Source organism: Flavobacterium sp. UBA6195 (assembly GCF_002422095.1).
Lineage (GTDB): Bacteria > Bacteroidota > Bacteroidia > Flavobacteriales > Flavobacteriaceae > Flavobacterium.
Window position 1 is genome coordinate 1 of sequence record NZ_DITB01000070.1, and the last position, 57,042, is coordinate 57,042.

The following is a 57,042-nucleotide window of genomic DNA, read 5'->3' on the forward strand; positions in this document are numbered from 1 at the left end:
ATGGTTTTCAAAATTGCAGACAACTCGTTTATATGCGAAACTTTCAAACCACTTTTATACCTTATTGGCAAGATTGGCGAAAGTTTTTCATGTTTTGTTTCGTTTTATATAAATTCAAATTTAACTTAAAAAACTTACACATCAAAAGGATTTTTTATTTTTTTTAAACTATCGTTGCTCACATGTGTATAAATCATGGTTGTTTTTGGACTACTGTGTCCTAATAAGTCTTGAATGTAGCGCAAATCTGTACCACTTTCTAATAAATGGGTAGCAAAACTATGTCGTAAGGTGTGTAGGGTGATAGATTTTTTAATTCCTGCTCGTTCTGCAGCTTTTTTTAATACAATTTGAGCACTTCTGCTGCTATACATGCCTCCAAATTGCCCTTCAAATAAGTATTCTTTAGGTTTGTAAACCATATAATATTCACGAAGTAACAACAACACCTTTTCTGATAAAAGTGTATACCTGTCTTTTTTCCCTTTGGCATTTTTTACATGTATCAACATGCGAATACTATCGATATCTTTTGGCTTCATCTCTAATGCTTCACTAATGCGAAGCCCAGCAGAATATACTAAAGCTAGTAAAGTTCTATGTTTTAAGTTCTCGGTAGCATCTAGTATTTTAAACACTTCTTCTTTACTCAAAACATTCGGCAACACTTTTTCTCGTTTTGGTCGATGTATTTTGTCTGTTTCAATCGAGGTCTCTTTTACTATCTTAAAAAACAACTTGATGGCGTTGACTGTCTGATTCTGAAAGGAAGAAGAAAATTTGTTCTTCAAAATGTAATCGTTGTTGTAGGCAATTACATCTTGATTGTTAATGTCTTTTAAAGCTTTGGTATTACAAAACGTTAAAAACGATTTTAAAGCATCACTATAGGTATTTATTGTATTGGGACTGTATCTTTTGGATAATAAATAGCGTTTAAAAGTTTCAATACTCGCTATTCCTTCGGCATTAGGCACTAGTGTATGGGCTAAGGGTAATTTAAAATGCAAGCGGTTGGCTGCTGTGTCGGGTAAGTGCCAATATTGTTTAGAAGCACTCCAGCGCGCATCTTCAAAAGTTTTAATACGTGCAATTAAAGCAGCATTTTTTTCAAAGTAAACAGCGATTCTGGGTGTTCCTTTGTGTACTAGGGCTTTGGCTTTGTAATTCATAATGAATGGCTTATAGAGTAAAAATATAAAAAATATTTTTTAATCACAATTTTCATCCACCTATTGCTACTCTCATCAAGTAAATAAAATCGAATAAAAACTAGAATAAACTAATTCCCCTAGGGTATTTAATTGTTTCCCCTAGGGTATTTGTACAATTCCCCTAGGGAAATTAACCAATTGCTGTACAGCAAATGAAAATATACTACTTACAAAACAAATTATTATTCCTTATCTTTTTACTATTAAAATAGCACGAATTTCTTCCTATTGGTTGTATTTCTTTTTGCCTTTCTTCCTACGTTGTTCGAAGAACCACCCCATTTTACGAAGCGCATACGAACAACGTTCGAACAAACTACGAACAAAACCCCTATAAAATTAGAACAAACCTATCATAAGCTATCAAAAGAGGTCAAAACATATCAAAACCTGTCAAAAACTATCAACTCATTCTATTCCACCCTATTAATTTATAGTAGTATAAGTATGCGAGTGTCTTGTATTACAATAGCAATACACAAAAACAGTGCATATAGAAGAACTACAACAAGCGTTTTTATCTTGAAAAAACAATTGTATAGTAAGTTTAGGATTAAAAATTATATTTGTATAACTATAATAGGATTTATTTATTAATCTGTATAGTTATTTTAGGACGGGTCATAAAGAGTATATATAGCATAGATATAGCACTGATATAGTATGGATAAAGCATAGATAAAGCATAGATAAAGTATAGATAGTGTATGCGGAGTGTATGCCAGAAGTATGGATACTACATAGATGAAGTATGCCAAAAGTATATTGTAGCTTTCTAAAAGTAGTACAAACATAAAAAAAGCGCCACTCTCGTAACGCTTCAATAATTATTTTTTGACTGTTGTAGTTTTGTTTTTCTTGTAAATCGGAATAAAATAACTCAAAGTATAATTAAATCCTGCTCCAAATTTTCCATCATACGTTCGGTTGTAGCCAGGGATGAAAAGATTATCAAATCCATCTGGTTTTTTGTTAGAAACCAAATAGTTCAATCGTACCGAAAATCCCATATAAATGTTATTGAATAACTCGGCTTTAATACCTCCCACAACTTCAACCCAACTGGCATTTAATCCACTAAATTTTTCTCCTGAAATTACGGTGTTTTCTCCATAATAGTTCGTTGGATCATAAATGGTGTAGCTGTTTAAGGTTTGGCTAAAACTACTAATTCCGTAACGCATTCCGGCGTAAATCATGTTTTCCATGTCGAGCCAGTTTTCAAAGGAATTGTAGTCAAAACCTACTTTAAAATAGGTGCCTTTTGTAGTAAAGTTCAAACGGTCATCGTCAATAGTTTTGTCTTCGTTTCCAATTTCTCCAGCAATGTAAAAACGCTTAGTTAAACGATAATCACCCACTACTTCAAAACCACGATAGTCTTTTTCGTAAAACGAACGAGCAATTTTATGTAAATCAACTCCTAAACGTAATCCATAACGTTCCGGATATACCACTTTTGCAGTGTCCTTAGTTTGTGCATTTCCTAATAACGAAACACAAACCAAGCTCAGACTAAAAATAAATCTTAACATGTACTTCATTTTCGGTTTCTATATTAGGTTGTAGCACTTCTATACTTTGAATCCAATTGTTGCCATCAACGGTTAATTCAATAGGATTAGTATCATTAAAATAAAATAAGGTTTTAAAACCACAAGCACGAGAAATATATTCATCCACTCTTTCGTAGTTAAAAGTGATGGCATCAATGTTATCATTTGAACTATCAGTATCGCTTCCGTTTTCAATAAAATTCAAAGTAGTAACATCTGCTGTTGTTCTTAAAGGAACCTCAATTTTAGAAACATTGTTAAAAGGTTTACCTTCAGAAAATGTGGGTTCTATCACCCCTAAATTCGTTACGTTCTTCAAAACGGTAGGATTGGCAGCCTCGTAAAACTCTATAATTACTCTTGGCGTTACAGGAGTTCCTTCGGCACAAATATCATCTTTTTCACAGTTCCAAAATGAAACGGCTAAAAGCAAGGATAGGGTTATAAAAACTATTTTTTTCATATTTATCTTTTTTCTAAAAGAACCACGTTTTCTACATGATGCGTTTGCGGAAACATATCTACAGGACGTACACGAACTACTTTATATTTCTCATCCATTAAAGCCAAATCACGAGCTTGCGTAGCCGAATTACAGCTTACATACACAATTCTTGGAACATCAGTTTTCAATAACATGTCTACCACATCTTTATGCATTCCGTCTCTTGGTGGATCGGTAATGATAACGTCTGGTTTTCCGTGTTGGTTGATGAATTCGTCGTTGAAAACGTTTTTCATATCCCCAACATAAAACTCACAATTCGTAATGTTATTGCGTTCCGCATTTGCTTTTGCATCAATAATGGCTTCAGGTACGGCTTCAACACCAATTACTTTTTTCGCTTTTTTAGAAACGAATTGTGCAATTGTTCCGGTTCCTGTATATAAATCATAAACAGTTTCGTTTCCAGTTAAACCTGCAAATTCTCTCGTGATTTTATATAATTCATACGCTTGATCTGAATTGGTTTGATAGAACGATTTCGCATTAATACTAAAATGTAAACCTTCCATTTCTTCCAAAATATAATCACGCCCTTTAAACAAAATAATGTCTTGGTCATACAACGTATCATTCAATTTCTGATTGATAACATATTGCAACGACGTAATTTGAGGAAAACGCTCTGCCAAGAAATTCATCATCAACTCGATTCCGTTTTTATCATTTTCAAAAAACTGAATCAATACCATGATTTCTCCTGTTGAAGCGGTACGAATCATTAAGGTTCTAAGTAAACCTTCAGTCGCTCTTGCGTTGAAGAATGTTAAACCATTTTCGTTTGCAAAACGTTTGATTTCGTTACGAATTTCGTTTGATGGATCTTCTTGTAAATGACATTTTTCAATATCTAAAATCTTATCCCACATTCTTGGAATATGAAATCCTAATGCATTTTTATTGTCAAATTCAGTTCCCGATTGAATTTCTGCATCGGTCATCCAACGCGCATTCGAGAAGCCAAATTCCATTTTATTTCTGTAGAATAGTTGCTTTTCAGAACCTAAAATGGGTTCAAATTCTGGCAACTCAATTTTACCAATACGCTTTAAATTATTGTAAACTTCCTGATTTTTATAGAACAATTGTTGGCTGTACTTCATGTTTTGCCATTTGCAACCACCACAAGCACCAAAATGCTTACAAACTGGGTCGATTCTATGTTCTGAAAATTCGTGGATTTTTATAGCTTTACCTTCGTAGTAGGCTTTTCTTTTCTTCATGGTTTGCACATCTACCACATCGCCTGGTACTACATTTGGAAGAAATATTACTTTACCATCAGGAGCTTTTGCTACCGATACACCTTTTGCACCTGCATCAAGGATTTTTACGTTTTCGAATACGATTTTTTCTGTTCTCTTTTTTCCCATGAGGCAAAAATAAGAATTGTTCAGTGGATTTGATATGTTTTTTTTGATTTCTATAACTTTTAAAGCCAAGAGTTGTAGAATTCAATGGTTTTAATTGTATTTTAGCTGAAATGTTTTTGAATTATGAGAAACAATACAACGTTTAAAAGTGCTATTTCAAATGTAGAATTTCCTGAGCACGATAGAGTTTCAGGGAGAACAATTCGAACTTCTATTTTGAATTTAATTTTGGAAGACTTTCCCGATTTTGATGTGAATGATTCCATTTCCGTACAAGAATTGAATGTGTATCGTGAAAAATACATTTCAAAATTTTTACAAACGGAAATTAGTCAGTTATCAAAATTAGAAAAAGATGTAGTGCGGTCTTTAGGTGATGATACTTCGTTTGTAGCTAAAGTAGAAGAGGAAGTTGATATTAGAAATTACGGACAAATTGTAGCGGATAAAGTGGCGGCATTTGGAGGAAGTTGGACCTTTATTATTGCTTTTTTTGTCTTCATTTCCATTTGGATTGGTTCCAATGTAATTATATTTACGAACAAAGAATTCGATCCTTATCCCTTCATTTTATTGAATTTGATTTTATCATGTGTGGCAGCACTGCAAGCACCAGTAATTATGATGAGTCAAAATCGTCAGGAAGAAAAAGACCGGGAACGCGCCAAAAAAGATTATATGATTAATTTGAAATCAGAACTAGAAATTAGAATGTTAGACGATAAAATAGATCATTTGGTAATGCATCAACAACAAGAGTTAATCGAAATTCAAAAAGTGCAAATAGAAATGATGAACGATATTTTGAACCGAATTAAGTAGGAAATTCTATTTTTGCAACAAATTATTGTCATGAAAACCCACTTAGCCTTACTTCGCGGAATCAATGTTTCCGGTCACAACATGATTAAAATGGATGTTTTGAAAACGCTTTTAGAAAATGCGGGATTTCAAAATGTACGCACTTACATTCAATCAGGAAACGTTTTTGTAGATTCAGAAGAAGAACATGGAGCAAGTGTTGGGTTTAAAATCAAACAAGAAATTTTCAAAGAATTAGGATTGGAAGTTCCTGTGGTGGTTATTGGTAAAGAAGATTTGGAAGCGTTTTTGTACAATAATCCTTTTCTGAAAGAAAAAGATTGTGATACTAAGAAATTGTATGTGGCCTTTCTTTCAAAAGAATTACAAGGAAGCGCCATCAACGATTTAAAAATCAGTCAATTCAAACCTGATGAAGCCACAATTGATAAAAGCAGAATCTACATCAAATACGCTGTAGGTGCTGGAAAAACAAGATTAGATCAAAAATACATTGAGAAAAAATTAAACGTTGTCGCTACCATTAGAAACTGGAATACCGTTACGACTTTACTAGAAATGTTTGGATAGTCATTGGTAACTGAAAATTGAACTTGAATTTGATTTTTGTGTTTGAATTTGAAATTGCCCTTGATTTTTGCATTTGAATTTGAACTTGCCTTTGATTTTTTGTATTTTTGACAACTATATGGTTGATTTCTCACCAATAAGAAGGAATTGCGATGTAACAATCAACAACAAAATTTTATGTCAGTTTTAGAAAAAATGAGTTCGGCTGAAGCTATTGCATTAGAAGACAAACACGGTGCACACAATTATCACCCACTACCAGTAGTTTTAAGTAGAGGAGAAGGAGTTTATGTATGGGATGTAGAAGGAAAGAAATATTATGATTTTCTTTCAGCGTATTCTGCTGTAAATCAAGGACATTGTCATCCAAAAATTGTAGGGGCAATGGTAGAGCAAGCACAAACATTAACGTTAACATCAAGAGCATTTTACAACGATAAATTAGGGGTTTACGAACAATTTGTAACCAACTATTTCGGATTTGATAAAGTATTACCAATGAACACAGGAGCTGAAGCAGTGGAAACCGCTTTGAAATTGTGTAGAAAATGGGCTTACGAGAAAAAAGGAATTAACGAAAACGACGCTCAAATTATCGTTTGTGATGGTAACTTTCACGGAAGAACGACTACAATCATTTCATTCTCAAACGATGAAAACGCACGTAAAAACTTCGGACCTTATACGGCTGGATTTATCAGTATCCCTTACGATGACATCGACGCTTTAGAAAAAGCAGTAAATTCATCGAAAAACATTGCAGGATTCTTAGTAGAACCTATTCAAGGGGAAGCTGGTGTTTATACTCCTTCTGACGATTTTATCAAAAAAGCAAAAGCAATTTGTGAAGCGAATAACGTTTTATTTATTGCTGACGAGGTGCAAACAGGTATCGCTAGAACAGGTTCGTTATTAGCGGTTTGTGGAAATTGTACTTGTGAAGCAAAATGTGAAAAACAAGCAACTTATACCCAACCTGATATTTTAATTTTAGGAAAAGCCTTATCAGGTGGCGCTTATCCAGTTTCTGCAGTTTTGGCAAATGATAACATTATGAATGTCATCAAACCAGGACAACACGGATCTACTTTTGGAGGGAATCCAGTAGCGGCTGCGGTTGCTATGGCGGCATTAGAAGTAGTTTCAGAAGAAAGTTTGTCTCAAAACGCTAGAAAATTAGGTAAAATATTCCGTGAAGAATTAGGTAAATTTATCGAAACTTCAAACATTGCTACTTTAGTAAGAGGCAAAGGTCTATTAAACGCTGTTGTAATTAACGATACCGAAGAAAGCGACACGGCTTGGAATATTTGTGTACGTTTAGCAGAAAACGGTTTATTAGCAAAACCAACACATGGAAACATCATTCGTTTTGCTCCTCCTTTAGTTATGAACGAAGAGCAATTGAGACATTGTGTTTCAATTATCATCACTACTTTAAAAGAGTTCGAGAAATAAATGATTGATTAGTAAATAAAAATCCCGCTTGAATCGGGATTTTTATTTTAAATTTGATTAAATTTTGAAAGTAATGAAATATTGTTGTTTCCTATTAGGTATGTTGTTATTCCAAATATCATTTGGACAAGAACAAGCCGTTTTTTATTTTGATAATAATAAGTTTGAATTGAACAAAACAGAAGCAGCCAAACTCCAAAAATGGATTGCTGAAAATACAAGTTCAAAAATTCTTTCTATTACAGGTTCAACAGACGAAGTAGGAACCTCAGGTTATAACGATACGTTATCGCAAAAACGCGTAAGTTATGTTTTTAATCAAATCAAAGGAAAAGTAAATATTAGACCTGATTTTAAAAGTATCTCTCTAGGTGAAAAAGGCGCTACTTCAACTAATAAAGCTGAAAATAGAAAAGCCATCATTCACTATTTATTAGAAAAAGATTTAGATAAAGAAAATGAAGTTTTAGGAATTAAAGTTGCAGTACCTGAAGTTGTTATACCTGAAGATGCACCATTAGAGGAGAAAGTAAGATTGGCAAAAGTTGGAACAAAAATTATATTAAAAAATATTAATTTCTATCAAAATACTTTTGCAACAATGCCAGAATCGCAAGGAACATTGTATGATTTACTTTTTATAATGCAAAACAATCCCGATTTAATAATTGAAATTCAAGGGCATATTTGTTGTATTGATAAAGATTACCGTAATTTGTCGTTAGATAGAGCAAAACAAATTAAACGTTTTCTCGTTTATAATGGTATACAAGAGTATCGTGTTAAGACAAAAGGATTTGGTGTTTCACAACCTATTTACCCAATTCCAGAGGCAACACCAGAACAAGCTGCAGCAAATAGAAGAGTTGAAATTGAAATTTTAAGTAAGAAATAATGAGAAACGTATTAATTGTTTTAATGGTTTTTATCACAGCTTTTTCAATAAGTTGTAATGATTCTTGTGATGAAGGAAATAAGCCAACACCTGCGTCTTTTTTTGTTGAAATTGTGGAGGAAACATCAGGTGAAAATGTGTTTGAAAACACAACCTATACGGCACAGCAAATTACAATTGAGGATTTAGACGAAGTTGCAATTCCTTATAGATTTATTCAAAATTCGAACATTATTCAAATTTTTCCATCAGTTGTAAATGCTACAGGAAATTCGTTTTTAATCAAATTAAACAACGAAACAACAATGCAAACAAACGAAATTAATGTCAATTATGATGTTTCGTCTAGCGTAGGAGAATGTTTCACAACCTATAAAATTGAGAATATTTTGTTTCCAAATAATACTTCAGAATTAGTTGAAGCTGTACATGTTGTAAAAATTTAACAAATTCTAAATTCATACTTCTAAATTCTAAATTTTAGAACTATCTTTGCGCCACAACAACAACAACACACTACATACATGAGTTCTGATACGAGCAAACGCTACAATTTAAGAGGAGTTTCGGCCTCTAAAGAAGATGTGCACCAAGCTATCAAAAACATCGACAAAGGCTTATTTCCACAAGCATTTTGTAAAATTATCCCAGATTATTTAACTAATGACGACCAATATTGCATCATTATGCACGCTGATGGCGCAGGAACCAAATCTTCCTTAGCCTACATGTATTGGAAAGAAACTGGCGATATTTCGGTTTGGAAAGGAATTGCTCAAGATGCTTTAATCATGAATATTGATGATTTATTATGCGTGGGAGCAACCGATAATATTCTACTTTCATCCACAATCGGAAGAAACAAAAATCTAATTCCAGGCGAAGTCATTTCAGCCATCATCAATGGAACAGAAGAATTGATTTCCGAATTAAAAAATCACGGAGTTACTATTCATTCCACTGGAGGTGAAACTGCCGATGTAGGTGATTTAGTTCGAACTATCATAGTAGATTCAACCGTTACAGCTCGCATGAAACGCGCCGATGTGATTGATAATGCGAATATTCAAGCGGGTGATGTAATTGTAGGGCTAGCTTCTTTTGGTCAAGCTACTTACGAAAAAGAATACAATGGCGGAATGGGAAGCAACGGCTTAACTTCGGCGCGTCATGATGTTTTTGCCAAATATTTAGCGGAAAAATATCCAGAAAGTTTTGATGCTTCTGTTCCAAATGAATTGGTGTATTCAGGTCAGACCAAATTAACAGATAAAGTTGAAAATAGTCCAATTGACGCTGGAAAATTAGTACTTTCTCCAACGAGAACATACGCTCCAGTGATCAAAAAGATTTTATCAAAATACAATTCCAATCAAATTCACGGAATGGTACACTGTTCTGGTGGTGCACAAACAAAAGTGCTTCACTTCGTAGACAACGTACACGTGATTAAAGATAATTTATTTCCAGTACCACCCTTGTTCCAATTAATTCGTGAACAATCCAAAACCGATTGGAAAGAAATGTACCAAGTTTTCAATTGTGGTCATCGCATGGAATTATATGTTCCTGCAGAAGTAGCACAAGACATTATCGAAATTTCAAAATCATTCCATATCGAAGCACAAATCGTAGGAAGAGTGGAAAAATCAGATAGTAAGAAATTAACAATTACATCCGAATACGGAACGTTTGAATATTAATCTGTAGAGACAAGTCATGACTTGTCTTTCTGTTTTTAATGAAATTAAAATTTACAACACAACAACAATAAAATGCAACACAACGTATTAATTTTAGATTTCGGTTCGCAATACACCCAATTAATTGCCCGAAGAGTAAGAGAATTAAACATTTTCTGCGAGATTTTTCCATTCGATAAAATTCCAGCAGATTTATCATCATACAAAGCCGTTATTTTAGGCGGAAGTCCGTTTTCGGTTCGTTCAGAAAATGCTTTACATCCTGATTTATCTCAAATAAGAGGGAAATTACCTGTATTAGCCGTTTGTTATGGCGCACAATATTTAGCCCATTTTTCAGGCGGAGAAGTAGCCGCTTCCAATACGAGAGAATACGGAAGAGCGAATTTATCTTACATTAAAGAAGACGAAGTGTTTTTAGAAGGTGTAAGTCCTAACAGTCAAGTTTGGATGTCGCATTCCGATTCTATCAAGAAATTGCCAACAAATGGAGTTAAGATTGCTAGTACAAAAGATGTAGAAAATGCAGCTTATAAAATTGAAGGCGAAACCACTTATGCGATTCAATTTCATCCAGAAGTTTATCATTCTTCAGATGGAAAACAAATGTTGGAAAACTTCTTAGTAAAAATTGCCAAAGTGCCACAAACTTTTACACCTAATGCTTTCGTTGAAGAAATTGTAGCCGAAATGAAAGCTAAGATTGGAACTGATAAAGTAGTTTTAGGACTTTCGGGTGGTGTTGATTCAACCGTAGCAGCCGTTTTGTTGAATAAAGCTATCGGTGAAAACTTATATTGTATTTTCGTAAACAACGGATTATTACGTAAAAACGAATTCCAAAATGTACTCAATCAGTACAAAGGAATGGGCTTAAATGTAAAAGGAGTTGATGCTTCGGCACGTTTTTTGGATGCGTTAGCCGGGTTAGATGATCCAGAAGCAAAACGTAAGGCAATTGGTCGTGTTTTTATTGAAGTTTTTGATGATGAAGCCAACCAATTAACCGATGTAAAATGGTTAGGTCAAGGTACCATTTACCCTGATGTAATTGAATCAGTATCAGCAACGGGCGGACCTTCGGCAACGATTAAATCGCATCATAATGTAGGTGGATTACCAGATTTCATGAAATTGCAAGTAGTGGAACCTTTACGAATGTTATTCAAAGATGAGGTTCGTAGAGTAGGAAGAAGCTTAGGAATTGACGAAGAATTATTAGGCCGTCATCCGTTCCCCGGACCAGGATTAGCGATTCGTATTTTAGGCGATATTACACCAGAAAAAGTAGCTATTTTACAAGAAGTAGATGCGGTTTTCATCAACGGATTAAAAGAACACGGATTGTACGATAAAGTTTGGCAAGCAGGTGCCATTTTATTACCAGTTAATAGTGTAGGTGTAATGGGAGATGAGCGTACTTATGAGAAAGTAGTGGCTTTACGTGCGGTGGAATCTACCGATGGTATGACGGCTGATTGGGTACATTTACCCTATGAGTTTTTAATGAAAATTTCTAATGAAATTATAAACAACGTTAGAGGGGTAAACCGCGTGGTGTATGACATCAGCTCTAAACCACCTGCAACGATTGAATGGGAATAAATTAATTTTAATTCAATACATAAATTTCAATAGCAATTATTTTTGTTCTATTTTTACAATATCAATTGCTATTGATTTTTTTATTTTAAAATGTTTAGGTTTATGATGAGAAGAATTGTATTTCTTATTTCTTTCTTTCAAGTTATTACGTTTCAGCTTCAGGCACAAATTCAACATGTTGTAGCCAAAGGAGAAACGGTTTTTCAAATTGCAAAAAAATATGAAGTAACGCCTTACGATATTTATCGTTTGAATCCAGATGCAAAAGAAGCGCTGAAAGAAAATACGACTTTATTAATTCCAAAACCATCAACTGGGAAAGCGATAGTTCATGAAGTAGGAGAGAAAGAAACGCTTTACGGAATCGCAAAAAAATATAACGTAACCGTATCAGATTTAGAGCAATGGAACAAATCTGCTTTAGAAGGAGGTTTAAAAAAAGGACAACAGATTTTTGTTTCCAAACCTTCATCTACTCAGGAAAAGTCTTTATCTACTATTGTGTCGGATACTAAGCCTAAGATTGCTACTAAGACAGCACTATCTGAATATGAAGTACAACCAAAAGAAACGCTTTATAGTTTATCTAAAAAATTCGATATCGCTCAAGCGGATTTAATTACACTTAATCCAGATTTACAAGATGGTTTAAAAATTGGAATGATTTTAAAAGTACCATCTAACGGAACAGGAACTTTTGTTTCAAGAACTAAAGATTCTGTTTTAGTAGCTAAAAACAAAGCGAATTTAATTGCTTCGGTTGATAAATCGAAACAAAAAAACATGGTGTTGTTATTGCCTTTCAACTTAACGAAAATCGAAACGGATTCAGTTAAGACTAAAACAGAGCAATTAAAAACGAATAAATTCTTAAACCTTACTTTAGATTTTTACGCTGGTGCTCAAATGGCGATTGATTCAGCAAAAGTGTTGGGATTACCTGTTAATGTTAAAGTTTACGATGTAGAAAGCACGAAATATTCATCGAATGTAGCTTCGATTATTTCTAAAAATAACTTTGAAAATGTAGATGTGGTAGTGGGACCTTTTCAAAACACTGTAGTGGAAACAACGGCACAATTGTTAGCAAAATATAATGTTCCTGTGATTTCGCCTTTGTCGAAAGAACGTGGTTTACCAATGAATAATTTGTATTATTCGATTCCGTCTGAAGATTTATTAAAAGTTTCAATGTTTAATTATTTTAAGGCAAAAAAAGGAAATGTAGTAGCCATCATTAGTACTAAAAAAGCTTCGTCAAAAGATTATATTACGGCAAATCATCCAGAAGTTAAACATGCATTGTTTAATGATAAAGGTGTTTTAGATGTAGCGCTTTTGAAAACACAATTGGTTAAAGGACAAAAGAATTTTGTTTTAATGGAAATCGAAAAAGCAAGTACTATTTTGAATATTACCAATATTTTGAAAGGATTACAAAAAGAATATGATATTCAATTGGCTGTTTTAGAATTGTATGATGCGTTGGATTTTGAAGAAATTCCAATGAAGAATTTAACTGATTTGAAATTGTTATTCCCATCTACAACTAAAGTTGCAGAAACCCCAGAGGAAAAGATTTTTGAAAAACAATTCAAGAAAATCAACAATATTTATCCAAACGCTGCTGCTAAAAAAGGTTTTGATGTGACTTTTGATGCGATGTTGCGTATTTGCCAACCAGAAGGTTTTGTAAAATCAGCAGCAACAACCAAAACAGAATACATTGAAAACGCTTTTGATTATAGTTCAAACAACGGAATGATTACCAATAACGCAACGTATTTATTGTATTACGACAGCGATTTAACTATTAAACAAGCACAATAATGGCAACTTCAAACATAACATACGTTGGTGATTTAAGAACCGTTTGTATTCATTTACAATCGGGTACTCAGATTTTAACCGATGCTCCAACAGATAATCATGGAAAAGGAGAAGCGTTTTCTCCAACAGACTTAGTAGCTACTGCTTTAGGTAGTTGTATGGTTTCTATTATGGGAATAAAATCTAAAGATTTGGATGTTGATTTAAAAGATTCAACAGTTTCTATTACTAAAATTATGCAAGCTGAACCACGAAAAATTGCAAAAATTGAAGTTATTCTCAACATGTCTATTGAAACTTCTGAAAAAAACAAAACCATTTTGGAAAGAGCAGCAATGACATGTCCAGTCTTATTAAGTTTACATCCTGATATTGAAAAGGATGTTGTTTTTAATTGGAAGTAATTAAACTGAATTTTATCCACAATCTTTTCATTTCGAAGGAATCTCTTTTTATGAAGTTATTTTCAATAATCTTATTATTTGCATTTAATTCAATTCAGTCTCAAAATTTTGAAGGTGAATTGAGCTATAATGCAAAGATGGATGGTTATGTGATTTATAAATCGGATACATTGAAATTTAAAGATTTAAAAGATAAAATGATTCAAAAAGGGGAGTATTTTGATTCTCTTAATATTAAGATTAATGATTTGGGTTATGTAAAAAAAATCAATAATGGTAAAAACGAAACGGTAATTTTAAATTTCAATGAAAAAAAGAAATATATAATTACTGAAAAAGAACTTACTGTTGATGATTTGAATTTTAGAAATATCTATAATAGACAATTAGGTGCAGATTATAGTCATAATGAAATCATTGAGTTGACCCAAAATGATACAATCATAAAATTTAACAATACTGAAATTAAAGCGAATAGGATAACTGTTAAGAAAAAATACTCTAAAGAAATCTATTTAATTTCTGATGGTTTTTTAAGACTTCCTGTAAAAAGAAATATTTTGATTAGTGAAGATAATCAAATTTATGATAAAGAAGTGGAAGATTTAATAGGTTCTAATTTAATTTTAAAATACACAATGACAACAACCATGTTAGGCTATATGATTATTGATATAGAACTAACAAAGATTGAGGAAAAGGAAATTCCGATGGCTAATTTCGAAATCCCAAAACATATCGAAGATAAAGAGTACAAAAGAATAAATAAAGATTCTGAAAGATTCAAGTTTTATAAGATAGTAAATTAGTCTTTCTTCTTTTCTCTTTTTTCTATCCACTAAAAAATAATGACCAACCACGAACTCCTCATCAAACTCGCACACACTAAAATGCCTTTTGGTAAATACGAAGGTTATTATTTAATCGACCTTCCGGAGTATTACGTGGTTTGGTATGCCAATAAAGGTTTCCCAAAAGGACAATTAGGCGAACAATTAAAATTGGTTCACGAACTTAAGCTAAACGGCTTAGAAGAACTCGTTCGAAACATCCGAAGAAACTTTCCTAAAAAGTAATCTATTTTTTTTCATAGATTAAAGGATTTTCACTGATTAACTTTGTTAATTCATGTAATATTTGTTAGTAAAATTTTGTTTGTTACATAAGAAACTTCTTAAAATAATAAAATTTTATACAGTTTAAAATAATGAATCCGTGTTAATCTGTGTAATCCGTGGCTCTAAAATTTCGATATATGGAATATTTTATCTTTTCATTATTAGATAGAATCATCTTTACAATTTAATTACAAAATTGATACATCGACTAATTGGCACATTGACTAATTAGTATTATCTTTGCACGATTTTATTACAGATAAAAGATATTTATCGCAACAACAACACAACAACAACACAATGAACCAAACTAAGTACATTTTTGTTACCGGAGGTGTGACTTCTTCTTTAGGAAAAGGAATTATCGCAGCTTCGTTAGCCAAATTATTGCAAGCCAGAGGATATCGAACGACCATTCAAAAGTTTGACCCCTACATCAATGTGGATCCAGGAACATTAAATCCTTACGAACACGGAGAATGTTATGTAACAGATGATGGAGCCGAAACGGATTTGGATTTAGGTCACTACGAGCGTTTTTTAAACGTTCCTACTTCTCAAGAGAACAACGTAACTACAGGAAGAGTGTATCTTTCGGTTATTGAAAAAGAGCGTAGAGGAGAATTTTTAGGAAAAACGGTTCAGGTGGTGCCTCATATCACAAACGAAATCAAGGAACGTATGCAGTTGCTTGGAAAATCGGGTGATTATGATATTGTAATTACAGAGATTGGTGGAACTGTTGGAGATATTGAATCATTACCTTACATCGAGTCAGTTAGACAATTGATTTGGGAATTAGGTGAAAATAACGGAATCGTAATACATTTAACGTTAGTGCCTTATTTGGCTGCTGCCGGAGAATTGAAAACGAAACCAACGCAACATTCAGTTAAAACCTTAATGGAAAGCGGAATCAAAGCCGATATTTTAGTGTGTCGTACCGAACACGAATTGTCACAAGATTTACGTCAGAAATTAGCGTTGTTTTGTAATGTGAAAAAAGAAGCGGTAATTCAATCGATTGATGCTTCAACTATTTATGAAGTTCCAAATTTGATGTTGGAAGAAGGATTGGATAGAGTAGCGTTGAAGAAATTAGATTTACCAGAAAAAAATACACCAGATTTAATCAACTGGAATGAGTTCTTATTTAGATTGAAAAATCCAAAGCACGAAGTAAATATTGGTTTGGTTGGAAAATATGTTGAATTACAAGATTCTTACAAATCGATTTTAGAAGCGTTTATTCATGCTGGAGCGGCAAATGAGACAAAAGTAAATGTCATTTCAATTCATTCAGAGTATTTAGATGCCAATTCGGCAGAAAGTCAGTTGAAAGATTTGGATGGTATACTTGTTGCACCAGGTTTTGGCGGTCGCGGTATTGAAGGTAAAATCGACACGGTTCGTTATGCAAGAGAAAATAATATTCCGTTTTTTGGAATTTGTTTGGGAATGCAAATGGCAGTAATTGAATATTCACGTAACGTTTTAGGTTACGCTGATGCCAATTCAACGGAAATGAATGAAAATACAACTCATCCTGTAATTAACTTAATGGAAGAGCAAAAAAATATTGAAAATAAAGGAGGAACTATGCGTTTAGGTGCATGGAAATGTAGCATAAAAGAAAATACGTTGGCACAAAAAATTTATGGTAAAACTGAGATTATGGAGCGCCACCGTCACCGTTACGAATTCAATGGTGCGTATTTAAACGAATTAGAAAAAGCAGGATTGGTAGCTTCGGGAGTAAATCCAGATACGAAGTTGGTAGAAATTGTTGAAATTCCTACACATCCTTTCTTTATCGGCGTTCAATACCATCCTGAATATAAAAGTACAGTCGCTAATCCACACCCACTTTTTGTGAGTTTTGTTGCGGCCGCTGTGCAACATAAGAATAAATAAGTTGTTAACTTAATACTCCCGATAACTATCGGGACTGAACACTAATATTAGATGGAAGAAAAAAAATTAGACCTTAATTCGATTATCGGATTTGTATTGATTTCTGGAATTTTGATTTGGATGTTATATTCCAATGCTCCAACACCAGAAGAATTAAAGGAAAAAGAGAAAAAGGAGCAAGTTGAAAAACAAGCTAAAGAAGTTAAAACCACAACTTCAACTGTTGCCGCAACGCCAGTATCAGATTCTACTAAAAATGCTGCAGCGCAAGCACAATTAGGTTCGTTTGGATATTCTGCAACACTTCCATCAGCTACTGACAATGTAACTGAAATTAAAAACGAAGTTTTATCGCTTAAAATTTCGAACAAGGGTGGTTACATTACAGAGGCAACGATTTTAGGATTTGATCAATTTGAGAAAAATTCGAAAAAAGCAGTTCAAATTATTAAAGATAATAATGCTTCTTTAGACATTGCTTTAAATACAACCGATAACAGAACGTTGCATACAAAAGACATGTATTTTGAACCTAAGGTAACGACTGAAGGTAAAAATCAAGTCTTAACGATGCAGTTAAAAGCGGGTCCAGATCAGTTTTTAGAATACCGTTATGTATTGAAACCTAACGAATATATGTTAGACTTTGCTATTCGTTCTCAAGGATTAGAAAAAGTAGTAGATACTTCAAAACCATTGGATTTAGAATGGCAACTAAAATCATACAGAAACGAGAAAAGTGTTTCGTATGAAAACAGATATACTGAGTTAGTTTTCGAATATGAAGATGGAAAAGACGATTATTTAAACGCTGCAAAAGATTCTGAAGATGAAGCTAATGACGTTTCTTACATCGCTTTCAAACAACATTTGTTTACCTCTATTTTATTAACAGATACAAAATTCAAAACGGCTAAATTCAAATCAGATAATTTAGTGGATGATGAAAAAGTTGACACCGTTTTTACTAAAAATTTCACTGCTCAAGTACCGTTAGAATTTAAAAATGGCGCTTTAAACTATAATATGAATTGGTATTATGGTCCAGCGAAATATGAAATTTTAAACGACTATGAAAGAAATCTAGACGAAATCATGCCATTAGGTTGGGGAATTTTCGGATGGATTAACCGTTACATTTTTATTCCGACTTTCGGATTAATTTCAAGCATTGGAATTGGTTATGGAATGGCAATTATTTTATTTACGATTTTAGTTCGTATTGTAATGTCGCCAGTAACCTATAAATCATATTTGTCTCAAGCTAAAATGAAAGTTTTACGTCCAGAGATAATGGAATTGAATGAAAAATTCAAAGATAATCCAATGAAGAAACAACAAGAGACAATGAAGTTGTATTCTAAAGCTGGCGTAAATCCTATGGCGGGATGTTTACCTGCCTTGATGCAATTACCTGTTTTCTATGCGTTGTTCCAATTCTTCCCATCAATGTTCGATTTGAGACAAAAATCATTCTTATGGGCAGATGACTTATCTTCTTACGATAGTATTTACCAATTGCCTTTCCATATTCCATTTTATGGAAGTCACGTGAGTTTATTCCCAATCTTGGCTTCTATTGCTATTTTCTTCTATATGAAAATGACAACAGGTGACCAAGCAATGAGTGCACCTCCACAAGAAGGTATGCCAGATATGGGTAAAATCATGAAAATTATGATTTACATTTCACCTGTAATGATGTTATTTTTCTTTAATAATTATGCATCAGGATTGAGTTTGTATTACTTCATTTCTAACTTAATTACCATCGGTATTATGTTGGTTATTAAAAACTACATTGTGAAAGAAGACAAAATTCACGCTCAAATTCAGGAGAATAAAACCAAAGAGAAAAAGGAAAGTAAATTCCAAAGAAAAATGCGCGAAATGATGGAGCAAGCAGAAGCTCAAAAGGCCGCACAAAAGAAAAAATAATTTTATCTAGATATAAACCCTGTCTAAACGACAGGGTTTCTTTTTTACATGAGTAATGAAAATAGCGATTATCGGATTTGGTAATATGGGGCAAACCTATGCCAATAGTTTTATGAGTTCGGGATTTGTAGGAACTTCAGATGTTTTAATTTTGAACAAAACAAAAATCGAAGAAAAGAATAGTTTCGGAATTGATGCAACCAATTGTTACACAGAACCAAATCCCCAAATCTTCGAATCAGATATTTTAATTTTAGCTGTAAAACCGCAAGATTTAAACAATTAGCGTCTGAAATAAAAGCGTTTTTAAATCCAGAACATGTTGTCTTATCGGTTATGGCTGGAATTTCAATTGATATGATGCAAAAGCAATTAGGAGTTACTAAAATTGTTCGTTCTATGCCAAATATTCCAACACAAATAGGTGAGGGAATGACCGTTTTTTGCGCTTCAAATGCTGTGGATAGAAAAGAACTGTTCATTGTTCAGAATTTAATTAACACTACAGGAAAATCGATTTATATCGAAAGAGAAGAAATGCTAAATGCAGCCACAGCCATATCAGGAAGCGGACCTGCTTATGTGTTTCATTTTATGCAAGCTATGATTGAGTCAGCTATTAAATTAGGTTTTTCAGCGTCTGAAGCTGATTTTCTGGTAAGTAAAACATTTTTAGGTTCGGTACAATTGCAAAATAGAAGTACATTGTCAAACGAAGCTTGGATTCAACGTGTCGCTTCAAAGGGTGGAACTACAGAGGCCGCTTTGACTGTTTTTAGTCAAAAGAAACTTAAAGAAAATATAATTGAAGGTATTGAAGCCGCAAATGCAAGAGCTGTTGAATTAGGAACATAAAAAAACGCTTTCCATAGGAAAGCGTTTTTGTTCATAGCAATTTTATTAATAGAAACGAATTAATTTATGTTTGGTAATAATACTTTATTTACAGCATGTATTACACCATTCGAAGCTTGTACGTCAGTTGCGACAATGTTAGTTGTTCTGTTTTGTTCATCTGTAATTACTGTTCCTGAAATTGTAAAAGTTCCAGTTTCAAAAGTAGTTATTGGACCTGATGGAATCGCATTAGATAAAACATTGGCACCAGGAACAACATGATAGGTTAATACAGCAGTTTTTTGTGTTGCATTAAATCCACTGTATAAATTTAGTGTTGCGGTATCAAATGCGCTATTTAATGGGGCAAAAACAGTGAATGGAGAACTTGCTGTTCCATTAAGAGTTCCAACTAACTCTTGTTGTGTTAATAATGTAGCTAAAGTACTGAAGTTTGGATTTGCAGTTGCATGTGTTACAATTGTAGGTAATCCAATTACTGCATCCACTACGTGAATAACGCCATTATTAGCAATAATATCAGTGGAAGTTACACTAGATACTCCGTTTAATCTAACACCTGAAGCAGTGTTAATAAACATGCTTAATGTATTTGTAGATGAAGCACTACCCTTAGCTAAAGTCTTGACATAACCAGTTGTGAGTCCAGATGATAAATTTCTTCCATTAACAACATGATTTAAAAGTACTTGTGTTAGGGTAGGAATAGGAACATCATCAAGTGATTCAAATCCATTAACATCTAAAAAATCTAAGAAAGCTTGATTGGTTGGTGCAAAAACGGTATATGAACCGCTCTGATCTAGTGTTTCAGATAGTCCAGCTCGGTTTAAAGCATCAACTAGAACTGATAAATTAGGATTTTCTGATGCAATATCAGTAATTGATTTTTTTTGAGATGAACTATCGTCATCTGAACAAGAAAACATTAACGTAGATGTAACAACTAGTAATGTTAATTTCATTAATTTTGCAAAGTTTTTCATAGGGATTTATTTTTTGTTTAACCAAAACTATAAAATTTTAAACAAAAAAAAATAATAAATGCGATTTTACCTCACATTTAACGCTTATTTATTTTTTGTTTAATATGTATTTGGTCTAATATTTGATTTTCTCATTGTTTTACAGGTAATTAGTAATTAATTAATTAAACAAAATTTAAAAAATGAAGCAATTATTTTTTGTGTTTTTATTTTTAGGAAATTTGCTTGTTATTGCACAAGATAAAGTCAATCAACTAGACGATAAAGGAAATCGTCACGGATTATGGAGAGGTACACATAAAGAATCAAATCGAATTCGATATGAAGGAACTTTCAATCATGGAAAAGAAACGGGTATTTTTAAGTATTTTGATGATACAAAAGCCGGAACTGTAATTGCAACAAGAGATTTTTCTAAAGGAGATGGTTCTTGCTATGCTGTTTTTTATGATCAAAAGAGTAATAAAGTAAGTGAAGGGAAATTAGTAAACAAACTTCCTGAAGACGAATGGAAATACTATCATTTTGAGTCGAAACAATTGATGTCTCATGAATTTTATAAGAATGGTAAGTTAGATGGTGTCCGAAAAGTATTCTATAAAGATGGAACTGTTGCGGAAGAAACCAATTATAAATTAGGAAGTAAAGAAGGAATTTCTAAGACATATTCAGAGAAAGGGCAATTGATTGATTCGCATGTTTATAAAAATAATTTGTTTGATGGACCAGCATCTTATCATGATGGTTTGGGCAATAAAATGTATGAGGGCAATTATGTGAACGGAAAACGTGTTGGAATGTGGAAGTTTTTCGAAAACAATAAAGTAATCAAGCAAGTTAAAGCAGCTAAATTTAGTCAAGAGTTAATTAAGTACGAACAAAGAAATACTAAAGAAGTTTCAAAAACACTTGAAGATTTAAAAAAAGAAAAAGGAGGACAGGAATAAATGAAAAGAGTAGTAGTAGGACTTTCGGGTGGTGTAGATTCGAGTGTTGCCGCTTATTTGTTAAAAGAACAAGGGTATGAAGTTATTGGGTTATTCATGAAGAATTGGCATGATGATTCGGTAACAATTTCTAATGAATGTCCGTGGTTGGAAGATAGTAATGATGCACTTTTAGTAGCTGAAAAACTTGGAATACCTTTTCAAACAGTTGATTTATCGGACCAATACAAAGAGAAAATCGTTGATTATATGTTTAACGAATACGAAAAAGGTAGAACTCCAAATCCTGACGTATTGTGTAACCGTGAAATCAAATTCGATGTTTTTATGAAAATAGCCATGTCACTAGGTGCAGACTATGTGGCTACAGGACACTATTGTAGAAAAGGAACTGTTGAAAAAGAGGGAAAAGAAATTTACCAATTGTTAGCAGGTAAAGATGGAAATAAAGACCAATCGTATTTTTTGTGTCAATTATCGCAAGACCAACTTTCGAAAGCTTTATTCCCAATAGGTGAATTGACAAAACCTGAAGTTCGTGAAATTGCAGCAAAATTAGATTTAATTACAGCTGAAAAGAAAGACTCGCAAGGACTTTGTTTCATCGGAAAAGTGCGTTTACCCGAATTTTTGCAACAAAAATTACAACCTAAAGAAGGAATTATTGTAGAAATTCCTGCAGAAGCAGCTATATATAATCAAGAAAAGCCTCAATTAAATTCGGAAGAAGAAGCTTTTGCTTACGAATCAAGACGAATTGACTATTTGAAAGTTCCGGGTAAAGTTGTTGGAAAACACCAAGGCGCTCATTATTTTACTAAAGGACAACGTAAAGGGCTGAATGTGGGAGGAACAAAAGAGCCATTATTCATCATTGAAACCGATGTTGAAAAAAATATTGTTTACACAGGTCAAGGAAATCAACACCCGGGTTTATTTAAAAAAGCCTTGTTTATTGCAAACGATGAAGTTCATTGGATAAGAGAAGATTTGGCTTTACAAGAAGGTGATAAAATGGAAGTGATGGCAAGAATTCGTTACCGTCAACCTCTGCAAAAAGCAACTTTACATCAATTTAAAGAGGGAATGTATGTAGTTTTCGAAAATCCACAATCTGCTATAACAGAAGGGCAATTTGTAGCTTGGCATCAAGGTGAAGAGATTTTGGGAAGTGGTGTAATTGCTTAAAACAATTGTAGTTTCTTCAATAAAAATGAGTAAATTTGATTTAATAAACCCATGTTATATGAAGAAACTACTACTTTTTACATTATTAGTTTTTAATTTTTGCTTTTCTCAGGAAGATGCTTGGGTATATTTTAATGATAAACCCGATGCTACTTTTTATTTGAGCAATCCGTTGCAAATGCTATCACAAAGAGCATTAGACAGAAGAACGAGTCAAGGGATTACATTAAACGAATCTGATGTGCCTATTTCCCAAAATTATATTGACCAAGTTGTAGCTTCTACTGGAATTACTGTTTTAGCTAAGTCTAAATGGTTAAATGCATTGCATGTTAGAGGTCTTCAAACAGATATAGAAGCAATTCGAAACTTTTCATTTGTTAATAGGATTGAATTTGCCGACCGAAATTTGAATTCAAGAACTGTACCTACAAATCGTGTAAATGAAATCCAAAATGTAAATAAAGAATTGGAAGTATTAGTGGATTTCAATTACGGAGAATCTTCAAATCAAATACAAATGTTAAACGGGCATTTTTTGCACCAACAAGATTTTACAGGTCAGGGCAAAATAATTGCGGTAATGGATAATGGCTTTACGGGTGTTAATACTGCAAGTTCTTTTCAACGTTTACGAGATAATAATTTAATTTTAGGAGGTTATAATTTTCCTGATAGAAATACCTCTTTTTATACAAGAGGTTCTCATGGAACAAATGTATTGTCTTGTATGGGTGGTTATGTAGATAATCAATTAGTTGGAACTGCTCCTGATGCACACTATTATTTGTTTATTACAGAAGATATTAATTCTGAAAATCCTGTTGAAGAATCGTATTGGGTAGAAGTAGCTGAAGTAGCAGACAGCTTGGGTGTCGATGTTATAAATACGTCTTTGGGATATTTTGCTTATGATAATCCAAATTATAGTTATACCTATGCTGATATGAATGGAACGAAAGCATTTATTTCAAGAGGAGCAGATATGGCTTTTTCAAAAGGTATGATTTGTGTAACAAGTGCAGGAAATTCTGGAACTACTTCAGAACCTCATATTGGAGCGCCGGCTGATGCAATTTACACTTTAACTATTGGAGCAGTTGATGCTTCTGAAAATTATGTTTCTTTTAGTTCCATCGGACCTTCTTTTGACGGAAGGGTTAAACCCGATGTTTGTGCTAAAGGACTAAGTGCGACAGTAAGTAATACTTCTGGAGGGATTACTACTGCAAGTGGAACCTCATTTTCAAGTCCAATAATGGCTGGAATGGTGACTTCTTTTTGGTCGGCTGTTCCTAACCTTACCAATGCAGAAGTTGTTCAATTTGTAAAACAATCCGCTGATTTATATGCCAATCCTACTGTTTTTAAAGGTTATGGTGTTCCCGATTTTCAATTGGCTTTAAACAATGCTCTTTCCTTAAATTCAAATGAAATGGCTTCTGTTGTTTTGTATCCAAATCCTGTTAATGATAAACTTCAGGTTAACTTACCAAACAATACATCTTCGGCTAAACTATTCTTATACAACAATTTGGGACAACAAGTAAATTCTTATGTTGTTGATACAATAAATGCTACAATTTATTTAGAAAGTTTGGCATCTGGTTTGTACTTTTACCAAATAGAATTTGCTAATAATTCAGCAAAAGGAAAATTATTGAAATTATAATGAATAAAATTACCCAACTCTTCAATATAAAATATCCAATTATTCAAGGTGGAATGATTTGGAATAGTGGTTATAAATTGGCAAGTGCTGTTAGTAATGCAGGCGGATTAGGTTTAATCGGTGCGGGATCTATGTATCCAGAAGTGCTTAGAGAACACATCCAAAAATGCAAAAAAGCAACCGATAAGCCATTTGGGGTTAATGTTCCCATGTTATATCCAAATATTGAAGAAATCATGCAAATTCTGAAAGAAGAAGGCGTGAAAATTGTTTTCACTTCTGCAGGAAATCCAAAAACTTGGACTCCTTTTCTTAAAGAAAACGGAATAACGGTTGTTCATGTGGTTAGTAGTTCAAAATTCGCATTAAAAGCACAAGAAGCTGGAGTAGATGCTGTAGTTGCAGAAGGTTTTGAAGCTGGCGGACACAACGGTAGAGAAGAAACTACTACTTTAACCTTAATTCCAATGGTTCGCGAACAAATTTCTATTCCGTTAATTGCTGCTGGAGGAATTGCTACGGGTAGAGGAATGTTAGCTGCTATGACATTAGGTGCTGATGGTGTTCAAATGGGAAGTCGTTTTGCAGCTTCAACGGAAAGTTCGGCGCATGATGAATTCAAACGAACTATTGTAGAAACAGGTGAAGGTGATACGCAATTAACGTTAAAAGAATTGGCACCCGTTCGATTAATCAAAAATAAATTTTACAACGATGTTCAGGAATTATATGCCAAATGTCCGTCAAAAGAAGATTTAGAAAATTTACTAGGAAAAAGAAGGGCAAAAAGAGGTATGTTTGAAGGTGATTTAGTGGAAGGCGAATTAGAAATTGGTCAAATTGCCGGATTAATTCATGATATTTTACCTGTTGAAACTATTGTTGATAATATCATAACCGAATTTAACTTGGCTAAAAAAGAGGTTACTACCTTTGAATTTTAATATTTATATGATGAAGCATTTAAAATCCCTACTATTATTTTTGTTTTTTGTATCTACTGTAAGTTATGCTCAAAAGTTTAATTTTAAAACTTCTGGTTATATGGTAAGTCAGAAAGACAAAAAAGGAAATTGGAGCGATTGGTCTAAATTGCAAAAATCAGAAATGACGGTGCTGTTGGATATGGAAAGTCACCGAATTGTGGTTTATTCAGAAGTACTTCAGTTGTTTTCTATTATAAAATATGGCAATCAAGAAACGATTGGTGATGACGATGTAGTAAAATTCAATTGTGTGGATAATAACGGAGTAGAATGTACTTTAGCGATATACACCAGAAAGAAACAAGGAGGTAGAAATCAATTGTACATTACCTATGAAGATATGATTATTGCTTATAATATGACAGTTCTTGAAGATAAGCCTGCAAAGAAGAAATAATTCTAAATTATATTTAAAATGACTTTTTATTAAATGCAATAAAAAGTCATTTTTATATTTATTAACATTCCATTTACATCAAAAACGTACTTTTGTATAAAATAGTTTTAAAATGAAAAAAGCCTTAGCTGTATCAGTATTACTTGTTTCTTCGCTAATTTCAGCACAAGATAGACCTAAATTAGTAGTAGGAATTGTAGTAGACCAAATGAAAATGGAATATTTATACCGTTTTTCAAACGATTTTTCCGAGAATGGTTTCAAGCGATTAATGAAAGAAGGCTACACGTTTCATAACACGCATTACAATTACATGCCAACTTACACCGCTCCAGGACACGCATCAGTTTACACGGGAACAACACCAGCTGTTCACGGAATTGTAGGAAACGAATGGTTTAATAAAGCTACTGGAAAAGAAATGTATTGTACTGATGATGCAGTGGTTTCAACTCTTGGAGATGATTCGGAAAAAGAAGGAAAAATGTCACCAAGAAACTTGCAAAGTTCTACGATTACTGACGAATTGAAGTTGTCAACCAACTTCAAAGGAAAAGTCATTGGAATTAGTATCAAAGATAGAGGTGCAATTTTGCCAGCGGGACATTTTGCGGATTGGGCTTTTTGGTACAGCAAAACGGGAGCGTTTATTTCGAGTACGTATTACGGAGAAAAACTTCCAGATTGGGCAACCCAATTCAATGCTGAGAAAAATTATTTGAAATATGTAACCAAAGGTTGGGATTTACTAAAACCAAAAGAAACGTATAACGAAAGCTTAACCGATAACAATCCATACGAAGGAAAATTGTATAAAAAAGCACCTTTTATGCCTTATAATCTAAAAGACATGTACGATGCAAATGATGCGGGAATATTACGTTCAACTCCTTTTGGAAATAATTTATTGGCTGATTTTGCTAAAAAAGCTATTGAAAATGAGCAACTTGGAAAAGACAACATCACCGATTTTTTAGCGCTAAGTTTCTCCTCAACCGATTATATTGGACACATTTTAGGACCACGTTCTATCGAATTACAAGATACGTATTTACGTTTGGACGAAACTATTGCCGATTTCTTAGCTTATTTAGATAAAACAATAGGAAAAGGAAATTACTTGGTTTTCTTAACGGCAGATCATGCTGGAGCTGAAAATGTAACCTATTTAAAAGATAACAAGTATAAAGTGGATAACATCAATTATAAAAACATTCAAAAAGAGTTAAAGGAATTTTCTGAAACTACTTTTGGAGAAAATCTAGTATTAGATTACTCAAATTATAATGTGTTTATCGATAAAAATAAAGTCAAATCAAAAGGCTTAAATTTACAAGACGTAAAACAAGTATTTAAAGATTATTTGCAAAAACAAGACTACATCAAACGTGTTTATACCGAAGAAGAAATCACAAACGGAAATCCAAGTGATTACTATTTAGACTTCATCACAAAAGGATATGACCCAACCCAAAACGGAGAACTCATTATGATTTTTAAACCAGGTTATGTAGAATATTCTTCAACCGGAACAACTCATGGTTCGCCTTATTCTTATGACACTCATGTTCCCTTAATTTTCTTTGGTTGGAACATCAAAAAAGGACAAACTCACGATAGAAAAGAAATCACACAAATTGCTCCAACAGTTACCCAAATGCTGAAAATTACCATGCCAAATAGTTCTGATGGTAAGGTTTTATTGGAGGTTTTGAGTAAGTAATAATTAAAATTTTAAATGAAGTATATTATTTTATTTTTGTTTTTTTTGAGTTGTAATACACAAAAAAGTATTTCTAGTCCACCACAATTTATTAATGATGTTGATTGTCAAGAAGAAATAAATAGAGCAGTATATGATTATAAAAAAGGTAAGAAAAAATATATAATTTCAGGATTGTTTGTAGCAGATGAATTTCAAATGTATTATAATAATTATATGTTAAAAGAATATGGTATAAGTGTAGAAGTAAATTGTAATCCAAGTTTTAAAGAACAATGTTATGCAAATGCGATGGAAAATGAAATTGAAAATGAATTTGGTAAAAAATTTATAGATAGAACATTAGTTCAAGCTAAAAAAAAATATAGAAGCATAAACAAAAAAGCATCAAACTAAAATTTGATGCTTTTTTATTCGTGCTAATTCGTTAAATTCGTGTTTACACTTCAATCATCACTTGATTTTTCAAAATATCATCAAACGTTTCGCGTTCTCTAATCAAATGACCTTTTCCGTCTTTCCATAACACTTCCGCTGGTTTTAGTCGTGAGTTGTAGTTAGAAGCCATTGAAAAGCAATAAGCGCCTGCGTTTCGGAAGCATAAAATATCACCTTCGTGAATTTCTGTTATTCTTCGGTTGCTTGCAAAAGTGTCCGTCTCACAGATATAACCTACTACCGAGTAGTAACGTTCTTTTCCTTTTGGATTGGAAATGTTTTCAATATGATGTTGCGCTCCATATAGCATCGGACGAATCAAATGATTGAATCCTGAGTCAATTCCTGCAAAAACGGTTGAAGTGGTTTGTTTTACCACATTTACTTTCGCTAAGAAATAACCTGCTTCGCTAACCAAGAATTTTCCAGGTTCAAAAGCTAGCGTTAATGGTCGACCATATTCTTTTTCGAAAGCTAAAAAACGTTTCGTTAACTTTCTTCCAAATTCTTCTACATTGGTTTCAATATCTCCTTTTTTGTATGGTACTTTGAATCCGCTTCCAAAATCGATAAAATCTAATTCTGGGAAATTTTTAGCGGTTTCAAATAAGATTTCAGCAGCATATAAAAACACTTCTACATCTAAGATATCAGAACCCGTATGCATATGGATTCCATTGATGTGCATTTTCGTGTTTTCAATAATTCTTAAAATATGCGGCAATTGATGAATCGAAATTCCAAATTTACTATCAATATGTCCCACCGAAATATTCGCATTTCCACCTGCCATCACATGGGGATTAATTCGAATACAAACGGGTACATTCGGATGTTTCGTGCCAAATTGCTCTAAAATCGATAAATTATCAATGTTGATTTGAACACCAAGTTGCGCTACTTCTTCAATTTCTTCCATTGAAACGCCATTTGGAGTGTAAATAATGTCTTTTGGGTCAACACCAGCATGTAATCCCAATTGCACTTCTTGTAAAGAAACCGTATCTAATCCAGAACCTAAACTTTTTAAGTATTTCAAAACAGATACATTCGATAAAGCTTTAACGGCATAATGCACCTTAAAACGTTCTACTTTGCTAAATGCATTTTGTAATCGGTTGTATTGAAAGGCAATTTTTTCCGCATCATAAACGTATAACGGACTTCCAAATTCTGTTGCTAATTGTTGTAATAATTCTGGTTTCATTTTTGATTTAATTTGGAGCAAAATTAATTCAATATTTACTTTATGCAATTTTTAAAACAATTATTAACAATATATAACAAAATGTTTTATTTATAACATTTGTGTTTTTTTAGAGTTGCAGTTTTAATACGAATATGTATATCAAATTCCCAAATTAAACGAAAAAAAGTTAGTCCATTAAAAATTACTTTGCTATTTTTGTGGCACTTTTTTAAACAAGATAAACGCATAACAATTATGAACATACACGAATATCAGGGTAAAGAAATCCTAGCTAGTTATGGAGTACGTGTTCAACGTGGTATTGTTGCAAACAATCCAGTTGAGGCGGTAGCTGCAGCAAAACAATTAACTGCTGAAACAGGTACAAGTTGGTACGTAGTAAAAGCACAAATCCATGCTGGAGGTAGAGGAAAAGGTGGAGGAGTTAAGTTAGCTAAAAACTTAGACCAAGTAACTGAAATTTCTGAGCAAATCATCGGAATGCAGTTAATTACACCACAAACTCCACCAGAAGGAAAAACAGTTCACAAAGTATTAATTGCTGAGGACGTTTATTATCCTGGTGAAAGTGAAACTTCTGAATTCTATGTTTCGGTTTTATTAAACAGAGCTACAGGACGTAATATGATTATGTATTCTACTGAAGGTGGAATGGATATCGAAGAAGTTGCTGAGCACACACCACACTTAATTTTTACAGAAGAAATTGATCCTGCTTATGGATTACAAGGTTTCCAAGCTAGAAAAATTGCTTTCAATCTAGGTTTGTCTGGTGAGGCTTTCAAAGAAATGGTGAAATTTATCGATGCTTTATACAAAGCGTATATCGGTTCTGATTCTTCAATGTTTGAAATCAACCCAGTATTAAAAACATCGGATAACAAAATCTTAGCAGTTGATGCTAAAGTAAATATCGACGATAACGCTTTATTCAGACAAGCAAAATATGCTGAAATGAGAGACGTTAGAGAAGAAAACCCAATCGAAGTAGAAGCTAAAGAAGTAGGGTTAAACTACGTTGATTTAGATGGAACTGTAGGTTGTATGGTAAACGGAGCTGGTTTAGCAATGGCTACTATGGATTTAATTAAGTATGCAGGTTTTGAGCCAGCTAACTTCTTAGACGTAGGTGGAACTGCTGATGCGAAACGTGTGGAAACTGCTTTCCGTATCATCTTAAAAGATCCTAACGTAAAAGCTATTTTAATTAACATTTTTGGTGGTATCGTTCGTTGTGATCGTGTTGCTCAAGGTGTTGTTGATGCTTACAAAAACATGGGTGACGCTATTAAAGTGCCAATCATCGTTCGTTTACAAGGAACAAATGCAGAAATTGCTAAAGAATTAATCGATAATTCTGGTATGCCAATTTTATCTGCAGTACAATTCCAAGAAGCAGCTGATCAAGTAAAAGCAGCTTTATCTTAATCGAATTTTAAATTCAATCATAAAGAAACTCTCAGATTTATCTGGGAGTTTTTTGTTTTTTACGCGCTCAATATTTTTTAAACTTCAAAGGATTTCTTACATTAGCAATTCAATTTACAAAACATGATTTCAGAAGCGCAATTTCAAAAAGAATTAGAATTAATCATTAGCAATGCCATTCGCGAAGATGTTGGAGATGGCGACCATAGTTCGTTAGCTTGTATTCCAGCTTCAGCACAAGGAAAAGCGAAGTTATTAGTTAAAGATGAGGGAATTATTGCTGGAGTAGAATTTGCCAAAATGATTTTTCATTACGTGGATAAAGACATGAAAGTGGAAACCTTTATCAATGATGGTGAAAAAGTAAAACAGGGCGATGTAGTGTTTCATGTTTCTGGAAGTTCACAGTCTATTTTAAAAGCCGAACGTTTAGTGTTGAATTCAATGCAACGTATGAGCGCTATCGCTACAAAAACTAAAATGTTTGTTAATTTGTTGGAAGGCACAAAAACTAAAATTTTAGATACTAGAAAAACCACACCTGGAATTCGTGCTATTGAAAAATGGGCAGTAAAAATTGGTGGTGGTGAAAATCATCGTTTTGCCTTATATGATATGATTATGTTAAAGGATAATCATATTGATTTTGCTGGTGGAATTCCGCAAGCTATAGCTAAAACAAAACAATATTTAATTGATAATAACAAAGATTTGAAAATTATTGTTGAAGCAAGAGATTTAGATGAAGTGCAAAAAATTTTAGCTGCTGGTGGCGTTTACCGAATTTTATTAGACAATTTCGATTACGAAACTACAAAGAAAGCAGTAGCTGTGATAGGTAATCAATGTATGACAGAATCTTCTGGGAATATCAATGAGAAAACCATTCGACATTATGCGGAGTGTGGTGTGAATTATATTTCTTCTGGTGCATTAACGCATTCGGTTTATAATATGGATTTAAGTTTAAAAGCGATATAATGTATGTCGGAAGAAATAGAAAATAAACTCAATAAAATCCCAGTTGTAAAGCAATTAGTTTCGCTTACAAAAGCCATAAAACTAAAAACGTTAGAAGGTTTATCGCTTTATGATATTTTAGAGCTTTATGTTTTGGGAATTTTCAAAGGTGCTTTTTCATATAGAGCGAGTGCCATTGCGTTCAGTTTCTTTATGGCGTTATTTCCTTTTGCTTTATTTATCTTGAATTTAATTCCGTTTATCCCTTTGGAAAATTTCCAAGCCGATTTTTTAGAGTTTGTGGAAGAAGGAGTTCCACCCAATACTTACGAAGCTATTGAAGCTATTTTGAAAGATATTATGGAAACTAGTCACCAAGGCTTACTTTCATCAGGTTTTATTTTGTCTATTTTGTTGATGACTAACGGAATTAATGCCATTTTAGGCGGATTTGAAATGTCGGCCCACATTACTATTACCAGAGGTTTTTTCAGACAATATTTTATTTCATTAGCCATTTCTTTAGTGTTGTCGATGATTTTGCTAATCACGGTTGCTGCGATTGTAGTTGCTGAAGTAATGATTCAAAAAATTAATCTTTTTGGAGAAGTAACGGATATAGCATTAATTGAATGGAGTAGATACGGATTCATTCTTTTAATGATTTTAATTACTACTTCCATACTATATAAATTCGGAGCAAAAGAAACTTCTTCTATATCTTTTATTAGCTATGGTGCTGTATTTACCACAATTTTAATAATATTGTCTTCTTATATTTTTGGAATTTATGTAACTAAATTTGCTAAGTACAACGAGCTCTATGGTTCAATTGGTACGCTTCTTGTACTGATGTTTTATATTTGGATAAACTGCATGGTTTTGTTACTAGGTTTCGAATTAAATGCAACAATTTCAAAATTGAAAAGAAAAAATTTATATATTTAACCAAACTTAAAAAATTAGATTATGAGAAAACAAGTGATTACATTTTTAATGTTGATTGTAACTGTGTTTACAGTAAATGCACAAAAAACAGTTTCAGGAGTTAAAGTTGATGCGAAATTAAATTTAGAAGGTCAATCTTTAGTTTTAAATGGAGCTGGAACTCGTGTTAAAATGTTTATGGACATGTACGTGGGTGCTTTGTATTTAGAAAAAAAGAGTACTAATGCCAACGAAATTATGAACAGCAAAGAAGGAGCTGCCATTAAATTAAACATTGTATCAGGTTTAATTACCTCTGATAAAATGATTTCGGCTATTAATGAAGGTTTCGAAAATGCTACAGGAAAGAAAACTGCTCCATTAAAAGCAAAAATCGATAAATTCAAAGGCTTTTTTAAAGAAGAAATTAAAAAAGGGGATGTTTTTATCATTATGAATGTTCCAAATGAAGGAGTTGTAGTTTATAAAAACGGAACTAAAAAAGGAAGTATTGATGGTCACGATTTCAAAAAAGCTTTATTCGGAATCTGGTTATGCGACAAACCTGCTGATAAAGACTTAAAAGACGAAATGTTAGGGAAATAATCTTAATCATAAAAATACAAACAGAAGCATTCTCAATTGAGGACGCTTTTTTTGTAAACAAAACTTCCATCTTCGAGCTTCCAACTTCCATCTTTCAAACATCTTTTCTCTTTTTTCTTTTCTCTATTCTCTTTTTCCAACTATATTTGTTCTATGCTGTATTTTATCGAAGTCGTTTTACCTTTAGCAGTTTCTAAAACCTTTACTTATCAGGTTTCGGAAGCAGAATTTCACTACATTCATATTGGAATGCGAGTGGCAGTTCCTTTTGGAAAAACGAAGATTTATACGGCTTTGGTGTTAGATAAAACAAATACGCCTCCTCAATTATATGAAGCAAAAGAAATTCATCAAATTTTAGATGAAAAACCAGTTGTGAATTCACACCAAATTGAGCACTGGAAATGGATTTCGTCTTATTATATGTGTTCGCTTGGTGAAGTATTTCGAAGTGCATTGCCTTCTGGATATATTTTGGAAAGTGAAACCATTATTTCAGCAAAAGAAAATTCCGAAATCGATTCGGATGAACTTAAAGATGATGAATATCTAATTTTAGAAGCTTTAAAAAGCCAATCTTCGATTACGGTTCAAGATGTGATTAAAATTTTGGGAAAGAAAACGGTTTTCCCAATCATTAATCGATTATTGGTGAAAGGCGCATTAGTATTACAAGAAGAAATTTCGGAGCAATACAAACCGAAGTTAGTCCGCTACATCAAATTGCATGAATCTTTTTTACAACAAGAACAATTGGCAGAGTTGTTAGAGGTTTTATCTAAAGCCAAAAAACAACGCGAATTGGTTTTACATTATTTCCAATTACAAGCTCGTGAAAAAGCACCAATTTCAGTAAAAAAACTAATTGAAACTTCAGGAAGTTCTGCTGCAATTGTAAAATCTTTGGTAGATAAAACGATTTTCGAAGAATATTTCATTGCACAAGATAGAGTTGCATTCGATAAAGAAGAGGATAATCAATTCACGTTAAGTGAAGCCCAACAAGCAGCTTTTGATAGTATTCAAGAAAATTTCAAAACCTTTGATGTGAATTTATTACACGGCGTCACCGCTTCTGGTAAAACCGAAATTTATATCAAACTTTTAGAACAGTATATTAAGGAAGGAAAGCAAGTTTTGTTTTTGTTGCCAGAAATCGCTCTAACCACACAATTAGTACAACGATTAACCGCTTATTTCGGAAATGAAGTCGCGGTTTTTCATTCGAAATATACCAATAACGAGCGCATTGAAGTCTGGAATCAAGTTTTGGAAAATTCACCTAAAGCGAAAGTGGTTATTGGTGTTCGAAGTGCTTTATTTCTTCCTTTTTCCAATTTAGGATGTATTATTGTAGATGAAGAACACGAGCAAACCTTTAAACAACATGATCCAGCGCCACGATATCATGCCCGCGATGCTGCTATAGTTTTAGCAAAGCAGCACGGAGCAAAAGTGGTTTTGGGAAGTGCAACTCCATCTTTGGAAACCTATTATAATGTGCAATCAAATAAGTACGGTTTAACCGAATTAAAAGTGCGCTATGGAAACGTTGTTTTGCCTGAAATCAAATTGGTCGATTTAAAGGATAAATATTTCAGAAAGAAAATGTCTGGGCATTTTTCTGATGAATTGTTGGAGGAAATCACCGAAACCTTGTCAAAAGGCGAACAAGTTATTTTATTTCAAAACCGCAGAGGATTTTCGCCTTATGTGGAATGTATGACGTGTGGTCATGTGCCGCATTGTCCAAGTTGCGATGTGAGTTTGACCTATTATAAATTCAAAAATCAATTGCGTTGCCATTATTGTGGGCATTCGATTGCAAATCCAACACATTGTCATAGTTGTCAATCGGTTGATGTTACTTCGAAAGGTTTCGGAACGGAACAAATTGAAATGGAATTGAAAACCCTTTTTCCAGATAAAAATATAGGAAGAATGGATCAAGATACCACTCGAGGAAAATTTGGCTTCGAAAAAATTATCGATTCCTTCAAAAATAGAGAAATTGATGTTTTGGTAGGAACTCAAATGTTGGCCAAAGGTTTAGATTTTGATAATGTAACTTTAGTTGGAATTTTAAATGCTGATAATTTATTGAATCAACCTAATTTCCGAGCTTATGAAAGAGCGTATCAAATGATGTTGCAAGTTTCGGGAAGGGCAGGGCGTTCGGAGAAAAAAGGAAAAGTAGTTATTCAAACCTATAATCCGTATCATAATACCATTCAACAAGTTTTGGGTAATGATTTTATAGGAATGTATAAAGAACAAATTTACGAACGCCAAAATTTCAAATATCCTCCTTTTTTCCGATTAGTAAAACTTACATTAAAGCATCGCGATTTTGATAAATTGAAAGAAGGTTCGATATGGTTGTATAATGTGTTATCTCAAAATTTAGATATGCCTGTTTTAGGTCCAGAAGAACCAGTTGTAAATAGAATTCGTAACGAATATATTCGAACGATTATGGTTAAAATTCCAGTTCAGAAGCATTTGGGTAATACCAAAAAAAATATTGCGAAAGTGCTCATGAGTTTTGAAGCAGTTCCGCAATATCGTTCTATTAAAATAAAAGTAGATGTTGATGTTTATTAAGCTTTTTCAATTGCTTTAACAATCTCTTCTTTTTTATTTCTACTTAAAGGGATTTTTGTAGTTCCAATTTCCGCAAACTTACTGTTGAATTTCTCAACTCGATCTAAATTTATAATATATGACTTGTGAACTCTAATAAATTTATTTGCTGGAAGTTCTTTTTCGAAATTTTTCATAGTAGATAGTACAAGATGACTTTCGTCATCAGTAACTATTTTAATGTAATCACCATAAGCTTCAATCCACTTTATTTTAGATACGTAAACTTTTAACTTTTTTAAATTACTTTTTATAACAATACTTTCACCATTATCTTCATGTAATTCATTTCGTAAATTATGTAATTCGCTAGCTTTTTTTACAGCTTTAACAAAACGTTCTTTAGAGATTGGTTTTTGAAGAAAATCGGTAGCTTCATAATCGAATGCTTTCATTGCATAATCAGATTTTGAAGTAATAAAAATAATTTGTGGCTTTTTTTTAAGTCCGTCTAATAGGTCGAATCCATTAATCAACGGCATTTCAATATCTAAAAAGATAAGATCTATTGGGTTGTTATTAATGCAATTTTTAGCTTCAAGAGCATTTGCGAAATCGTCAACTAAATTTAATAATGTTGATTCGTTTACTAATTTTGTGATTATCATTCTTTGAATCGAACTATCATCTACAACTATGCAATTCAATTTCATGGGGCTTGAATTTTAATAATACCGATAAAAATAATAAAATATTTTACATCTGACAACTTTTGCTATAAAAAAATAGTAAAAAATGTATTGATAAATATAAAAAAGTATTATTTTTGCACCCAATTTTATAACAATAAATATAGAAATTATGAATCATTATGAAACTGTTTTCATCTTGAATCCCGTTTTATCTGAACAGCAGATAAAGGAAACAGTAAGCAAGTTTGAAGATTTTCTTACTTCTAAAGGGTCTGAGATGGTATCGAAAGAAGATTGGGGCTTAAAAAAATTAGCTTACGAAATTCAAAACAAAAAAAGTGGATTTTATCACTTATTCGAATTCAAAGCACCTGCTAATATTATTGCAGCATTTGAAACTGAATTCCGTCGTGATGAAAGAGTTATGCGTTTCTTAACAGTGTCTTTAGATAAGCATGCTGTAGCTTGGGCTGAAAGAAGAAGAGCTAAATTAAAATCTAAAACTAACTAATTATGTCTACTTTAGAGCAATCTGCAAAAGGAAAAAAAGACGGAGATATCAGATATCTTACGCCTTTGAACATAGATACAAACAAAACTAAAAAATATTGCCGTTTTAAAAAATCAGGTATTAAATATATTGATTACAAAGACGCAGACTTTTTATTGAAATTTGTTAACGAACAAGGTAAAATTTTACCAAGACGTTTAACAGGTACTTCATTAAAATACCAAAGAAAAGTTTCTGTAGCTGTTAAAAGAGCTCGTCACTTAGCTTTAATGCCATACGTGGCCGATTTATTAAAATAATAATTAACAAATAGTTGTTGCTTCGCCGTTGGTGAGCTAACTTCTAATTAAAAGGACAACAACATGGAACTTATCTTAAAACAAGACGTTCAAAATTTAGGATTTAAAGATGACGTAGTAACAGTTAAAAACGGTTATGGTCGTAATTATTTAATTCCTCAAGGTTTTGCTATTTTAGCAACTCCATCAGCGAAAAAAGTTTTAGCTGAAAACTTAAAGCAAAAAGCTCACAAAGAAGCTAAATTAGTTGCTGATGCAAAATCTTTAGCTGAAGCTTTAAAAGCTTTAGAAATTAAAATTACTGCTAAAGCAGGTGGTGATAAATTGTTTGGTTCAGTTACTAGTGCTAACATTGTGGAAGCATTAGAAGCTAACGGTCATTCAATTGAGAAAAAATTCATCACTAGTGGTGTAGTAAAACGTGTAGGTAAATATACTGCATCAGTTAGATTACACAGAGATGTTATCGTTGAGTTACCATACGAAATCGTAGGTGAAAAAGCATAATTTTTCTTAAAATATAAATTAGCTCCGATTTTATCGGGGCTTTTTTTTTATCTTTACTTTATGAAATACGCAAGATTAACCAAAGAACAATTAGAAGAATTACATCCAGAATTCATTACTTTTTTAGCTACACAATCAATTGATAAAAAGGAATGGGATGACATTAAGCAAAACAAACCTCACATTGCCGAACAAGAAATCGATATTTTCTCTGATATGATTTGGGAAAAAGCATTGACGAATGTTACGCATATAGATCATTTTTCTAAAAACTACATTTTTCTTTTTAAATGTATGCAAAATGCGGTTTTCTCTTTCGTAATAAAAACCAATAATCCACAAATTGATTTTGTTTCTGCTGATGGAATTCATTGGTTATCTGAAAACTTATTTTCTGATGATGTTGAAATTACAAGAGGAAAGAAAGATTTATCAGAAAACAGAAACGAATCGTTGTTTGAGATTATCAAGCAAGGTGGAATCATCAGTAAAGGAGAATTATTTACCAAATTAGAAAGCCTAATCAATACATAATTTATGAGCGTTTTAGATACTATTAAGAATTTAAGAGACGAATTAAATCAGCATAATTACAATTATTATGTTTTAGATAAACCTACCATTTCTGATTTTGAATTTGATCAAAAGCTAAAACAATTACAAGATTTAGAAGTACAACATCCTGAGTTTTTTGATGAAAATTCACCCACTCAAAGAGTAGGAGGAATGGTTACGAAGAATTTTGAAACGGTGAAGCATGAATATCGCATGTATTCGTTGGATAATTCTTATTCCATTGAAGATTTACAAGACTGGGAAACCCGAATTCAAAAGGTTTTAGGCGATGTTCCTTTAGAGTATACTTGCGAATTAAAATACGATGGAGCATCAATCAGTATTAGTTACGAAAATGGTCGTTTAGTTCGTGCAGTTACACGTGGCGATGGTTTTCAAGGCGATGATGTCACTAATAATATCAAAACGATAAAAGCAGTTCCTATTCATTTGAAAGGTGATTTCCCTGAAAAATTTGACATTCGTGGAGAAATCATTCTTCCGTTTGCCGGATTTGAAAAAATGAATCAAGAATTAATTGAAATTGGTGAAACGCCCTATTCCAATCCAAGAAACACCGCTTCGGGAAGTTTAAAATTACAAGACAGTGCTGAAGTTGCCAAGCGACCATTAGATTGTTTGTTGTACTTCGTTATTGGAAATAATTTACCATTTAAAACCCAATTTGAAGGATTGCAAAAAGCTAGAGATTGGGGATTTAAAGTTCCGACGCAATCCAAACTAGCTAAAAATCTAAACGAAGTTTTTGAGTATATCAATTATTGGGATAAACACCGCCACGATTTGCCCTATGAAACGGATGGAGTAGTAATTAAAGTTAATAATCTACAACATCAAGAGGAATTAGGTTATACTGCAAAATCACCACGTTGGGCAATGGCTTATAAATTTAAAGCCGAACAAGTAACTACGAAATTAAATTCGATTTCGTATCAAGTTGGTCGAACTGGAGCGATTACACCTGTTGCGAATTTAGAACCCGTGCAATTAGCAGGAACAATTGTTAAACGTGCTTCGTTACACAATGCCGACCAAATTGAAAAATTAGATATTAGAATTGGCGATGAAGTTTTTGTAGAAAAAGGAGGTGAAATTATCCCGAAAATTATTGCGGTTGCTCAAAGAGGAAATCAAATGGAGCCAACAAAATACATTACGCATTGTCCAGAATGTCAAACGGAATTGGTTAGAAGCGAAGGCGAAGCGAATCATTTTTGTCCAAATTTCTATGGTTGTCCACCGCAGATTATTGGGAGAATTCAACATTTCATCACCCGAAAAGCCATGGATATTGATGGTTTAGGAGGAGAAACGGTTGCTTTGTTATTCAATGCTGGTTTGGTAACCAATTATGCCGATTTATACGAACTCAAAAAGGAACAAATCATTCCGTTAGAACGAATGGCTGAAAAATCTGCTGAGAACTTGATTAACGGAATTGAAAAATCGAAAGCCATTCCATTTGAGCGCGTTTTATATGCTTTAGGAATTCGATATGTGGGTGAAACGGTTGCAAAAAAATTAGCGAAACATTACAAATCTATTGATGCAATTGCGCAAGCGAGTATCATGGATTTGATTTTGGTAGATGAGATTGGCGATAAAATTGCACAGAGTGTCGTACAATTCTTTGAAAATCAAGAAAATATTCGTATTATTGATAGACTTAAGAGTTTTGGGGTTCAATTGGAATCTGGAGATGATGATGTTTTACTTTCTGAAAATTTAAAAGGTAAAACCTTTGTTGTATCAGGAGTTTTTGAAATTTATTCGAGAGACGAACTGAAAAAAGCCATTGAAGATAATGGAGGAAAAGTAGGGAGTTCTATCTCGTCAAAAACTGATTATGTCATTGCTGGAGATAATATGGGACCATCCAAACTAGAAAAAGCAAATCAATTAAAAATTGCAATTATATCAGAATTAGATTTCAAACAAATGATAGATGTTTAAAGTAAATTCGGTTTTAATTCTATATTTTATAGCTAGTATTTTATATGTATTTGCTGTATTAATTGGAAGTGATAATTTGGAACTATTTAGTAAGCCTATTATTATTCCATCGATTTATTATTTCTATTATATTAGTGTTAGAGGTAAAATTGATTATTTGTTTACTTTTTCAGTTGTATCTTTTTTTATAGGTGAAATTTTGCATGTTATAAATAGAGATGATTTTAATATTGTAGGCCTTGTTTTTTTATTAATCCCTTATTTTTTTGTTCTATACTACATAGCTCATGATTTACTTTATTATTTAAAAGAGAAAAAAATAAAGTTAAATACATTTTCTTTCTACATAATTGTAATGCTTTTACTGTATTTGTTTATTAATGTATTAATAATGATTGAAGATAATAGTTTAGAATTTTTTATCTATGCTGTTTTTGCAACTTTGTTATTATTTATGGGGATTTTAGCTTTTGTTATGCTAATTAATTATTCTAACAGAACTATTCTTTATACAGGTTTTATGGTTGGCTGTTTTTTAATTTCAGATTTATTTTATGTTTTTTCAAAAAAAATTCCTGATTTGTTAGCCTTAAAAATGATTAATGTTATAACTCAGGAGCTTTCTTTTTTTTGTTATATAAGTTATTTTATTTACAGAACTAAATTTAGAATGTATAGTAAACCAAATAGTTTGAAAGCATCAAAATAAAGATAATTGATTCTAATGTAGCTTTATAATATATTTAATATTGTATGTTTTGTATCTTTATTTTTACAGAATTCAAAAGCTATAATTATTTAATTCAATCATTATTCCAAGTATAACATTTGCTCTTTTTTTGCTGAGAATTCAATAGGTGAAAAAGATATCAAAGTATTTTTAGATTTATTCATTGTGCTATATTGATTACATTAGTAATCAATTATTTGTCTATATAGCTATTTTAAAAGAAATTCCTGTTTATTATTTTTTGTTAAAATTTTTAATTAAAAGTGAGCGTATCAAATGATAATATTTTTTGTTTTATTGTTATGACTTGTTTCATTTGATAAATAAAAATCTATTCGTCCTAAATTAATTCCAAAACATCCCACTTGATTAATTAAAACTTCTTTCCCTTCACTATTTTTTTCAATAACAGGTTTGTCTAAAAAGGTATGTGTGTGACCGCCAATAATTAAATCAATATTATTAGTTTTTCTAGCTAAAACAATATCGCTTGGCTTTTCTGGTTCATCTTTGTATTTGAATCCCAAGTGAGATAAACAAATAACCAAATCACATTTCTTTTCTTCTTTTAAAATTCGCGTCATGTCTTGTGCTACTTCTATAGGATCGTTATAAACTGTTTCTTTATAAAGTTTTTTGTCAACAAGTCCGTCTAATTGAACGCCTAATCCAAAAATTCCAATTTTAATACCGTCTTTGATTATGATTTTATAAGGTTTTACAATATCATTCAAAACCGTGTTTTTAAAGTCATAATTAGCTGATACAAAATCGAATTTTGCGTGAGGTAATTGGGCATAAAAACCATCAATTCCGTTGTCAAAATCGTGATTTCCCATGGTTGCCACATCATATTGCATCATGCTCATTAGTTTGAATTCCAATTCGCCACCATAATAATTAAAATATGGAGTTCCTTGAAAAATATCACCAGCATCTAATAATAGTACGTTTTTTTCTTCTTTTCGAATGCTTTCAATGATAGCAGCTCTTCTGGCAGCACCACCCATGTTTGGATTTTTAGGATGATCTGCAGGAAAAGGATCTATATGACTGTGTGTATCATTCGTATGTAAAATGGTAATTTTTTTGGTTTCAATAGTAGAAAAGCTACTCAAACTCACTCCTGATAAACCAAGTAGAGCTGAACTCGCAGCTGTTTTTTGGATAAAATCTCTTCTCTTCATAGCTCTAAGTATTATTCTAAAATTATTTTTTCTGTTGTAATGTTTGGAATTGTATCTACTTTCTTGAAATAATCAATCATCATATTTCTAAGCTTGTATTCCATGTCAAATTTGATTTTACTATCTTTAAAAAACGTCATATTATCGCCTCCATTCGCTAAATAATCAGAAGTTCCTACATAATAAATTCGATTTTCATCTAAAGGTTGATTGTTAATTTCAATCTTATTTATTGCTGAAGTTGACTTATTAATATAAATTTTCATTCCGTATAAAGGATGAGGCTTCTTTTCTTTTATGATGTATTCGGCTAAGGTTTTGATTTCTTTTCCATTTAATCCCACAATGAACAAACTATTTTCAAAAGGCATCACTTCAAAAGCAGTTCTTGTGGTTACATCACCTTTTGGAATGACAGCTCTGATACCGCCATGATTAAGCAAACAAACATCAATCGATTTATTTTCTCTTTTTTGAAAAATTGGATTTCCAAGTTCAAAAGTAATTTCGGCTAATAAATTTCCGATATTCGATTGCCACGTTCCTTTACTTTTGTCTTGTGTTTCAGGACAATAAGCTAAAACACTGTTCAAATCTTTGTTGATGTTATCACTAAAAGGTTTTACATAGGTCAGTATCGATTCGTTTTCACCTTTTTCATTAGTAACACCTATTCTTTTTCCTTCAATTTTTGTAGTTTGATAGGAAGAAGTTGATTTACAAGATATAAAGAGATTAAATGTTAATAATATAACAAAAAAACCAAAAGATATCGTATTCTTTTTTACATTTACAAGCATAACAAAAGGTTAAATTTTTAATTTTGTCGAATAGGTAAAAATACTATGTTTTATAATATTATAAAGAACTTTTTTCTTAAAAAAAATGTTACTAAAAAATTAACAGCTCTAAATACATTTGCCTCAAATGATAAAGTATTGACTGTAGGGGTTTTAGTTGATGAAACTTATTTTAATGAAACCAGTCAATTAGTAGAGCGAATCGTTTCTCAGGGAATTCAAGCTAGTAATATTTCTATTTTGATTTATAAAGATAAAATCAAGAAAAAAGAAACAATAACAGAACCTTTTTTATCGTTAAAGAATATTTCTATTTCTGGGGAAATTGATAAAAAAGAAGTAAATGATTTTATTGAAACGCCTTTTGATTTGTTAATCAATTATTACGATGTTAATAAAAGCGGACTTTTATTGCTTTCAACCAAATCAAAAGCGAAATTTAAAGTAGGATTTGATACCGTTGACAAAAGAGTCAATCATTTTATTATAAAAACGCTTGTTGAAGATTTTAATGAGTTCGTTTTAGAATTGTTTAAGTATTTGAAAATTTTAAATAAAATATAAAAAATGCAATCATTTATTGGTACAGGTGTTGCTTTAGTTACGCCATTTAAAAAAGATTTTTCGGTTGATGTAGAAGCTTTAACGCGAATTGTAAATCATGTAATTGAAGGAGGAGTAGAGTATTTGGTAGTTTTAGGAACAACAGCAGAATCGGCAACGTTATCACAAGAGGAAAAAGAATTGGTTATTGATACGATAATTAAAGCAAATGCAGGAAGATTGCCTTTGGTTTTAGGTGTTGGAGGAAATAACACTCATAAAGTTGTTGAAGAATTGAAAACTAGAGATTTTTCTCATTTCTCAGCGATTTTATCGGTTTCGCCTTACTATAATAAACCAACGCAAGAAGGTATTTACCAACATTTTAAAGCAGTTGCAGAAGCGTCTCCAATTCCAGTAATTTTATATAATGTGCCAGGAAGAACAGCAAGTAATATGTTGCCATCTACTGTTATCCGAATTGCAAATGATTTTAAAAATGTAATCGGAATCAAAGAAGCTGCTGGAGATATCGTTCAAGCAATGAAATTAATCCAAACAAAACCAGAAGGATTTTTAGTGATTTCAGGCGATGATATGATTACATTACCAATGGTTTTAGCGGGTGGAGCAGGAGTGATTTCGGTAATTGGTGAAGGTTTTCCAAAGGAATTCTCAGAAATGGTTCGTTTAGGATTGCAAAGAAAAGTGGATGAAGCCTATAAATTACACTATTTATTGGCAGATAGTATTGATATGATTTTTGAGCAAGGAAACCCTGGAGGAATTAAAGAAGTCTTTAAAGCATTAGGATTGTCCGAGAATACAGTACGATTACCACTTGTAAATGTAAATCAAGATTTAGCAACAAGATTGCATAATTTTACAAGAAAATTAAGTTAAAAAAAAGATTTTTATAGTAATTAAATAATGCCTAAATTTGCAGTTGCTTTTTTAGGAGACATCTTTTTGATGTTTATAAAATAATAATGTAAAGCCAAATGAATAAATTTTTAAGTTTTCTTTCACTAGCCATTTTATTGGTCTCATGTAGTCCTTATCAAAAGGCATTAAAGTCAGATGATGTGGAATTGAAAGCACAAGTTGCAAATAGAATGTATGAAAGAAATAAATTTGATAAAGCACTACGTTTGTATGAACAGGTAGCCCCTGCTTACAAAGGTAAACCTACATCAGAAATATTATTTTATAATTATTCAAAATCGCTATACAATACAAAGCAGTATTATTTAGCAGGTTATCAATTTGAGAATTTTGCTGTATCATATCCTAAAAGCGATAAAAGAGAAGAAGCTAGTTTTTTAGCATCTGAATGTTTTTACAGATTATCTCCTACCTACAGTCTTGATCAAACAGATACAGATAAGGCATTAGAAAAACTTCAACGCTTTATTGATAATTATCCAGATTCAGAGTATTTGCCTAAAGCAAATGCTTACGTTAAAGAGTTGCGAGAAAAATTAGAGAAAAAGGCATTTGAAATTGCAAAACAGTATCATAAAATTGCAGATTATAGATTAGAATATAATGCAGCTTTAAAAACTTTGGAAAATTTTATTGCTGATTTTCCTGGAACTCAATACAAAGAAGAAGCTATGTTTTTGAGATTTGATACGGCATATAGATATGCAAAAAATAGTATTCAAGCAAAAAAAGAGGAACGTTATAATGCCGCTAAAACTTTATATAATAGTTTGTTAAAGTTTAGACCAAACTCCATATTTAAAGAAGAAGCTGATAAAATTTTAGCGGATATAGAACAAGAATTAAAACAATTTTCTAAATAAAAGTAAATCATGGATTTAAAGAAAACAAATGCTCCAGTAAACACAATTACTTACAATAAAAGCAAATTAGAAGAGCCTACTGGAAACATTTATGAAGCGATTACTATTATGGCAAAACGCGCTAATCAAATCAATACTGAAATTAAAAAAGAATTGATTGAAAAATTAGAAGAGTTTGCTACTTATAATGATAGTTTAGAGGAAATTTTTGAAAACAAAGAGCAAATTGAAGTTTCAAAATTCTATGAAAAATTACCAAAACCACATGCGTTAGCAGTGCAAGAGTGGGAAGAAGGTAAGATCTATTACAGAGACGCAAAATAATCATTATGTCTGTTTTAAGCGGTAAAAAAATCTTGCTAGGTATATCTGGTGGTATAGCTGCTTACAAAACAGCCAATTTGGTTAGATTACTTATAAAAGCAGGTGCACAAGTACAAGTTGTAATGTCGCCTGCTTCTTTGCATTTTGTTACACCACTTACTTTAGCAACGCTTTCTAAAAACCCAGTTTATTCAACATTCTACAATGAAGAAGAAGGAAATGGGGAATGGAATAACCATGTTGAATTAGGTTTATGGGCAGATTTAATGCTAATTGCACCAGCAACAGCAAATACGCTCTCCAAAATGGCTAATGGTAATTGTGATAATTTGTTAATAGCTACTTATCTTTCTGCCAAATGTCCAGTTTATTTTGCTCCTGCAATGGATTTGGATATGTATAAGCATCCTTCAACTTTAGATAGTTTCCATAAATTAAAATCATTTGGTAATATTATGATTCCTGCTGAAAAGGGTGAATTAGCAAGTGGTTTAGTTGGAGAAGGAAGAATGGCAGAGCCTGAAAATATTGTTGATTTCTTAGAAAACGATTTGGCTTTAAAATTGCCATTAAAAAATAAAAGAATTCTAATTACGGCAGGTCCAACCTATGAATCTATTGATCCTGTACGTTTTATTGGAAATCATTCCTCAGGAAAAATGGGATTTGATATCGCTAATGAAGCGGCAAATAAAGGGGCTGAAGTAATTTTGATATCAGGACCAACTCATTTAAACTTGCAAAATTCTTCGATTAAATTGATTCGAGTTAAATCGGCAGAACAAATGTATAATGCATGTCATGAGTATTACAATGAAGTAGATGTTGCTATTGCAGCCGCCGCAGTAGCGGATTATCGTCCAAAAAATGTTGCCAATCAGAAAATAAAAAAGAAAGAATCAACGTTATTTATAGAGCTAGAAAAAACAAAAGATATTTTAGCCTCTCTTGGTGAATTAAAGAAACATCAGTTTTTAATTGGTTTTGCATTAGAAACAGAAAATGAAATTGAACATGCAAAGCAAAAAATTCAGAAAAAAAACTTAGATTTGATAGTATTAAATTCATTGAATGATGAAGGTGCAGGTTTTGGACAACCTACAAACAAAGTCACTTTTATTTCAAAAAATTTTGATATAGAACCAAAAGAGTTGAAATCTAAAGAAGAAGTAGCTCAAGATATTATTAACAAGGTAATTCAATTTTATAATGCGTAAGACAATACTTATTATATATTTTTTATTTTCATTTGTAAATGTATTTTCTCAAGAACTAAATGCAACAGTTTCTGTTAATTTTCAGCAAGTTGCAAATGGAAATCCACAATTGTTCAAAAACTTAGAAACGCAAGTAAAAGAATTTTTGAATACTACAAAATGGACAACTAAAGAATTTACAGATGTTGAAAAAATCGATTGTAACTTCTTTATAAATGTAACTTCTTATGGTTCAAATACCTTTGAAGCTACCTTGCAAGTACAATCTTCAAGACCTATATATAACTCTAATTTTTCTTCACCGATATTGAATATCAATGATAAAAATTTTACTTTTCGTTTCATAGAATTTGAAGCTATGGTTTATGACCAAAATTCTTTTAATTCCAATTTAGTAGCGGTTTTAGCTTTTTATGCCAATATGATTATTGGTTTAGATATGGATTCTTTTGCTTTAAATGGAGGAACAAAATATTTAGAAGCGGCTTCAAATATTGTTAATTTAGCACAACCTAGTGGGTATAAAGGTTGGTCGCAATCTGAAGGTAGTAATAATAATCGTTATTTTTTAGTTTCAGATATGTTAGCAACTACTTTTTTACCGTATAGAAAAGCGATGTATGAATATCATAGATTAGGTTTAGATACGATGAGTGAAGATGTAAAAAAAGGGAAAGAAAATATATCAAATTCAATACAAACTTTAGCAGAAATTCAAAAAACTAGACCTAATTCATTGTTGGTGCGAACATTTTTTGATGCAAAAGTCGATGAATTAGTAGCAATGTTTTCTGGAGGACCACAAGTTGACAATGTTAAATTGCTAGAAACTTTGAATAAAATATCTCCATTAAATTCTCAAAAGTGGAATAGAATTAGATAGAACATTATTTTTAATAAATTGTTTATGTTGCTTTCACTTTCCATTAAAAATTATGCGTTAATCGAATCGCTTGAAACTGATTTTTCCAATCAGTTTTCTGTTATTACAGGAGAAACCGGTGCAGGAAAATCGATCCTTCTCGGTGCTTTAGGTTTGGTATTGGGAAAAAGAGCTGATTTGACTTCACTAAAAGATAAAGAACAAAAGTGTATAATTGAAGCACAATTTGCTGTTTCTAATTATAATCTTCAATCTTTTTTTGAAGATAATGATATGGATTATGAAGATAAAACCATTATTAGAAGAGAAATTTTGCCTTCAGGAAAATCTCGAGCATTTGTTAATGATAGTCCAGTAAATCTTCAAGAACTTCAGGAACTAGGAGAAATGTTGTTAGATATTCATTCCCAACATCAAACCCAAGAACTTGCGGAAGAAAACTATCAAATTGATATTTTAGATGCGGTTGCTAATAATGGCGAATCTGTAAATTCATATAAAAAGGCATTGACTGATTTCAAATCGACTCAAAAAGAGTTGAAACAATTGATTTCGGAAAAAGAGGCTTTAGTGAAAGAGTATGAGTACAATTCTTTTTTGTTGAACGAACTTTTAGCAGCCAACTTAATTGATGGCGAGCAAGAAGCGTTAGAGCAAGAATTAGAGCAATTAAGTAATGTTGAATTCATAAAAGAAAATTTCGAACGAATTTTAGCTTTTGCCAATGAAGAGCAAGTTGGCGCCTTAGTAAATTTGAAAGAAATTAAAATTGCACTTCAAAAAATAGCTGGTTTTTCAAATCAAAATGCGCAATTCTTAGAGCGTTTGACAAGTTGTTTACTTGAAGTTGAAGATATTATTTCAGAATGCGAACAAAGCAACGAGAAAATCTTAGCCGATCCTGAGCGATTAGAATTGGTGAATACTAAACTGCAAACCATCTATAATTTACAAAAGAAGCATCAAGTACAAACCATTGCCGAGTTATTAGTAATTCAAAACGAATTAGATGCTAAAGTAATTCGTGTTGATGATTTGGATGGCGCTATCAATAAATTAGAATCCAAATTAAATTCGAAACAAGCCAAAGTTGATGAATTGGCTCAAGCTATTTTTGAAAATAGAAAAAAAGCAGGCCCAATTTTAATCGATAAAATTAAAGCTATTTTAGCTCAATTAGGAATGATAGAAGCCAATTTTCAAATCGAAATCAACCATACCAATTCTTATTATCCTAAAGGAAAAGATGAAGTGGTTATACTGTTTTCTGCAAACAAAGGGACTAGTTTTGGATTATTAAAGAAAGTGGCTTCAGGCGGAGAAATGTCGCGCATCATGTTAGCTATAAAAGCCATTTTAGCTAATTATTCCAAATTGCCAACAATTATTTTTGATGAAATTGATACAGGGGTTTCTGGAGAAATTGCAATTAAAATGGGAGAAATCATGAAGGAAATGAGTGCTACCATGCAAGTATTTGCCATTACACATTTACCACAAATTGCCGCTAAAGGGAATTCGCATTATAAAGTTTCAAAAAGAAATGTGGGTGAAACTACAATTTCAGAATTAAATCTGTTAACATCAGAAGAAAGAATCCAACAAATAGCAGAAATGTTATCTGGAAAAGAAATTACAGATTCGGCTTTACAACACGCAAAAGCTTTGTTGAATTAATTTTTTAAAGTACTTTTGTTTTCCATTTTAAACGACAACAAACCAATTCTAAAAATAGAATATCATGATTATAGAACCAAGAATGCGAGGATTTATTTGTTTGACAGCTCATCCAAAAGGTTGCGAACAAAATGTAAAAAATCAAATTGAATATGTAAAATCGAAAGGTAAAATCAACGGGCCTAAACGAGTATTAGTTATTGGTGCTTCAACTGGTTTTGGTTTGGCTTCAAGAATTACAAGTGCTTTTGGTTCTGATGCTGCAACTATTGGTGTGTTTTTTGAAAAAGAGCCTTCAGAAGGAAAAACAGCCTCTCCAGGATGGTATAATTCTGCAGCTTTTGAAATGGAAGCACAAAAAGCCGGATTGTATGCGAAAAGTATCAACGGTGATGCTTTTTCAAATGAAGTAAAGCAACAAACGATTGATATGATTAAAGCTGATTTAGGTCAGGTTGATTTAATCATTTACAGTTTAGCTTCTCCAGTGCGTCAACATCCAGTTACAGGTGTTTTACATCGTTCTACTCTAAAACCTATTGGAAGTACTTTCACTAATAAAACTGTTGATTTTCATACAGGAAATGTAACAACCGTTTCAATCGAACCAGCAAATGAAGAAGATATTGCTAATACTGTAGTGGTAATGGGTGGTGAAGACTGGTCAATGTGGATGGATGCTTTAAAAGGAGCAGGAGTTTTAGCTGAAGGAGCAACTACAATTGCATATTCTTACATAGGACCTGAGGTAACTGAAGCAGTCTACAGAAAAGGAACTATAGGAAGAGCAAAAGATCATTTAGAAGCTACAGCTTTTGAAATTACAGAGAAATTAAAAGTTATTAACGGAAAAGGTTATGTTTCTGTAAATAAAGCATTAGTAACTCAAGCAAGTTCAGCAATTCCAGTAATTCCATTATATATTTCATTGTTATACAAAATCATGAAAGCAGAAGGAATTCACGAAGGTTGTATTGAACAAATCCAACGTTTGTATGCGGATAGATTGTACACAGGTAATGCTGTTCCAACAGACGATAAAGGAAGAATCCGTATTGATGATTGGGAAATGAGAGCTGATGTACAAGAAAAAATTGCAAAATTATGGGGTGAATCAACTACTGAAACTTTAGTGGAATTAGGAGATTTAGCGGGATACAAACAAGATTTCTTAAATTTATTTGGGTTTGGATTTGAAGGTGTAGATTATCAGGCTGATACAAATGAAATGGTTTTAGTGCCGAGTATAAAATAATCACAAAATATATAAAAAATGTTATAAAAACCCCGATATTGTCGGGGTTTTGTGTTTTTTATCGATAAATCGAGTATTTCGTCGATATACTAGTTTTTAGTTATATTTCTTTATTAATTTAACTTTTTTAGAAGTTAAATAATAGTTAAATTTGCTTTTATACTAACAAAAAAACACAATTACATGAAAAAAATTACATTTATTTTATTTCTCTTTTTTATGTGTTTGCAACTAAATGCGCAAACATGTATTCAGACGTTCACAGCCAGTGGGCAAGACAGTGGTCCAACTGTTTTGACAATTAATTCAGCAGACATTACTTGTAATGGAGCAAATCCTATAAGTAGTTTAAAACTCACGAATGCTGCAGGAAGTTTAACTTCTTTTTATTGCTCTACTGATGGGACTGAGTGGTTTGGTTTCAATTTATCTATAGATGGTGGTGCTCCAATTACAGGTTGTGCTTCAACTTTTAATGATTTAGATATTACAGGTTTCACTACTCTTACAATTACATCATTTGATGATGATTCTTGGTCAGATTCAGTTACTATAACAATAGGTGTAGAGGCTACTTTTGTGCCTATGACACCACCATCTTGTGTGACAGTGTCGTCTCCAGTAAATGGAGCTATTAATGTGAGCTCAAGCATTATTTCATGGCCAGCTGCTGCAGGTGGAGCAACAGGTTACAGATTAAGTGTTGGATCTATGCCTGGTGCAACTGATGTTTTAAATAATTTTGATGTTGGTAATGTTCTTTCTTATCCATTATCAGGTTTAGTAGGAGGTACAACTTATTACGTTACTATCTTTCCTTATAACTTAAATGGTTCTGCAACAGCGTGTGTAGAAACTAACTTTACAACATGTGATGTTTTTACAGTTCCTTTTTTAGAAACTTTTGATTCGACTTCTACTTCTGAATCTTGTTGGTCAATATTAAACGTAAATGGAGATGGAGATTCATGGAATACAAGCTATGCAACTGCTCCAATTACAGGTGATCAATCTGCAAATTTGAATACTGATGGGAATGGTGGCGCTAATAATGATTGGCTTATTTCTCCACGTATTACATTAACAGGTAATCAAAGATTGGTTTTTAAATATAAAGTTCAATCAAATAATGAACCTAATGACTTTAGAGTAATGTTGTCTATCGCAGGTAATGCTCCAGCTGATTTTTCTTTTGAATTGCAACCATTAGCTAGTTATTCAAATACAACACCTGAGACTATGGTAATTCCTTTGTCGGGAATTTCTGGCGATGTTTATCTTGGATGGCATATTCCATCAGGTGGTTTAGATGGTTGGAGATTGTATATTGATGATGTAGTTGTTGAAGATATTCCAGCAACACCTCCTTCGTGTGTAGCTATTACCTCTCCTGTTTCTGGAACTGCAGATGTTTCTTCTAGTACCATAACATGGGCTAGTGAAATTAATGCTACGGGTTATAACATCAGTGTAGGGACTACACCAGGTGGAACAGATGTGTTAAATAATTTTGATCTTGGTAATGTATTAACATATAATTTAACAGGTTTATTAGGAGGTACTACTTATTATGTAACGGTTTATCCATACAACGATAATGGAGTAGCAACAGGTTGTACTGAAATAAACTTTACCACTTGTGATGTGGCTTCAATTCCATTTAATGAAGAATTTGAAACAATTACTACAGGTATTCCATCATGTTGGGGAATTGCAGGAACTACTACGACTGCGGGTTATCATTTTTCTAGTTATGCTACAGGAAATGTAGGAAGAGGATTAAGATTTGATTCTTATTTAAATTCAACTGGTAGAACTTCAGAATTAACCACTCCTGTAATTGATGCTTCAACAGTAACATCATTAAGATTGAATTTTTATTACAAAAATCCAACTGGAGGTAATTTTGAAGTTTTAATATCTTCTGATGGTGGTGCAACTTATACTTCTTTAGAAACAGGATTAGTTAATACTACTAACTGGACATTGAAAAGTTATGTGGTAACAAGTCATATTAGCTCAAATGTTAAGGTTAAATTTTTAGGAACTAGCAATTGGGGTAGTGGAGATGCATATGTATATTTAGATGGTGTAGTTTTAGAAGAAATTCCTGCTACTGCTCCTGCTTGTGTAACTTTAACTTCACCTGTTAATGGTGCTGTAAATGTTTCAAACGCGACATTGGTTTGGCCAGCTAATCCAGATGCTACAGGGTATTATATTACTGTAGGTACTTCTGCTGGTGCTTCTGATGTTTTAAATAATTTTGATGCGGGTAACGTATTAACATACCATTTATCTAATTTAGTTGGTGGTACAACATATTATGTAACGATAACTCCTTACAATTCATTTGGAACTGCAACTGGTTGTACAGCGAGTAGTTTTACAACTTGTGATGAAGTTGGTGATTTTTCTGAGAATTTTGATGGATTAACAGCGACTAATTTAATCCCTGATTGTTGGTCTAGAGTTTTAAGCGACGGTGTAAGTACTTATGCATCTGTTGGTACTTCTGGAACTAATTTTAGCGCACCTTACAGTATTTCTTTATATAACTCTAGTTCTCCTTCAACTTCAAATATTATGTTAGTAACGCCTTATATAAATAATTTAAGTGCAGGAACTAATAGATTGAGATTTATGGCAAGAAATCAATACAGTGACACGCAAGATATAATTGTTGGTACAATGAGTAATCCTGCAGATGCATCTACTTTCACGCCTTTACAAACTGTTGATATTAATGACACATTTGCTCAATATATTGTAGATTTTACAGGTTATGCTGGAACAAATAAATATATTGCATTGAAAAGACTTTCAACATCAACTTATACTTATATATATATTGATAATGTTGTTTGGGAAGCTGTTCCTGCTTCTGCACCAACTTGTGCTGCTAATATTGTTGCAACACCTGATTCTGCATGTGGTAATTTTGCTAACTCAATTACTTGGGATGCTACATCAGGAGCAGATGGATATTATATTACAGTAGGTACAACCACTGGAGGTACAGATATTGCAAATAATATTAATTTAGGTAATGTAACTACATATTCTTTCTCAGGAAATTTTGCTACAACCTATTTTTATACTGTTTCTCCTTATAATGCAATTGGTACAGCATCAGGATGTACAGAAGGTTCATTTACAACAAATGCAAATGGATGTTATTGTATTTCTGGTCCAACATCTGTTGATGGAACGGGTATTACTAACGTTCAATTAGTTGCTACAAATTTCCCTAATTCTGTTTCATTAGCTCCTGTTTATAATGATCATACAGCAACTGTTGTAGATATGCCTAGAGGTATTAATAATAATGTTCAAATTACATTTGATGTACCATCTTGGGGAACTAATAGTTATGATTACAACACAATAATTTGGATTGATGCTAATGACAACTATACTTTTGAGGCTTCTGAAATTGTTTATACAGGTGTATCTCCTACAACAGCTTCACCAACATTATTAAATGCATCTTTTGTATTACCAGGTTCAATTTCATTAGGGCAACACAGAATGAGAATTGTTGCAACAGATGCTGAACAAGTTCCTGCAAATCCTTGTTATGGTGGAATTTATGGTGAAACTGCAGACTTTACAATCAATGTGGTAGCACCTTCATGTGCACCTCCAGCAGCTACAACAAGTATAGTTAACGATTGTGCTAATTCTCAATATTTTGTAAATGTCAATGTTACAGATTTAGGAAATGGTTCACCTGTTATTACTGATGGAACTTCAACTTGGCCAGTTTCGGCTGTAGGAGCACAAAATGTTGGTCCGTTTGCTTTTGGAGCTCCTGTTAATTTAACAATTTTACATGGTGCAGATTCTTTATGTAATTTACCATTAGGAACATTTAATTTTGCAGGATGTCCTCCAGTAAATGATGAATGTAACAATGCTACTGTTCTAACTCCAGGTGCTGTGTTTGCTACTAATCCATTAGTAGGAACAAATGAATTTGCTACAGCTTCTTCTGGTGCTCCTGCTCCAGGTTGTGCATCTTATTCTGGAGGTGATGTATGGTATTCAGCTGTAGTTCCTGCTTCTGGAAGTTTAACTTTTGAATTAAATACTAATGCAGGTGGAATTACTGATGGTGCTGGTGCTGTTTATAGTGGTGCATGTGGAAGTTTAACTTTAATTAGTTGTGATGATTATTCTAGTTCAGACCCTAATGATCAACCTTTAATTACGGTTACTGCTAGAACACCAGGAGAAGTTCTTTATTTTAGAGTATGGGAATATGGAAATAATTCTTTTGGTACATTCCAAGTATCGGCTTATGACGCTTCATTGTCAGCAGGTTCTTTTAATAACTCTAATTTCTTAATTTATCCTAATCCAGTAAAAGATATGTTAAATATTTCTTACTCATCAGAGATATCTTACGTTCGTGTTGTTAACATGTTAGGTCAAGAAGTAATTTCTAGAGATATTAATGCTACTTCTACTCAGTTAGATATGTCACACTTAAGTGCAGGTGCTTATATAGTAACTGTTTCTTCAGGTGATGTATTAAAAACACTAAAAGTTGTTAAGCAATAAGTATTATCTAATATAATGATTAAAGTCCCGATTTATTCGGGACTTTTCTTTTTTATTATCTTTGTAAAAAAAAAAGTATGTTTTTTTCGTTTATTGTTCCAGTATATAACCGACCTGATGAAATTGATGAATTGCTTGAAAGTCTAACTAGGTTTACATCTTCAATACCTTTTGAAGTTGTAATTGTAGAAGATGGTTCAACTATTCCTTGTGAGAATATAATTGAAAAATATACCCCTAAATTAACTATTTCCTATTATTTTAAATCAAATTCTGGACCAGGAGATTCTCGTAATTACGGGATGACATTGGCAAAAGGAGATTATTATATTATTTTGGATTCTGATTGTATCATTCCTCCAAATTATTTATCTCAAGTTCAAAAAAGTTTAGAGGAAGAATATGTTGACTGCTTTGGAGGACCAGATGCTGCATTGGATTCCTTTTCCGACATTCAAAAAGCAATTAATTTTACCATGACTTCATTCTTAACTACTGGAGGAATTAGAGGAGGAAGTGAAAAAGTAGATAAATTTCAACCCAGAAGTTTTAATATGGGATTATCCAAAAAAGCTTTTGAAGCTTCTAATGGTTTTGGTAATATTCACCCAGGTGAAGATCCAGATTTATCTATTCGATTATGGAATTTAGGTTTTAAAACGAAGTTAATTAAGAATGCTTTCGTCTATCATAAAAGAAGGATAAGTTGGGAGAAATTCCAAATTCAAGTGAATAAATTTGGTAAAGCACGTCCTATTTTAAATTTTTGGTATCCTGAATATACTAAAATTACATTTTGGTTTCCAAGTTTATTTTTATTAGGCTTTCTATTCTCTGCGTTATTGGCCATTTTTAAAATTTACTTTTTTATTGCTTTATATGGATTTTATTTTTCTCTATTATTCATAAGTTCGTTATTTTCTAATAAAAGCCTTAAAATTGCGTTATATTCTTTATGGGCAACTATAATTCAGTTTTATGGTTATGGAAAAGGTTTTTTACAATCCTATTACAAAATCTCAATTTTAAAACAAAAACCTCAAGAGGCATTTCCAGAGTTGTTTTTTAAGAAATAGTTATGACAAAAATAATTGGTTTAACAGGTGGAATTGGAAGTGGGAAATCTACTGTAGCAAACTACATTGCATCAAAAGGAATTCCTGTCTATATTGCCGATGAAGAAGCCAAGAAAATTATGGAAAGGGAAGATGTTAAACAAAAAATTCAAAATTTGTTTGATCAATCTGTTTTCAATTCGGATAATTCACTAAATCGAAAAAAAATAGCTGAATTTGTTTTTAACAACCCAGATAAGTTAAAAGAATTAAACGCGATAGTACATCCCGAAGTTCAGCTTCATTTTAAAAATTGGCTAAAAGAACATAAAAATTATCCATTTATAATTAAAGAGGTAGCCATTCTTTTTGAAACAGGAGGAAATAAACAATGTGATAAAGTTATTTTAATCACTGCTCCCGAAGAACTTAGGATAGAAAGAGTTATGAAACGTGATAATTTAACAAAAAAGGATATTTTAGTTAGAATCAATAACCAATTACCTGATTCTAAAAAGAAAAAATTGAGTGATTTTATTGTAGAAAATATAAATTTGAATAATACTTTCTTAAAAATCGACGAAATTCTTAAAATATTAGCAAAACTTTAAAAAAAGGTTTATATGTTAATCTTTGGTTAATGTA

At 32.3% G+C, this 57,042-nt stretch carries 53 protein-coding genes; 44 read left to right on the plus strand and 9 right to left on the minus strand.

Annotation, left to right across the window (positions count from 1 at the left end):
* Positions 1 to 134: 134 nt before the first annotated feature.
* The 4 genes from xerA to rlmD form a co-directional block, all read right to left on the minus strand.
* The gene (gene xerA, locus B4I81_RS05880; RefSeq protein WP_291108683.1) at positions 135 to 1,172 is read right to left on the minus strand and encodes a site-specific tyrosine recombinase/integron integrase; all 1,038 of its coding nucleotides are present in this window, start codon (positions 1,170 to 1,172) and stop codon (positions 135 to 137) included.
* An 869-nt stretch (positions 1,173 to 2,041) separates the two neighbouring features.
* Entirely contained in the window at positions 2,042 to 2,749 is a 708-nt protein-coding gene (locus tag B4I81_RS05885) for a DUF6048 family protein (protein ID WP_291108685.1), read from the minus strand.
* Positions 2,730 to 3,233, minus strand: coding sequence for a DUF6452 family protein (locus B4I81_RS05890; RefSeq protein ID WP_291108687.1), 504 nt, complete (start codon positions 3,231 to 3,233; stop codon positions 2,730 to 2,732). The genes B4I81_RS05885 and B4I81_RS05890 overlap by 20 nt, the downstream gene beginning before the upstream one ends.
* A 2-nt stretch (positions 3,234 to 3,235) precedes the next feature.
* Entirely contained in the window at positions 3,236 to 4,648 is a 1,413-nt protein-coding gene (gene rlmD / locus B4I81_RS05895) for a 23S rRNA (uracil(1939)-C(5))-methyltransferase RlmD (protein ID WP_291108689.1), read from the minus strand.
* A 123-nt stretch (positions 4,649 to 4,771) separates the two neighbouring features.
* Between rlmD and B4I81_RS05900 the strand changes: the two genes are divergently transcribed.
* The 15 genes from B4I81_RS05900 to B4I81_RS05970 all read left to right on the plus strand — a co-directional run bounded on the left by B4I81_RS05900 (position 4,772) and on the right by B4I81_RS05970 (position 19,760).
* Positions 4,772 to 5,470: a DUF1003 domain-containing protein gene (locus tag B4I81_RS05900; RefSeq protein ID WP_291108691.1), complete on the plus strand. Its 699-nt coding sequence runs from the start codon at positions 4,772 to 4,774 to the stop codon at positions 5,468 to 5,470.
* A 30-nt stretch (positions 5,471 to 5,500) separates the two neighbouring features.
* A complete protein-coding gene (locus tag B4I81_RS05905) occupies positions 5,501 to 6,040 on the plus strand; it encodes a DUF1697 domain-containing protein (protein WP_291108693.1) in 540 nt (179 codons plus the stop codon).
* Between the two features lie 177 nt (positions 6,041 to 6,217).
* Entirely contained in the window at positions 6,218 to 7,498 is a 1,281-nt protein-coding gene (gene rocD / locus B4I81_RS05910) for an ornithine--oxo-acid transaminase (protein ID WP_291108695.1), read from the plus strand.
* Between the two features lie 73 nt (positions 7,499 to 7,571).
* Positions 7,572 to 8,393: an OmpA family protein gene (locus tag B4I81_RS05915; RefSeq protein WP_291108697.1), complete on the plus strand. Its 822-nt coding sequence runs from the start codon at positions 7,572 to 7,574 to the stop codon at positions 8,391 to 8,393.
* A complete protein-coding gene (locus B4I81_RS05920; RefSeq protein ID WP_291108699.1) occupies positions 8,393 to 8,839 on the plus strand; it encodes a hypothetical protein in 447 nt (148 codons plus the stop codon). Before B4I81_RS05915 ends, B4I81_RS05920 begins: the two co-directional genes overlap by 1 nt.
* A 78-nt stretch (positions 8,840 to 8,917) precedes the next feature.
* Positions 8,918 to 10,096 carry an AIR synthase related protein gene (locus B4I81_RS05925; protein WP_291108701.1) on the plus strand — a complete coding sequence of 393 codons (1,179 nt, stop codon included), beginning with the start codon at positions 8,918 to 8,920 and terminating at the stop codon, positions 10,094 to 10,096.
* A gap of 72 nt (positions 10,097 to 10,168) precedes the next feature.
* Positions 10,169 to 11,701, plus strand: coding sequence for a glutamine-hydrolyzing GMP synthase (gene guaA, locus B4I81_RS05930; RefSeq protein WP_291108703.1), 1,533 nt, complete (start codon positions 10,169 to 10,171; stop codon positions 11,699 to 11,701).
* A gap of 102 nt (positions 11,702 to 11,803) precedes the next feature.
* A complete protein-coding gene (locus B4I81_RS05935; protein WP_291108706.1) occupies positions 11,804 to 13,531 on the plus strand; it encodes a LysM peptidoglycan-binding domain-containing protein in 1,728 nt (575 codons plus the stop codon).
* Positions 13,531 to 13,935: an OsmC family protein gene (locus tag B4I81_RS05940; protein ID WP_291108708.1), complete on the plus strand. Its 405-nt coding sequence runs from the start codon at positions 13,531 to 13,533 to the stop codon at positions 13,933 to 13,935. Before B4I81_RS05935 ends, B4I81_RS05940 begins: the two co-directional genes overlap by 1 nt.
* Before the next feature lie 50 nt (positions 13,936 to 13,985).
* A complete protein-coding gene (locus B4I81_RS05945; protein ID WP_291108710.1) occupies positions 13,986 to 14,744 on the plus strand; it encodes a hypothetical protein in 759 nt (252 codons plus the stop codon).
* Between the two features lie 39 nt (positions 14,745 to 14,783).
* Entirely contained in the window at positions 14,784 to 15,011 is a 228-nt protein-coding gene (locus tag B4I81_RS05950) for a DUF3820 family protein (protein WP_291108712.1), read from the plus strand.
* Between the two features lie 342 nt (positions 15,012 to 15,353).
* Positions 15,354 to 16,967, plus strand: a complete 1,614-nt coding sequence (locus B4I81_RS05955; RefSeq protein ID WP_291108714.1) for a CTP synthase — start codon at positions 15,354 to 15,356, stop codon at positions 16,965 to 16,967.
* Positions 16,968 to 17,018: 51 nt separating this feature from the next.
* Positions 17,019 to 18,905 (plus strand): membrane protein insertase YidC, encoded by a 1,887-nt coding sequence (yidC, locus tag B4I81_RS05960; RefSeq protein ID WP_291108716.1) that lies wholly within the window; start codon positions 17,019 to 17,021, stop codon positions 18,903 to 18,905.
* A 55-nt stretch (positions 18,906 to 18,960) separates the two neighbouring features.
* A complete protein-coding gene (locus B4I81_RS05965; protein ID WP_291108718.1) occupies positions 18,961 to 19,191 on the plus strand; it encodes a pyrroline-5-carboxylate reductase family protein in 231 nt (76 codons plus the stop codon).
* Between the two features lie 50 nt (positions 19,192 to 19,241).
* Positions 19,242 to 19,760, plus strand: coding sequence for a pyrroline-5-carboxylate reductase family protein (locus B4I81_RS05970; RefSeq protein ID WP_291108720.1), 519 nt, complete (start codon positions 19,242 to 19,244; stop codon positions 19,758 to 19,760).
* Between the two features lie 59 nt (positions 19,761 to 19,819).
* On the opposite strand, the gene B4I81_RS05975 is transcribed toward B4I81_RS05970, so the two are convergent.
* The gene (locus B4I81_RS05975) at positions 19,820 to 20,749 is read right to left on the minus strand and encodes a fasciclin domain-containing protein (RefSeq protein WP_291108722.1); all 930 of its coding nucleotides are present in this window, start codon (positions 20,747 to 20,749) and stop codon (positions 19,820 to 19,822) included.
* A 182-nt stretch (positions 20,750 to 20,931) separates the two neighbouring features.
* Between B4I81_RS05975 and B4I81_RS05980 the strand changes: the two genes are divergently transcribed.
* The 7 genes from B4I81_RS05980 to B4I81_RS06010 all read left to right on the plus strand — a co-directional run bounded on the left by B4I81_RS05980 (position 20,932) and on the right by B4I81_RS06010 (position 28,058).
* The gene (locus tag B4I81_RS05980) at positions 20,932 to 21,696 is read left to right on the plus strand and encodes a toxin-antitoxin system YwqK family antitoxin (RefSeq protein ID WP_291108723.1); all 765 of its coding nucleotides are present in this window, start codon (positions 20,932 to 20,934) and stop codon (positions 21,694 to 21,696) included.
* Positions 21,697 to 22,884: a tRNA 2-thiouridine(34) synthase MnmA gene (gene mnmA / locus B4I81_RS05985; RefSeq protein WP_291108725.1), complete on the plus strand. Its 1,188-nt coding sequence runs from the start codon at positions 21,697 to 21,699 to the stop codon at positions 22,882 to 22,884.
* A 58-nt stretch (positions 22,885 to 22,942) separates the two neighbouring features.
* Positions 22,943 to 24,556: a S8 family serine peptidase gene (locus tag B4I81_RS05990; protein WP_291108727.1), complete on the plus strand. Its 1,614-nt coding sequence runs from the start codon at positions 22,943 to 22,945 to the stop codon at positions 24,554 to 24,556.
* Positions 24,556 to 25,500, plus strand: coding sequence for an NAD(P)H-dependent flavin oxidoreductase (locus B4I81_RS05995; protein WP_231841873.1), 945 nt, complete (start codon positions 24,556 to 24,558; stop codon positions 25,498 to 25,500). The genes B4I81_RS05990 and B4I81_RS05995 overlap by 1 nt, the downstream gene beginning before the upstream one ends.
* A 7-nt stretch (positions 25,501 to 25,507) precedes the next feature.
* Positions 25,508 to 25,939, plus strand: coding sequence for a hypothetical protein (locus tag B4I81_RS06000; protein ID WP_291108731.1), 432 nt, complete (start codon positions 25,508 to 25,510; stop codon positions 25,937 to 25,939).
* 112 nt (positions 25,940 to 26,051) lie between these two features.
* Positions 26,052 to 27,662 (plus strand): alkaline phosphatase PafA, encoded by a 1,611-nt coding sequence (gene pafA, locus B4I81_RS06005; RefSeq protein ID WP_291108732.1) that lies wholly within the window; start codon positions 26,052 to 26,054, stop codon positions 27,660 to 27,662.
* A 15-nt stretch (positions 27,663 to 27,677) separates the two neighbouring features.
* The gene (locus B4I81_RS06010; RefSeq protein WP_291108734.1) at positions 27,678 to 28,058 is read left to right on the plus strand and encodes a hypothetical protein; all 381 of its coding nucleotides are present in this window, start codon (positions 27,678 to 27,680) and stop codon (positions 28,056 to 28,058) included.
* Between the two features lie 43 nt (positions 28,059 to 28,101).
* Here the strand turns inward: B4I81_RS06010 and lysA are convergent, their stop codons facing one another.
* Entirely contained in the window at positions 28,102 to 29,307 is a 1,206-nt protein-coding gene (gene lysA, locus B4I81_RS06015; protein WP_291108736.1) for a diaminopimelate decarboxylase, read from the minus strand.
* Positions 29,308 to 29,544: 237 nt separating this feature from the next.
* Here lysA and sucC point away from each other — a divergent pair, with 237 nt between their 5' ends.
* The 5 genes from sucC (at position 29,545) to priA (ending at position 35,835) form a co-directional block, all read left to right on the plus strand.
* Positions 29,545 to 30,738 (plus strand): ADP-forming succinate--CoA ligase subunit beta, encoded by a 1,194-nt coding sequence (gene sucC / locus B4I81_RS06020; protein ID WP_026726609.1) that lies wholly within the window; start codon positions 29,545 to 29,547, stop codon positions 30,736 to 30,738.
* A gap of 123 nt (positions 30,739 to 30,861) precedes the next feature.
* A complete protein-coding gene (gene nadC, locus B4I81_RS06025) occupies positions 30,862 to 31,719 on the plus strand; it encodes a carboxylating nicotinate-nucleotide diphosphorylase (protein ID WP_291108739.1) in 858 nt (285 codons plus the stop codon).
* A 3-nt stretch (positions 31,720 to 31,722) separates the two neighbouring features.
* The gene (locus B4I81_RS06030) at positions 31,723 to 32,646 is read left to right on the plus strand and encodes a YihY/virulence factor BrkB family protein (RefSeq protein WP_291108741.1); all 924 of its coding nucleotides are present in this window, start codon (positions 31,723 to 31,725) and stop codon (positions 32,644 to 32,646) included.
* A 21-nt stretch (positions 32,647 to 32,667) separates the two neighbouring features.
* Complete coding sequence (locus B4I81_RS06035) at positions 32,668 to 33,231, plus strand: chalcone isomerase family protein (RefSeq protein ID WP_291108743.1); 564 nt, start codon at positions 32,668 to 32,670, stop codon at positions 33,229 to 33,231.
* 153 nt (positions 33,232 to 33,384) lie between these two features.
* Positions 33,385 to 35,835 carry a replication restart helicase PriA gene (priA, locus tag B4I81_RS06040; RefSeq protein WP_291108745.1) on the plus strand — a complete coding sequence of 817 codons (2,451 nt, stop codon included), beginning with the start codon at positions 33,385 to 33,387 and terminating at the stop codon, positions 35,833 to 35,835.
* Here the strand turns inward: priA and B4I81_RS06045 are convergent.
* On the minus strand, positions 35,832 to 36,527 hold the full coding sequence (locus B4I81_RS06045; RefSeq protein WP_291108747.1) for a LytR/AlgR family response regulator transcription factor: 696 nt from the start codon (positions 36,525 to 36,527) through the stop codon (positions 35,832 to 35,834). The two genes, priA and B4I81_RS06045, sit on opposite strands and share 4 nt — an antisense overlap.
* 148 nt (positions 36,528 to 36,675) lie before the next feature.
* On the opposite strand from B4I81_RS06045, the gene rpsF reads away from it, so the two are divergent.
* From rpsF to B4I81_RS06075, 6 genes are all read left to right on the plus strand, one after another.
* A complete protein-coding gene (gene rpsF / locus B4I81_RS06050) occupies positions 36,676 to 37,017 on the plus strand; it encodes a 30S ribosomal protein S6 (protein ID WP_291108749.1) in 342 nt (113 codons plus the stop codon).
* Between the two features lie 2 nt (positions 37,018 to 37,019).
* Positions 37,020 to 37,316, plus strand: coding sequence for a 30S ribosomal protein S18 (rpsR, locus tag B4I81_RS06055; protein WP_008253655.1), 297 nt, complete (start codon positions 37,020 to 37,022; stop codon positions 37,314 to 37,316).
* Between the two features lie 63 nt (positions 37,317 to 37,379).
* Positions 37,380 to 37,823: a 50S ribosomal protein L9 gene (gene rplI / locus B4I81_RS06060; RefSeq protein WP_231841861.1), complete on the plus strand. Its 444-nt coding sequence runs from the start codon at positions 37,380 to 37,382 to the stop codon at positions 37,821 to 37,823.
* A 60-nt stretch (positions 37,824 to 37,883) separates the two neighbouring features.
* Positions 37,884 to 38,357: a DUF6495 family protein gene (locus tag B4I81_RS06065; RefSeq protein WP_291108752.1), complete on the plus strand. Its 474-nt coding sequence runs from the start codon at positions 37,884 to 37,886 to the stop codon at positions 38,355 to 38,357.
* A 3-nt stretch (positions 38,358 to 38,360) separates the two neighbouring features.
* Positions 38,361 to 40,352 carry an NAD-dependent DNA ligase LigA gene (gene ligA / locus B4I81_RS06070; RefSeq protein ID WP_291108754.1) on the plus strand — a complete coding sequence of 664 codons (1,992 nt, stop codon included), beginning with the start codon at positions 38,361 to 38,363 and terminating at the stop codon, positions 40,350 to 40,352.
* Positions 40,345 to 41,061, plus strand: a complete 717-nt coding sequence (locus B4I81_RS06075; protein ID WP_291108756.1) for a hypothetical protein — start codon at positions 40,345 to 40,347, stop codon at positions 41,059 to 41,061. The genes ligA and B4I81_RS06075 overlap by 8 nt, the downstream gene beginning before the upstream one ends.
* Positions 41,062 to 41,354: 293 nt before the next feature.
* Here the strand turns inward: B4I81_RS06075 and B4I81_RS06080 are convergent, their stop codons facing one another.
* On the minus strand, positions 41,355 to 42,269 hold the full coding sequence (locus B4I81_RS06080; RefSeq protein ID WP_291108758.1) for a bifunctional metallophosphatase/5'-nucleotidase: 915 nt from the start codon (positions 42,267 to 42,269) through the stop codon (positions 41,355 to 41,357).
* Positions 42,270 to 42,280: 11 nt separating this feature from the next.
* Positions 42,281 to 43,069, minus strand: a complete 789-nt coding sequence (locus B4I81_RS06085; RefSeq protein WP_291108760.1) for a 5'-nucleotidase — start codon at positions 43,067 to 43,069, stop codon at positions 42,281 to 42,283.
* A 45-nt stretch (positions 43,070 to 43,114) separates the two neighbouring features.
* On the opposite strand from B4I81_RS06085, the gene B4I81_RS06090 reads away from it, so the two are divergent.
* From B4I81_RS06090 to coaE, 11 genes are all read left to right on the plus strand, one after another.
* Positions 43,115 to 43,633, plus strand: coding sequence for a DUF6913 domain-containing protein (locus B4I81_RS06090; RefSeq protein WP_291108762.1), 519 nt, complete (start codon positions 43,115 to 43,117; stop codon positions 43,631 to 43,633).
* A gap of 3 nt (positions 43,634 to 43,636) precedes the next feature.
* On the plus strand, positions 43,637 to 44,515 hold the full coding sequence (gene dapA / locus B4I81_RS06095) for a 4-hydroxy-tetrahydrodipicolinate synthase (RefSeq protein WP_291108765.1): 879 nt from the start codon (positions 43,637 to 43,639) through the stop codon (positions 44,513 to 44,515).
* A gap of 98 nt (positions 44,516 to 44,613) precedes the next feature.
* Positions 44,614 to 45,420 (plus strand): outer membrane protein assembly factor BamD, encoded by an 807-nt coding sequence (locus B4I81_RS06100; RefSeq protein ID WP_291108767.1) that lies wholly within the window; start codon positions 44,614 to 44,616, stop codon positions 45,418 to 45,420.
* A gap of 9 nt (positions 45,421 to 45,429) precedes the next feature.
* Positions 45,430 to 45,744, plus strand: coding sequence for a DNA-directed RNA polymerase subunit omega (locus B4I81_RS06105; RefSeq protein WP_111565628.1), 315 nt, complete (start codon positions 45,430 to 45,432; stop codon positions 45,742 to 45,744).
* A 5-nt stretch (positions 45,745 to 45,749) separates the two neighbouring features.
* Positions 45,750 to 46,961, plus strand: a complete 1,212-nt coding sequence (gene coaBC, locus B4I81_RS06110) for a bifunctional phosphopantothenoylcysteine decarboxylase/phosphopantothenate--cysteine ligase CoaBC (protein WP_291108770.1) — start codon at positions 45,750 to 45,752, stop codon at positions 46,959 to 46,961.
* Positions 46,954 to 47,844, plus strand: coding sequence for a DUF4835 family protein (locus tag B4I81_RS06115; protein ID WP_291108772.1), 891 nt, complete (start codon positions 46,954 to 46,956; stop codon positions 47,842 to 47,844). Before coaBC ends, B4I81_RS06115 begins: the two co-directional genes overlap by 8 nt.
* A gap of 24 nt (positions 47,845 to 47,868) precedes the next feature.
* On the plus strand, positions 47,869 to 49,521 hold the full coding sequence (gene recN / locus B4I81_RS06120; protein ID WP_291108774.1) for a DNA repair protein RecN: 1,653 nt from the start codon (positions 47,869 to 47,871) through the stop codon (positions 49,519 to 49,521).
* A gap of 64 nt (positions 49,522 to 49,585) precedes the next feature.
* Positions 49,586 to 50,776, plus strand: coding sequence for an enoyl-ACP reductase FabV (fabV, locus tag B4I81_RS06125; protein WP_291108776.1), 1,191 nt, complete (start codon positions 49,586 to 49,588; stop codon positions 50,774 to 50,776).
* Between the two features lie 183 nt (positions 50,777 to 50,959).
* On the plus strand, positions 50,960 to 55,342 hold the full coding sequence (locus B4I81_RS06130; RefSeq protein ID WP_291108778.1) for a T9SS-dependent choice-of-anchor J family protein: 4,383 nt from the start codon (positions 50,960 to 50,962) through the stop codon (positions 55,340 to 55,342).
* Positions 55,343 to 55,419: 77 nt separating this feature from the next.
* On the plus strand, positions 55,420 to 56,418 hold the full coding sequence (locus tag B4I81_RS06135) for a glycosyltransferase (protein ID WP_291108780.1): 999 nt from the start codon (positions 55,420 to 55,422) through the stop codon (positions 56,416 to 56,418).
* A gap of 2 nt (positions 56,419 to 56,420) precedes the next feature.
* Positions 56,421 to 57,008 (plus strand): dephospho-CoA kinase, encoded by a 588-nt coding sequence (coaE, locus tag B4I81_RS06140; RefSeq protein WP_291108782.1) that lies wholly within the window; start codon positions 56,421 to 56,423, stop codon positions 57,006 to 57,008.
* Positions 57,009 to 57,042 lie beyond the last annotated feature (34 nt).

Excerpts from the sequence above, each read along its gene's own strand:
- B4I81_RS05935 (WP_291108706.1), top strand. The coding sequence starts at position 11,804 with ATGATGAGAAGAATTGTATTTCTTATTTCTTTCTTTCAAGTTATTACG.
- rpsR (WP_008253655.1), top strand. The coding sequence starts at position 37,020 with ATGTCTACTTTAGAGCAATCTGCAAAAGGAAAAAAAGACGGAGATATC.
- recN (WP_291108774.1), top strand. The coding sequence starts at position 47,869 with ATGTTGCTTTCACTTTCCATTAAAAATTATGCGTTAATCGAATCGCTT.
- B4I81_RS06010 (WP_291108734.1), top strand. The coding sequence starts at position 27,678 with ATGAAGTATATTATTTTATTTTTGTTTTTTTTGAGTTGTAATACACAA.
- B4I81_RS06100 (WP_291108767.1), top strand. The coding sequence starts at position 44,614 with ATGAATAAATTTTTAAGTTTTCTTTCACTAGCCATTTTATTGGTCTCA.
- pafA (WP_291108732.1), top strand. The coding sequence starts at position 26,052 with ATGAAAAAAGCCTTAGCTGTATCAGTATTACTTGTTTCTTCGCTAATT.
- rplI (WP_231841861.1), top strand. The coding sequence starts at position 37,380 with ATGGAACTTATCTTAAAACAAGACGTTCAAAATTTAGGATTTAAAGAT.
- guaA (WP_291108703.1), top strand. The coding sequence starts at position 10,169 with ATGCAACACAACGTATTAATTTTAGATTTCGGTTCGCAATACACCCAA.
- B4I81_RS06000 (WP_291108731.1), top strand. The coding sequence starts at position 25,508 with ATGATGAAGCATTTAAAATCCCTACTATTATTTTTGTTTTTTGTATCT.
- B4I81_RS06115 (WP_291108772.1), top strand. The coding sequence starts at position 46,954 with ATGCGTAAGACAATACTTATTATATATTTTTTATTTTCATTTGTAAAT.
- B4I81_RS06030 (WP_291108741.1), top strand. The coding sequence starts at position 31,723 with ATGTCGGAAGAAATAGAAAATAAACTCAATAAAATCCCAGTTGTAAAG.
- B4I81_RS06080 (WP_291108758.1), bottom strand. The coding sequence starts at position 42,269 with ATGAAGAGAAGAGATTTTATCCAAAAAACAGCTGCGAGTTCAGCTCTA.
- fabV (WP_291108776.1), top strand. The coding sequence starts at position 49,586 with ATGATTATAGAACCAAGAATGCGAGGATTTATTTGTTTGACAGCTCAT.
- B4I81_RS05980 (WP_291108723.1), top strand. The coding sequence starts at position 20,932 with ATGAAGCAATTATTTTTTGTGTTTTTATTTTTAGGAAATTTGCTTGTT.
- xerA (WP_291108683.1), bottom strand. The coding sequence starts at position 1,172 with ATGAATTACAAAGCCAAAGCCCTAGTACACAAAGGAACACCCAGAATC.
- coaE (WP_291108782.1), top strand. The coding sequence starts at position 56,421 with ATGACAAAAATAATTGGTTTAACAGGTGGAATTGGAAGTGGGAAATCT.
- B4I81_RS06085 (WP_291108760.1), bottom strand. The coding sequence starts at position 43,069 with ATGCTTGTAAATGTAAAAAAGAATACGATATCTTTTGGTTTTTTTGTT.
- B4I81_RS05955 (WP_291108714.1), top strand. The coding sequence starts at position 15,354 with ATGAACCAAACTAAGTACATTTTTGTTACCGGAGGTGTGACTTCTTCT.
- B4I81_RS05890 (WP_291108687.1), bottom strand. The coding sequence starts at position 3,233 with ATGAAAAAAATAGTTTTTATAACCCTATCCTTGCTTTTAGCCGTTTCA.
- rocD (WP_291108695.1), top strand. The coding sequence starts at position 6,218 with ATGTCAGTTTTAGAAAAAATGAGTTCGGCTGAAGCTATTGCATTAGAA.
- B4I81_RS05970 (WP_291108720.1), top strand. The coding sequence starts at position 19,242 with ATGGCTGGAATTTCAATTGATATGATGCAAAAGCAATTAGGAGTTACT.
- B4I81_RS05990 (WP_291108727.1), top strand. The coding sequence starts at position 22,943 with ATGAAGAAACTACTACTTTTTACATTATTAGTTTTTAATTTTTGCTTT.
- B4I81_RS05950 (WP_291108712.1), top strand. The coding sequence starts at position 14,784 with ATGACCAACCACGAACTCCTCATCAAACTCGCACACACTAAAATGCCT.
- B4I81_RS06105 (WP_111565628.1), top strand. The coding sequence starts at position 45,430 with ATGGATTTAAAGAAAACAAATGCTCCAGTAAACACAATTACTTACAAT.
- B4I81_RS06065 (WP_291108752.1), top strand. The coding sequence starts at position 37,884 with ATGAAATACGCAAGATTAACCAAAGAACAATTAGAAGAATTACATCCA.
- B4I81_RS06035 (WP_291108743.1), top strand. The coding sequence starts at position 32,668 with ATGAGAAAACAAGTGATTACATTTTTAATGTTGATTGTAACTGTGTTT.
- nadC (WP_291108739.1), top strand. The coding sequence starts at position 30,862 with ATGATTTCAGAAGCGCAATTTCAAAAAGAATTAGAATTAATCATTAGC.
- B4I81_RS05915 (WP_291108697.1), top strand. The coding sequence starts at position 7,572 with ATGAAATATTGTTGTTTCCTATTAGGTATGTTGTTATTCCAAATATCA.
- B4I81_RS06130 (WP_291108778.1), top strand. The coding sequence starts at position 50,960 with ATGAAAAAAATTACATTTATTTTATTTCTCTTTTTTATGTGTTTGCAA.
- B4I81_RS06135 (WP_291108780.1), top strand. The coding sequence starts at position 55,420 with ATGTTTTTTTCGTTTATTGTTCCAGTATATAACCGACCTGATGAAATT.
- ligA (WP_291108754.1), top strand. The coding sequence starts at position 38,361 with ATGAGCGTTTTAGATACTATTAAGAATTTAAGAGACGAATTAAATCAG.
- mnmA (WP_291108725.1), top strand. The coding sequence starts at position 21,697 with ATGAAAAGAGTAGTAGTAGGACTTTCGGGTGGTGTAGATTCGAGTGTT.
- B4I81_RS05900 (WP_291108691.1), top strand. The coding sequence starts at position 4,772 with ATGAGAAACAATACAACGTTTAAAAGTGCTATTTCAAATGTAGAATTT.
- lysA (WP_291108736.1), bottom strand. The coding sequence starts at position 29,307 with ATGAAACCAGAATTATTACAACAATTAGCAACAGAATTTGGAAGTCCG.
- B4I81_RS05885 (WP_291108685.1), bottom strand. The coding sequence starts at position 2,749 with ATGTTAAGATTTATTTTTAGTCTGAGCTTGGTTTGTGTTTCGTTATTA.
- B4I81_RS05995 (WP_231841873.1), top strand. The coding sequence starts at position 24,556 with ATGAATAAAATTACCCAACTCTTCAATATAAAATATCCAATTATTCAA.
- B4I81_RS05925 (WP_291108701.1), top strand. The coding sequence starts at position 8,918 with ATGAGTTCTGATACGAGCAAACGCTACAATTTAAGAGGAGTTTCGGCC.
- sucC (WP_026726609.1), top strand. The coding sequence starts at position 29,545 with ATGAACATACACGAATATCAGGGTAAAGAAATCCTAGCTAGTTATGGA.
- yidC (WP_291108716.1), top strand. The coding sequence starts at position 17,019 with ATGGAAGAAAAAAAATTAGACCTTAATTCGATTATCGGATTTGTATTG.
- coaBC (WP_291108770.1), top strand. The coding sequence starts at position 45,750 with ATGTCTGTTTTAAGCGGTAAAAAAATCTTGCTAGGTATATCTGGTGGT.
- dapA (WP_291108765.1), top strand. The coding sequence starts at position 43,637 with ATGCAATCATTTATTGGTACAGGTGTTGCTTTAGTTACGCCATTTAAA.
- B4I81_RS05940 (WP_291108708.1), top strand. The coding sequence starts at position 13,531 with ATGGCAACTTCAAACATAACATACGTTGGTGATTTAAGAACCGTTTGT.
- rpsF (WP_291108749.1), top strand. The coding sequence starts at position 36,676 with ATGAATCATTATGAAACTGTTTTCATCTTGAATCCCGTTTTATCTGAA.
- B4I81_RS06075 (WP_291108756.1), top strand. The coding sequence starts at position 40,345 with ATGTTTAAAGTAAATTCGGTTTTAATTCTATATTTTATAGCTAGTATT.
- B4I81_RS05920 (WP_291108699.1), top strand. The coding sequence starts at position 8,393 with ATGAGAAACGTATTAATTGTTTTAATGGTTTTTATCACAGCTTTTTCA.
- B4I81_RS06090 (WP_291108762.1), top strand. The coding sequence starts at position 43,115 with ATGTTTTATAATATTATAAAGAACTTTTTTCTTAAAAAAAATGTTACT.
- priA (WP_291108745.1), top strand. The coding sequence starts at position 33,385 with ATGCTGTATTTTATCGAAGTCGTTTTACCTTTAGCAGTTTCTAAAACC.
- B4I81_RS05945 (WP_291108710.1), top strand. The coding sequence starts at position 13,986 with ATGAAGTTATTTTCAATAATCTTATTATTTGCATTTAATTCAATTCAG.
- B4I81_RS05975 (WP_291108722.1), bottom strand. The coding sequence starts at position 20,749 with ATGAAAAACTTTGCAAAATTAATGAAATTAACATTACTAGTTGTTACA.
- B4I81_RS05905 (WP_291108693.1), top strand. The coding sequence starts at position 5,501 with ATGAAAACCCACTTAGCCTTACTTCGCGGAATCAATGTTTCCGGTCAC.
- B4I81_RS05965 (WP_291108718.1), top strand. The coding sequence starts at position 18,961 with ATGAAAATAGCGATTATCGGATTTGGTAATATGGGGCAAACCTATGCC.
- B4I81_RS06045 (WP_291108747.1), bottom strand. The coding sequence starts at position 36,527 with ATGAAATTGAATTGCATAGTTGTAGATGATAGTTCGATTCAAAGAATG.
- rlmD (WP_291108689.1), bottom strand. The coding sequence starts at position 4,648 with ATGGGAAAAAAGAGAACAGAAAAAATCGTATTCGAAAACGTAAAAATC.